Origin of the sequence: Burkholderia sp. SIMBA_051 (assembly GCF_046534915.1) — a bacterium.
GTDB lineage: Bacteria > Pseudomonadota > Gammaproteobacteria > Burkholderiales > Burkholderiaceae > Burkholderia > Burkholderia ambifaria.
In genome coordinates this window covers 630546-686885 of record NZ_JAWRXS010000001.1, presented here as the reverse complement: position 1 = coordinate 686885, position 56340 = coordinate 630546, and the positions used below count along the sequence as shown (strand labels likewise).

At 66.1% G+C, this 56340-nt stretch carries 52 protein-coding genes and 1 tRNA gene (1 of these 53 cut by a window edge); 32 read left to right on the top strand and 21 right to left on the bottom strand.

The features are described from left to right. Positions 1-689: 689 nt before the first annotated feature. Positions 690-1592 (bottom strand): LysR family transcriptional regulator, encoded by a 903-nt coding sequence (locus SB771_RS02990; RefSeq protein ID WP_175659706.1) that lies wholly within the window; start codon positions 1590-1592, stop codon positions 690-692. Between the two features lie 92 nt (positions 1593-1684). Here SB771_RS02990 and SB771_RS02985 point away from each other — a divergent pair, with 92 nt between their 5' ends. Genes SB771_RS02985 through SB771_RS02975 form a run of 3 tightly spaced genes read left to right on the top strand, consistent with a single transcriptional unit; the run spans position 1685 to position 3501 of the window. Continuing rightward, positions 1685-2125: a DoxX family protein gene (locus tag SB771_RS02985; protein WP_175659705.1), complete on the top strand. Its 441-nt coding sequence runs from the start codon at positions 1685-1687 to the stop codon at positions 2123-2125. Positions 2126-2146: 21 nt separating this feature from the next. Next, positions 2147-2575: a nuclear transport factor 2 family protein gene (locus SB771_RS02980; RefSeq protein WP_175659704.1), complete on the top strand. Its 429-nt coding sequence runs from the start codon at positions 2147-2149 to the stop codon at positions 2573-2575. Then, complete coding sequence (locus SB771_RS02975) at positions 2575-3501, top strand: NADP-dependent oxidoreductase (RefSeq protein WP_175659703.1); 927 nt, start codon at positions 2575-2577, stop codon at positions 3499-3501. Before SB771_RS02980 ends, SB771_RS02975 begins: the two co-directional genes overlap by 1 nt. Before the next feature lie 7 nt (positions 3502-3508). Here SB771_RS02975 and SB771_RS02970 read toward each other — a convergent pair whose 3' ends face one another. Next, positions 3509-4402, bottom strand: coding sequence for an AraC family transcriptional regulator (locus SB771_RS02970; protein ID WP_175659779.1), 894 nt, complete (start codon positions 4400-4402; stop codon positions 3509-3511). A gap of 284 nt (positions 4403-4686) precedes the next feature. Between SB771_RS02970 and SB771_RS02965 the strand changes: the two genes are divergently transcribed. Genes SB771_RS02965 through SB771_RS02955 form a run of 3 tightly spaced genes read left to right on the top strand, consistent with a single transcriptional unit; the run spans position 4687 to position 7140 of the window. Further along, the gene (locus tag SB771_RS02965) at positions 4687-5427 is read left to right on the top strand and encodes an SDR family oxidoreductase (protein ID WP_175659702.1); all 741 of its coding nucleotides are present in this window, start codon (positions 4687-4689) and stop codon (positions 5425-5427) included. Between the two features lie 51 nt (positions 5428-5478). Further along, entirely contained in the window at positions 5479-6240 is a 762-nt protein-coding gene (locus tag SB771_RS02960; protein WP_175659701.1) for an SDR family NAD(P)-dependent oxidoreductase, read from the top strand. Positions 6241-6291: 51 nt separating this feature from the next. Further along, positions 6292-7140, top strand: coding sequence for an SDR family oxidoreductase (locus SB771_RS02955; protein WP_175659700.1), 849 nt, complete (start codon positions 6292-6294; stop codon positions 7138-7140). A gap of 471 nt (positions 7141-7611) precedes the next feature. On the opposite strand, the gene SB771_RS02950 is transcribed toward SB771_RS02955, so the two are convergent. Then, positions 7612-8907: an O-acetylhomoserine aminocarboxypropyltransferase/cysteine synthase family protein gene (locus SB771_RS02950; protein ID WP_175659699.1), complete on the bottom strand. Its 1296-nt coding sequence runs from the start codon at positions 8905-8907 to the stop codon at positions 7612-7614. A 132-nt stretch (positions 8908-9039) separates the two neighbouring features. Here SB771_RS02950 and SB771_RS02945 point away from each other — a divergent pair, with 132 nt between their 5' ends. Continuing rightward, positions 9040-9708 (top strand): O-methyltransferase, encoded by a 669-nt coding sequence (locus tag SB771_RS02945; RefSeq protein ID WP_175659698.1) that lies wholly within the window; start codon positions 9040-9042, stop codon positions 9706-9708. 9 nt (positions 9709-9717) lie between these two features. On the opposite strand, the gene SB771_RS02940 is transcribed toward SB771_RS02945, so the two are convergent. The 5 genes from SB771_RS02940 to SB771_RS02920 form a co-directional block, all read right to left on the bottom strand. Further along, a complete protein-coding gene (locus SB771_RS02940; protein WP_175659697.1) occupies positions 9718-10869 on the bottom strand; it encodes a DUF1176 domain-containing protein in 1152 nt (383 codons plus the stop codon). Positions 10870-11127: 258 nt separating this feature from the next. Then, positions 11128-11940 (bottom strand): nucleotidyltransferase domain-containing protein, encoded by an 813-nt coding sequence (locus SB771_RS02935; RefSeq protein WP_165752604.1) that lies wholly within the window; start codon positions 11938-11940, stop codon positions 11128-11130. 55 nt (positions 11941-11995) lie between these two features. Beyond that, the gene (locus SB771_RS02930; RefSeq protein WP_175659696.1) at positions 11996-13219 is read right to left on the bottom strand and encodes an RtcB family protein; all 1224 of its coding nucleotides are present in this window, start codon (positions 13217-13219) and stop codon (positions 11996-11998) included. 72 nt (positions 13220-13291) lie between these two features. Continuing rightward, positions 13292-14431: a slipin family protein gene (locus SB771_RS02925; protein WP_175659695.1), complete on the bottom strand. Its 1140-nt coding sequence runs from the start codon at positions 14429-14431 to the stop codon at positions 13292-13294. 258 nt (positions 14432-14689) lie between these two features. Further along, positions 14690-14762 (bottom strand) — tRNA-Cys (locus tag SB771_RS02920). Between the two features lie 338 nt (positions 14763-15100). Here SB771_RS02920 and rtcR point away from each other — a divergent pair. Beyond that, the gene (rtcR, locus tag SB771_RS02915) at positions 15101-16717 is read left to right on the top strand and encodes an RNA repair transcriptional activator RtcR (RefSeq protein WP_175659694.1); all 1617 of its coding nucleotides are present in this window, start codon (positions 15101-15103) and stop codon (positions 16715-16717) included. Positions 16718-16741: 24 nt separating this feature from the next. Here rtcR and SB771_RS02910 read toward each other — a convergent pair whose 3' ends face one another. The 3 genes from SB771_RS02910 to SB771_RS02900 all read right to left on the bottom strand — a co-directional run bounded on the left by SB771_RS02910 (position 16742) and on the right by SB771_RS02900 (position 19416). Beyond that, positions 16742-17503 (bottom strand): class I SAM-dependent methyltransferase, encoded by a 762-nt coding sequence (locus SB771_RS02910; protein ID WP_175659693.1) that lies wholly within the window; start codon positions 17501-17503, stop codon positions 16742-16744. 14 nt (positions 17504-17517) lie between these two features. Beyond that, positions 17518-18147: a LysE family translocator gene (locus tag SB771_RS02905; protein WP_175659692.1), complete on the bottom strand. Its 630-nt coding sequence runs from the start codon at positions 18145-18147 to the stop codon at positions 17518-17520. 360 nt (positions 18148-18507) lie between these two features. After that, complete coding sequence (locus tag SB771_RS02900; protein WP_105830003.1) at positions 18508-19416, bottom strand: LysR substrate-binding domain-containing protein; 909 nt, start codon at positions 19414-19416, stop codon at positions 18508-18510. Positions 19417-19524: 108 nt separating this feature from the next. Here SB771_RS02900 and SB771_RS02895 point away from each other — a divergent pair, with 108 nt between their 5' ends. Both SB771_RS02895 and SB771_RS02890 read left to right on the top strand, forming a co-directional pair. Continuing rightward, complete coding sequence (locus SB771_RS02895; RefSeq protein ID WP_175659691.1) at positions 19525-20607, top strand: tartrate dehydrogenase; 1083 nt, start codon at positions 19525-19527, stop codon at positions 20605-20607. A gap of 193 nt (positions 20608-20800) precedes the next feature. Further along, complete coding sequence (locus tag SB771_RS02890; RefSeq protein ID WP_175659690.1) at positions 20801-22111, top strand: MFS transporter; 1311 nt, start codon at positions 20801-20803, stop codon at positions 22109-22111. 36 nt (positions 22112-22147) lie between these two features. Here SB771_RS02890 and SB771_RS02885 read toward each other — a convergent pair whose 3' ends face one another. Both SB771_RS02885 and SB771_RS02880 read right to left on the bottom strand, forming a co-directional pair. Continuing rightward, positions 22148-22444 carry a hypothetical protein gene (locus SB771_RS02885; protein ID WP_175659689.1) on the bottom strand — a complete coding sequence of 99 codons (297 nt, stop codon included), beginning with the start codon at positions 22442-22444 and terminating at the stop codon, positions 22148-22150. Between the two features lie 92 nt (positions 22445-22536). Further along, positions 22537-23049: a shikimate kinase gene (locus tag SB771_RS02880; RefSeq protein WP_244096734.1), complete on the bottom strand. Its 513-nt coding sequence runs from the start codon at positions 23047-23049 to the stop codon at positions 22537-22539. A 406-nt stretch (positions 23050-23455) separates the two neighbouring features. Here SB771_RS02880 and SB771_RS02875 point away from each other — a divergent pair, with 406 nt between their 5' ends. Beyond that, on the top strand, positions 23456-24256 hold the full coding sequence (locus SB771_RS02875; protein ID WP_175659687.1) for a hypothetical protein: 801 nt from the start codon (positions 23456-23458) through the stop codon (positions 24254-24256). Positions 24257-24399: 143 nt separating this feature from the next. Here SB771_RS02875 and argG read toward each other — a convergent pair whose 3' ends face one another. From argG to SB771_RS02860, 3 genes are all read right to left on the bottom strand, one after another. Beyond that, a complete protein-coding gene (argG, locus tag SB771_RS02870) occupies positions 24400-25737 on the bottom strand; it encodes an argininosuccinate synthase (protein ID WP_175659686.1) in 1338 nt (445 codons plus the stop codon). Between the two features lie 351 nt (positions 25738-26088). Next, positions 26089-27159, bottom strand: coding sequence for an FUSC family protein (locus SB771_RS02865; protein ID WP_175659685.1), 1071 nt, complete (start codon positions 27157-27159; stop codon positions 26089-26091). A gap of 162 nt (positions 27160-27321) precedes the next feature. Beyond that, positions 27322-28854: a sensor domain-containing diguanylate cyclase gene (locus tag SB771_RS02860; RefSeq protein WP_175659684.1), complete on the bottom strand. Its 1533-nt coding sequence runs from the start codon at positions 28852-28854 to the stop codon at positions 27322-27324. Between the two features lie 570 nt (positions 28855-29424). Between SB771_RS02860 and SB771_RS02855 the strand changes: the two genes are divergently transcribed. The 4 genes from SB771_RS02855 (at position 29425) to SB771_RS02840 (ending at position 33606) form a co-directional block, all read left to right on the top strand. After that, the gene (locus tag SB771_RS02855) at positions 29425-30960 is read left to right on the top strand and encodes an amino acid permease (RefSeq protein WP_012365477.1); all 1536 of its coding nucleotides are present in this window, start codon (positions 29425-29427) and stop codon (positions 30958-30960) included. A 259-nt stretch (positions 30961-31219) separates the two neighbouring features. Continuing rightward, complete coding sequence (locus SB771_RS02850) at positions 31220-31465, top strand: DUF3717 domain-containing protein (RefSeq protein WP_006761486.1); 246 nt, start codon at positions 31220-31222, stop codon at positions 31463-31465. Between the two features lie 266 nt (positions 31466-31731). Continuing rightward, entirely contained in the window at positions 31732-32649 is a 918-nt protein-coding gene (locus SB771_RS02845) for a LysR family transcriptional regulator (RefSeq protein WP_006750808.1), read from the top strand. A gap of 114 nt (positions 32650-32763) precedes the next feature. After that, positions 32764-33606, top strand: a complete 843-nt coding sequence (locus tag SB771_RS02840) for an alpha/beta fold hydrolase (RefSeq protein ID WP_175659683.1) — start codon at positions 32764-32766, stop codon at positions 33604-33606. A gap of 42 nt (positions 33607-33648) precedes the next feature. On the opposite strand, the gene SB771_RS02835 is transcribed toward SB771_RS02840, so the two are convergent. Both SB771_RS02835 and SB771_RS02830 read right to left on the bottom strand, forming a co-directional pair. Then, the gene (locus tag SB771_RS02835) at positions 33649-34002 is read right to left on the bottom strand and encodes a hypothetical protein (protein ID WP_012365480.1); all 354 of its coding nucleotides are present in this window, start codon (positions 34000-34002) and stop codon (positions 33649-33651) included. Between the two features lie 215 nt (positions 34003-34217). Continuing rightward, positions 34218-34838 carry a TetR/AcrR family transcriptional regulator gene (locus SB771_RS02830; RefSeq protein ID WP_175659682.1) on the bottom strand — a complete coding sequence of 207 codons (621 nt, stop codon included), beginning with the start codon at positions 34836-34838 and terminating at the stop codon, positions 34218-34220. Positions 34839-34931: 93 nt separating this feature from the next. Here SB771_RS02830 and SB771_RS02825 point away from each other — a divergent pair, with 93 nt between their 5' ends. After that, positions 34932-36173: a glycosyltransferase gene (locus SB771_RS02825; protein WP_175659681.1), complete on the top strand. Its 1242-nt coding sequence runs from the start codon at positions 34932-34934 to the stop codon at positions 36171-36173. A gap of 16 nt (positions 36174-36189) precedes the next feature. Here the strand turns inward: SB771_RS02825 and hutC are convergent, their stop codons facing one another. Next, positions 36190-36885: a histidine utilization repressor gene (gene hutC / locus SB771_RS02820; RefSeq protein WP_006750813.1), complete on the bottom strand. Its 696-nt coding sequence runs from the start codon at positions 36883-36885 to the stop codon at positions 36190-36192. A gap of 494 nt (positions 36886-37379) precedes the next feature. Here hutC and SB771_RS02815 point away from each other — a divergent pair, with 494 nt between their 5' ends. The 6 genes from SB771_RS02815 to SB771_RS02790 all read left to right on the top strand — a co-directional run bounded on the left by SB771_RS02815 (position 37380) and on the right by SB771_RS02790 (position 41389). After that, positions 37380-38153: an ABC transporter substrate-binding protein gene (locus SB771_RS02815; RefSeq protein WP_175659680.1), complete on the top strand. Its 774-nt coding sequence runs from the start codon at positions 37380-37382 to the stop codon at positions 38151-38153. Positions 38154-38219: 66 nt separating this feature from the next. After that, positions 38220-38909, top strand: coding sequence for an ABC transporter permease (locus tag SB771_RS02810; protein ID WP_175659679.1), 690 nt, complete (start codon positions 38220-38222; stop codon positions 38907-38909). Then, positions 38906-39619 carry an ABC transporter permease gene (locus tag SB771_RS02805; RefSeq protein WP_011660379.1) on the top strand — a complete coding sequence of 238 codons (714 nt, stop codon included), beginning with the start codon at positions 38906-38908 and terminating at the stop codon, positions 39617-39619. Before SB771_RS02810 ends, SB771_RS02805 begins: the two co-directional genes overlap by 4 nt. An 18-nt stretch (positions 39620-39637) precedes the next feature. Next, positions 39638-40405, top strand: coding sequence for an ABC transporter ATP-binding protein (locus tag SB771_RS02800; RefSeq protein WP_175659678.1), 768 nt, complete (start codon positions 39638-39640; stop codon positions 40403-40405). A 319-nt stretch (positions 40406-40724) separates the two neighbouring features. Next, complete coding sequence (locus tag SB771_RS02795) at positions 40725-40862, top strand: HHHH-motif protein (protein WP_164714777.1); 138 nt, start codon at positions 40725-40727, stop codon at positions 40860-40862. Positions 40863-40924: 62 nt separating this feature from the next. Continuing rightward, a complete protein-coding gene (locus SB771_RS02790) occupies positions 40925-41389 on the top strand; it encodes a hypothetical protein (RefSeq protein ID WP_175659677.1) in 465 nt (154 codons plus the stop codon). Positions 41390-41528: 139 nt separating this feature from the next. On the opposite strand, the gene SB771_RS02785 is transcribed toward SB771_RS02790, so the two are convergent. Next, the gene (locus SB771_RS02785) at positions 41529-42866 is read right to left on the bottom strand and encodes a polyhydroxyalkanoate depolymerase (RefSeq protein ID WP_175659676.1); all 1338 of its coding nucleotides are present in this window, start codon (positions 42864-42866) and stop codon (positions 41529-41531) included. Between the two features lie 289 nt (positions 42867-43155). Here SB771_RS02785 and SB771_RS02780 point away from each other — a divergent pair, with 289 nt between their 5' ends. The 6 genes from SB771_RS02780 to SB771_RS02755 all read left to right on the top strand — a co-directional run bounded on the left by SB771_RS02780 (position 43156) and on the right by SB771_RS02755 (position 49709). Continuing rightward, positions 43156-43818: a glutathione S-transferase family protein gene (locus SB771_RS02780; RefSeq protein WP_105830022.1), complete on the top strand. Its 663-nt coding sequence runs from the start codon at positions 43156-43158 to the stop codon at positions 43816-43818. Positions 43819-44074: 256 nt separating this feature from the next. After that, complete coding sequence (locus SB771_RS02775; protein WP_175659675.1) at positions 44075-45313, top strand: Crp/Fnr family transcriptional regulator; 1239 nt, start codon at positions 44075-44077, stop codon at positions 45311-45313. A 23-nt stretch (positions 45314-45336) separates the two neighbouring features. Next, entirely contained in the window at positions 45337-46101 is a 765-nt protein-coding gene (locus SB771_RS02770; RefSeq protein ID WP_175659674.1) for a flagellar motor protein, read from the top strand. Positions 46102-46119: 18 nt separating this feature from the next. Next, complete coding sequence (locus SB771_RS02765; protein ID WP_175659673.1) at positions 46120-46806, top strand: flagellar motor protein MotB; 687 nt, start codon at positions 46120-46122, stop codon at positions 46804-46806. Between the two features lie 149 nt (positions 46807-46955). Next, complete coding sequence (locus SB771_RS02760; RefSeq protein WP_175659672.1) at positions 46956-48818, top strand: methyl-accepting chemotaxis protein; 1863 nt, start codon at positions 46956-46958, stop codon at positions 48816-48818. Between the two features lie 102 nt (positions 48819-48920). Next, on the top strand, positions 48921-49709 hold the full coding sequence (locus SB771_RS02755) for a hypothetical protein (protein ID WP_175659671.1): 789 nt from the start codon (positions 48921-48923) through the stop codon (positions 49707-49709). Positions 49710-49790: 81 nt separating this feature from the next. Here the strand turns inward: SB771_RS02755 and wecB are convergent, their stop codons facing one another. Next, positions 49791-51008 carry a non-hydrolyzing UDP-N-acetylglucosamine 2-epimerase gene (wecB, locus tag SB771_RS02750; protein WP_011660387.1) on the bottom strand — a complete coding sequence of 406 codons (1218 nt, stop codon included), beginning with the start codon at positions 51006-51008 and terminating at the stop codon, positions 49791-49793. 1239 nt (positions 51009-52247) lie between these two features. On the opposite strand from wecB, the gene SB771_RS02745 reads away from it, so the two are divergent. The 4 genes in view from SB771_RS02745 to SB771_RS02730 are tightly spaced (at most 14 nt apart) and all read left to right on the top strand, a layout consistent with a single transcriptional unit that may run on beyond the window. Beyond that, positions 52248-53777 (top strand): glycosyltransferase family 2 protein, encoded by a 1530-nt coding sequence (locus SB771_RS02745; protein WP_175659670.1) that lies wholly within the window; start codon positions 52248-52250, stop codon positions 53775-53777. A gap of 3 nt (positions 53778-53780) precedes the next feature. Then, positions 53781-54776: a polymer-forming cytoskeletal protein gene (locus tag SB771_RS02740; protein WP_011660390.1), complete on the top strand. Its 996-nt coding sequence runs from the start codon at positions 53781-53783 to the stop codon at positions 54774-54776. Positions 54777-54789: 13 nt separating this feature from the next. Then, positions 54790-55830, top strand: a complete 1041-nt coding sequence (locus tag SB771_RS02735; RefSeq protein ID WP_175659669.1) for a YaiO family outer membrane beta-barrel protein — start codon at positions 54790-54792, stop codon at positions 55828-55830. Positions 55831-55844: 14 nt separating this feature from the next. After that, positions 55845-56340, top strand: the 5' portion of a protein-coding gene (locus tag SB771_RS02730) for a hypothetical protein (protein WP_175659668.1). It continues 260 nt past the right edge of the window; the window shows 496 of its 756 coding nt (coding positions 1-496); the start codon lies at positions 55845-55847; its stop codon lies off the right edge, out of view.

Below are 56340 nucleotides of genomic sequence, written 5' to 3'. Positions count from 1 at the left end.
CTTGATGAGGCCGCCGGGTGGCGATCCATGCATTCAGTATGCGAAAGCAGCCGGGCGTGACCGTGATCGGAAGATGAAAAGTGCGTCAGATTGCGCGATGGCCCGCGTGACGCAATCGTCATGTTCGGGTCATGCAAGCGACGGGATCAAAGCGGAACATGCAGTCAACCAGCGGCGGACATGTCGAGCGCATTGCCGCCGATATGCGATCCGGCCGCTGGCATGCGCATCGTTCGCCGCGAGAGTCTCGACAGCGGACGGGCCCGTCACGACTCTTCCATTCGTTCGCCTAATGAATCGCCTGTCTGTCCGCTCGTCGCGCCGCGTCATGCAGCTGGTCCCGCTTTTCGCAGGCTACGCGTCGGTGCGCCCAGGCACCGGACCGGCCGCATCGACCAGCGCGCCAAAAGCAAAGCCCGTCGCCGGCGAGTTGATGCCAGGCGAGCAGATCGACTACGCGGGGTATCGCTGCGGCAATCCGAACCTGTACGTGAAGACGCACCCGTGCCTGTTTCCGCGGCGCAACGTCGCGCGCTGAATACCGCAGCCGCGTGAAAGACCATGCAAAAAAGTTCTTCGTGGATTTCCGTAGACGTCGCTTGCCGACCCATCTCGGTCCGTCATGTCGCCACCGTATGTGGCCGAAATCGGATGAGTAGGAGACCTAATCCTTCTCCAGTTGCTTCGCGCTAGTGGGTATCGCGTGCGTTTCCCAGTCGCTTGAGTAACCACCTTCCGGCAGGGCCGGGCGGTGTGTCCTTCCTGAAGACTGCAAACATGGCGATGGGCGGTGTATGTGGCTGGAACGCTTCAAGCCGCAAGGGCACGAGCTTGCCGGAATCCAGATCGTCCTGAACCATGGCTACCGGCATATGGCCCCATCCAAAGCCAGCTCGCAGGAAGGCGTGCTTGGCCCCCAGGTCGGCAAGGCGCCATATCTGCGGTGAGAAAACGCCGAAAGTCGTGCCTTCCGTCAGGGTCGTGCGGTCTGTCAGCACAAGCTGCACGTGCGCCTCGAGATCGGCGGGCCGGAGGATCCGATGCTTTGACGCCAGAGGATGGGACGCGGCCGCGACCGTCATCATTGGCACATCCAGCAGTTTTTCGGCATCGAGAATGTCTGGCACCGATGGCATCGAGCCACTGATGCCGAGCCGGCATGTCTGGGCCAGTACCGGCTGCATGACGGCGCCAAGCGCTTCGACGTAAAGCCGCAAGGGTGTATGCGGAAACTCGCTTCGGAACGCACCGACTGCGTCGGTCAACGATGCCATCGGATACATGACGTCCACCACCACGGACAACTCCGGCTCGAGGCCCTCGAACATTGCCCGCGCCTTCGCCTTGAACCCGTCCATGCCACCTACCACCAGTCGCGCCTGTGCCAGCAGGGCCGATCCTTCGTCCGTCAGCCTGGGATACCGTCCCGTGCGATCGAAGAGCTGCACGCCAAGCTGGCCTTCCAGGTTGGCCAGCGTATGGCTGACCACGGACTGCGCTCGCCCGAGTTTGCGGCCGGCGGCGGAGAAACTGCCTTCGTCGGCGGCGGCGATGAAGGTGCGGATCTGGTCCAGCGAGACGGCGTCGAGCATGTATCTATGTAGTAGATGGATTGAATCTAAAAATATAGGCTACCTGGATAGGTGTCAAATCTTTACGCTTCGTTCATCCACTCTTTGAAAGGATGAACACCATGAACTCGAACCTGAACACCTCGCTGGACGAACCCTCCGCCATTCCCCTCGTGGGCCGCACCCTCATCGCGGCCATCTTCTTCATCAGCGGCTTCGGCAAGCTGATGGCCCCTGACGCGACGATGGCCTATATCGGATCGCTGGGTCTTCCCGCGCCAGCGCTCGGACTGATTGGCGCACTGGTGCTGGAACTGGCGGGCGCCACGCTCCTGGTCATTGGCTACAAGACGCGCGTGGTGGCTCTCTTGCTCGCAGCCTACGCTGTCGTGACGGCGCTGATCTTTCACCACGCGCTCGCTGACCAGAACCAGATGTTCCATTTCCTGAAGAACCTGGCGATGGCCGGTGGTCTCCTGCAGGTGGTCGCGTTCGGCGCCGGCGCATTCAGCCTGGACAACCGTCGCGCGCCGGCCAAGCGCGTTGTCGCCTGATACATCGCAGGAGAAGACATCATGAGCATTGCCACAACGCTTCTGGAGCAACATCTCCAGTTCCTGGTCGACAAGCCGGAGCAATGGCGGGAACTGATCTCCGACAGCATCGTCTGGGATCTGCCGTACGCACCAAGCCTGGGTCATCCGCTGAAACTCGAAGGACGCGAATCTGTGCTGCGGCATGCGAGCTGGTTCGTGGGAGCAGTCAGGAACTTTCGCTTCTCCGATGCCATCGTGACTGCGACGGACGACCCGCAGCATGCGATTGCACGGGTGCGTGGAGAGGGCGTGATCGCGGCGACCGGCCGCACCTACCGCCAGGAGTATGTCGTGTTTCTGACTGCCCGCGACGGTCGTATCGTGCATCTGCGCGAGTATTTCGACCCGGTTCAGGCAGCCCTTGCCCTCGACGCCCCTGTAGTGGGCGTCGCTTCCAGGAGCATCTGATGAAAGCCATCCACGTATCTGCGTACGGCAGCCCCGACGGCATGACGCTGGTCGAGGCGGACGATCCCGTACCGGGCGACAACGAAGTCTTGATCGACGTTGCCGCCGCGTCGGTCAATCCCATTGACTGGAAAATCGTAAGCGGCGCCATGCAGGCTTCCATCCCGCTGCCGTTGCCGTTCACGCCGGGCGTGGACGCAGCAGGGACCGTCATCGCCGTCGGGCGCAACGTGACCACGCTGAAGCCGGGGGATGAGGTGATGGGATTCATCGGCATCGTCGGCGCCTTCGCCACGCGCGCCGTGGTGGAGGCAACCCGGCTGGCACGCAAGCCCGCGTCCCTGGCTTTCACAGACGCCGCCGCGATTCCCGCGGCGACGTTGACGGCATGGCAGGCGCTGCACGAGCATGGTGTCTTGCAACCTGGCCAATCCATCCTTATTCACGGTGCGGCAGGCGGCGTCGGCAGTGCAGCCGTGCAGCTTGCCAGGCTGGCCGGTGCCCGCGTGATCGGCACGGGCTCCGGCGCGAGCCGCCAATACGTGGAAAGTTTAGGCGCTGATGCCTTCGTTGATTACCGCACGGAGGATTTCGCCGAGCGTGTCTCGATGGTGGATCTTGTGCTGGATCTGATCGGCGGCGAAACCCAGGAGAAATCATGGTCCGTACTGAAACCGGGCGGCACGTTGGTGTCGACGGTCGCCAGACCCGATGCAGCGCGCGCCAAAGCCGCCCAGGCAACCGGCAGACACTTCGCCACGCGTAGCGACGCGACGCAGCTCGGGCACCTCGCGACGCTCCATGCGTCGGGCGATCTGCGTGCCCATATCGATTCGGTCTTTGGGCTTTCGGACGTCGGCCAGGCGCTTCACCACAGCAAGGGCGGCCACGTAAGAGGCAAGATCGTTGTGGACGTGGCCCGGTAGCGCTCGCCTAAGCGGCAAATCGCACCGCTGGCGAGAGCGTGAAGGACTCACGCATGTCGCGTGCTTCTTCCATCGGCGTTCGCCCGAAAAGCCGCTTGAATTCCCTGCTGAACTGCGAAGTGCTCTCGTAACCGACGCGTCCCGCTGCAGCCGCAGCGGTGACGCCGTCGCGAATCATCATCAGGCGCGCGTGATGAAGGCGGGTGGACTTGATGTACTGGATTGGCGAAGTGTGGGTCACCGTTCGGAAGTTGGCGTGAAAGGCTGGCACGCTCATGCCGGCTTCTTCAGCCAGGCGTGTCACATTCAGGGGCGACGCGTAGTCCGTATGGATGCGCTTCAGCGCTCTCGCGACACGGCCGAAGCGCCCGTGATGGGCAAGGGCGGCACGCATTGCACTGCCCTGTGCCCCCGTCAACACGCGGTAGCAGATTTCCCGCACCAGGCTTGGACCCAGAATCTGGGCATCCATCGGCACCGTTAGTGCCTCCAGCAGCCTGACGGTTGCGCCGGCCAGATTCTCCTCCAGTTGCGTGGACACCATGCCGTTCGGCTGCGCTTCAGGCTGATGTGCTGCGGCACCGATCTGCGTGATCAGCTCGCTGAGTTCGATGAGGTCCAGACGGATGGACACCGCCAACATGGGTTCTTCTGGCGTAGCCTGGGTTTCCGTGGAAAACGGCAACGGTACGGACAGCACCAGATAGTGCTGTGCGTCGTAGACATAGACCTCATTGCCCAGGAAGCCCAGCTTGCGGCCCTGGCACACGATCACGATGCTCGGTTCGTACAGCACCGGCGTGCGCCCAAGGGGACGGTCCGAGCGCATCAGTCGAACGCTGTCGAGCGTCGACTGTGTGTAGCCCTCGTTGGGCGCCAGTTTCTCGATCAGACGAACCATCTTGACGGAAGCGGGGGAGCGGACCTTCGACACCGCAGTCTCCTGTTGTTTGCCGACAGTCGCCATTCTAGCCGCGCCTCTCCCGCTGTACCAGCCAGGTCGATAGGAATAGGCAATAACGGCATCGGTCCGTGTATTCGCCAACAGGTAGGCCATCCCTATCATTCCCTCACCGGCCAACGAACCATACCACTTCATTGAAGGCCAAAACGCGGCTGCGAGGCGTGCCACGCACAGCACGACCCCGCCCGGCCGGACCCGAACCAACAATAGGAGTATGCAAGATGACAAGCTTCACCAACGAATCGAAAGTCATTCTGATCACCGGCGCCAGCAGCGGCATTGGCGAGGGCGCCGCCCGATTGCTTGCCAGGCAAGGACACCGGCTCGTCATCGGTGCACGCCGCACCGACAGGCTGGCCGAGCTGGCGCAATCGATCGAATCGTCCGGCGGTATCGTTCGTTACCGCGAACTCGACGTGACCTCGGCCGATGATGTGGCCGCATTCGCGCGGTTCGCGCTCGATGCCTTCGGCAGTATCGATGTGCTGGTCAACAACGCCGGCGTGATGCCGCTTTCGCCGCTCAACGCCCTGAAGGTCGGCGAGTGGAACCGGATGATCGATGTGAACATCCGTGGCGTACTGCACGGCATCGCCGCCGTGCTGCCCACGATGGAAGCGCAAGGGCGAGGGCAGATCATCAATATTTCGTCGATTGGCGGGCTCTCCGTGTCGCCGACTGCCGCAGTGTACTGCGCTACCAAGTTCGCCGTACGCGCTATCTCCGATGGGCTGCGTCAGGAAACCGACAAGATCCGCGTGACGGTGATTTGCCCCGGCGTTGTGGAATCCGAACTGGCCGACTCTATTTCCGACGACACCGCGCGCAGTGCCATGCAGGAGTTCCGTCGCATTGCCATCACGCCCGACGCCATCGCACGCGCCATTGCGTACGCAGTGGAGCAGCCCGCCGAAGTCGACGTCAGCGAGATCGTGGTACGGCCAACCGCCAGCCCGTTCTGATCCATCCCACCGAGCAAGCATTCAGTAAGCAATCCTGTCAGGAGAATATTCATGACGACACGCAACACAGCAAGCGGCGCCTTTGCAGGCAAGGTCGCCATCGTGACCGGTGCAGCCAGCGGCATTGGACTGGCTACCACGGAACTGTTCCACGCCGAAGGCGCAAACGTGATTGCCGTTGGGCGCAGCGCCAACGTGGAAGCGCTGGCGCGGCCGGGCATCGTTCCCATCGTTGCCGATGTAGCGCGAGAGGAAAGCGCCGTGCGGGCCGTTGCCACGGCAATCGAGCGGTTCGGCAAGCTCGACATCCTGGTCAACAACGCGGCGGTCATCATCAACAAGCCGCTGGTCGATATGTCGCTGGAAGACTGGAATGGCATCCAGTCCGTCAATGCCACCGGCGCGTTTCTGTTCTCCCGTGAGGCCATGCGCGTCATGGTGCCGGCAAAGACGGGTGCCATCGTCAACGTGGGCTCCTACGCCTGCTATCAGGCTTTTCCGCTCATTGCAGCGTATGCGGCGTCGAAGGGGGCGCTGGCGCAGTTGACGCGCGCCCTCTCGCTGGAAGCCATCGAGCATGGTATTCGCGTCAATGCGGTGGGCTCTGGCGATGTCATCACCAACATTACCAACCACATCCATGCCGACGGCCAGGCGTTCCTGGCCGAGCATGGCAAGAAGGCGCCAATCCGCCGTGCGGCGCAGCCCAAGGAAATTGCGGAGGTTATCGCTTTTCTCGCATCGGAGAAGGCCAGCTTTATTGTCGGCGCCGTGGTTATGGCCGACGGTGGCATGAGCGTGGCCTTGCCCTGAAGACCATTCACTCCGCAACCCATTTTTGTACTGACTCAAGGAATTTCCATCATGAAACGGGCATCCCCCATTTGGTTCATCACCGGCGCATCGAAGGGCGTCGGCCAGAAACTCGTTACGCATTTGCTGGAACAAGGCCATCGGGTGGCGGCAACCTCGCGCTCGGCAGCTTCGCTGACAGAGACGTTCGGTGAGGCATCCGACCGCTTTCTACCTTTGGAGGTCGATTTGACCAATGATCGCAGTGTGCAGCAGGCGATCGAGAAGACTGTGCAATGGTTCGGCGCCATCGACGTAGTCGTGAACAATGCCGGCTACGCCCAGCAAGGTACCGTCGAAGCCTTGTCGGACGAAGAGCTGCGCCGCAATTTCGAGGTCAACTTCTTCGCGCCCATGGCTGTTCTGCGCCATGCGCTGCCGCAGCTTCGCCGCCAGCGCAGTGGACACATTATCAACATCTCTTCCATTGTCGGCTACCAGGGCGGGTATGCGGGGTGGGGCAGCTACGTTGCCAGCAAGTTCGCGCTATCGGGCCTGACGGAATCCCTCGCGGCAGAAGTTGCCGAACTGGGTATCCGCGCGACGGTGGTGTATCCGGGCCCCGTGCGCACGGACTTTCTGTCGAACGGTGCTCTGGCGGTAGCCAAGCGCCAGATCGACGACTACGCGGAGGCGAAGGCTTCGCTGGACCTGCATCTCGATACGTTGCATGGCCATCAGGCAGGCGACCCGGACAAGCTTGCCCTCCTGATCATCCAGGCCGCCACTGTGGAAACGGCGCCGCTGCATCTTTTCGCCGGCAAGATCGCCAATGAACTTGCGGCGGCGAAGGCGAGCGCCGTCGCAAGGGATCTCGACACGTGGAGGGGGGCGTCCGAAGCCACCGATTTCGCAGATTGATCAATGGCGCCCATGTCCCGGCTTTGCCCGGGACTTTTTTCCCGAATCCGGAAAAAGGAACGGTGCGCTTTGAGCATGTACCCGCTCGGGTCTCCCAATGACGGTGTCGGCCAAAATGCGACATTCGAAGAGCGCAGCGATATGTCTCAAATTGGCCGAACGCCGACGTTCCTCCCCTGCGTTCCCCCCGTAATCCGCGATGAACAAAAAAAGGCCCGGCACTTCACGTGTCCGGGCCTAACGCGTGTTCGTGCCGTGCGGCAGCGAATCGCTTGCGTGGGTGTAACGGGCATTGCCCGTCACCTTGTCGATCGTATAGAAACGACCCATCGCGAAGCTGATCGGAACATGAAATTTTTGTCATGCACGGGCGAATGCGTCGCGGTGCGACTCGCGTGCTTCGTCTTCGATCGGTGACGAAACTGTCGTCGCATTAATCGAAAGCGGGCGCCTCAGCACGCCCGCCTCGCGTCATACCTGCGCGAGCGCCTGATCGAGGTCGGCGAGCAGGTCGTCGATATGCTCGATGCCGATCGACAGCCGCACGGTTTCCTCCTTCACGCCGGCCTTCGCGAGTTCGGCGGGCGATAGCTGGCGGTGCGTCGTCGAGGCTGGATGCGTGGCGAGCGACTTCGTGTCGCCGATGTTGACGAGCCGCGTGAACAGCTTCAGCGCGTCCTGGAACTTCGCGCCGCCGTCACGGCCGCCCTTCACGCCGAAGGTCAGGATGCCGGGCGCGCGGCCCGACAGGTAGCGCGCGACGAGCGGATGGTCTGGGTGATCGGGCAGTCCCGCGTAGTTCACCCATTCGACGTTTTCGTGGCGCGCGAGATGCTGCGCGATCTTCAGCGCGTTGTCGCTGATGCGCTCGACGCGCAGCGCGAGCGTCTCGATGCCCTGCAGGATCTGGAACGCGTTGAACGGCGAGATCGCCGCGCCCATGTTGCGCAGCGGCACGACGCGCGCGCGGCCGATATAGGCGGCCTGCCCGAACGCTTCCGTGTAGACGACGCCGTGATAGCTGACGTCGGGCTCGTTGAGCCGCTTGAAGCGGTCCGCGTGCTGCGTCCACGGGAACTTGCCCGAATCGACGATCGCGCCGCCCAGGCTCGTGCCGTGGCCGCCGAGATACTTCGTCAGCGAGTGCACGACGATGTCCGCGCCATGTTCGAACGGGCGCAGCAGGTACGGCGACGGCACCGTGTTGTCGACGATCAGCGGGATTCCGTGGCGATGCGCGATGTCGGCGAGCGCGGCGATGTCGGTCACGTTGCCAAGCGGGTTGCCGACCGATTCCGCGAAGATCGCCTTCGTGCGCGCGTCGATCAGCGGCTCGAACGATGCGGGGTCGCGCGGATCGGCGAAGCGCGTCGTGATCCCGTATTGCGGCAGCGTATGCGCGAACAGGTTGTAGGTGCCGCCGTACAGCGAACTGGCGGACACGATGTTGTCGCCGGCTTCCGCGATCGTCTGGATCGCATACGTGACGGCCGCCTGGCCCGACGCCAGCGCGAGTGCGCCGATGCCGCCCTCGAGCGCGGCGATCCGCTGCTCGAGCACGTCCGTCGTCGGGTTCATGATGCGCGTGTAGATGTTGCCCTGGACCTTCAGGTCGAACAGGTCGGCGCCGTGCTGCGTGTCGTCGAATGCGTACGCAACGGTCTGGTAGATCGGCACCGCGACCGCGCGCGTGGTCGGGTCGGGGCGATAACCGCCGTGCACGGCGATGGTTTCGAGGCGCCAGTTCGATGCGGCCTGATCGGTCATGGGTGCTCCGTCTGTTGTTGTGGTGGTCGAGCGATTATAGGAGGACGTGCGCGGCTACCCTTAGAACGATTGGTTTGTTGCTTATGGTGGCGCGGCGCATAAAATGCCTTTTCTGCAAACAAGGGGTGCGCGATGAGTCAGGATCGTTGGAACCAGGTGGATGCGTATTTCTCCGCGACGCTCGTGCCGTCCGACGACGTGCTCGACGCGGCGCTGGCGGCGAGCGACGCGGCCGGGCTGCCCGCGATCAACGTCGCGCCGAACCAGGGCAAGCTGCTGCAACTGCTCGCGACGATCCGCGGTGCGCGCCGGATTCTCGAGATCGGCACGCTCGGCGGCTACAGCACGATCTGGCTCGCGCGCGCGTTGCCGCCGGGCGGCACGCTCGTGACGCTCGAACTGAACCCACAGCATGCGAAGGTCGCGACGGCGAACATCGCGCGTGCCGGGTTCGCGGAGGTCGTGACGGTGGTGGTCGGCAGCGCGAAGGACAGCCTCGCGCGGCTCGTCGATGCGGGTGAAGCGCCGTTCGATTTCATCTTCATCGATGCCGACAAGGACAGCAACCCGGTCTATCTCGACGCGGCGCTGAAGCTGTCGCGGCCCGGCACGGTGATCGTCGTCGACAACGTCGTGCGTTGCGGCCGCGTGGCGGATCCGGACAATCGCGAGCCCGACGTGGTCGGCGTGCGCGACGGGTTCGCGCGTCTCGTGGCCGAGCCGAACCTCACGACGACGGCCGTGCAGACGGTCGGGCAGAAGGGTTGGGACGGGTTCTCGATCTCGATCGTCGGCGCGTGACGTGACGCGTCAGCGCGGGCTTGCTGCCGCATCGGCACGTCGATACAGGCGTGGCCATTGATCGTCGAGCAGGCCGTTGCACGTGCCATGCGTGGCGATGTCGTTGAGCAGGAAGCGTCGGCCGTCGAAGATCCACGATGCGGTCGAGCCGCAATCGCCGGCATTGCGCAGCCTGACCTTGCTCGACAGCGTCGCGCTGGTGCGGTCATAGCCGGCCTCGGTCAGCTCGTTCGCGAACGACGCCGGATCAAGTCCCGCGTTCGCGTTCTCGCCGAAATTCATCGCTGTCGGCGTGAATGGTGCCGTCCGTCGCACGCGATACCACAGGTCGGTGTGGTTATACATGCTGCTGGTCTGGCACGGTATCGCGACCAGCGCTTCGTCGGTCGAGATCGCCACCGCGCGCGACGCTTTCCTGCGGTCGCTTGCCGACATTTCGTCTTCGACATCGGCCGCGCATTGCTTCACGTCGCCGCCGAACTTCGCGAGCACCGCGTCGACGAGCGGGCGCTGCTCGACGGCCGACAGGTTGGCGACGGCCGGCGCCGGTGTGACCGCGGGCGGCAGTGCCGGCGCGGCCGGCACCGAAGACGCGGGCCGGTTGCCCGGGCGCAGCAGCGCCGTGACGGTGCCGACGCGGCCCTGCGTGTCGTCGATCAGCAGCAACGCAGCATTCAAGCCCGCCAACGGCATGCGTGTGGTTTGTGCCGACGCCGAATCGCCGAAGCTCAGCAACTGCGCATTGCGCGACGCGCTGAGCCATGCGGCAACCGTTGCAGGATCATTGGTCCGAACCCGGAACGGGTATGGGTCGTCACCATCGGGTTTGCCGCCCGATGCATGCCATTGGGCCGCCATTGCATCGAACGGGCGGCCGTCCGCGCGTGCGGTGTGCAGGTCCAGCGGCGCCGACGCGTAAATGTCGAGCGATGCTTGCGCGTCCGGGCCGGCGTCGCGCGTCACGCGCAGGATGAGACGGGAGCGTGCGTCATTGATTTCGTCGCTATCGCTTTCGGCAATGCAACGGTTGCCGTTGTCGCAGACGACCGACCAGTTCTTGAAGTCGCGCTCGACCGGCGGCCGCGTGAGCGGACGAGCCTGGGCCACGATCGGCGAAACGGCGAGGAGGGCGGCGACGGCGAGCGAAAGGCGGTGCGACATGACGGTTCGTATCGACTATGGATGGACGGGCGGAAGATGTCGGAGTGCAAGCGCATCGTCAGCAAGCGGGGCACGTCGAAGGCTGCGGCGCATGCGGCGGCGCGCTTGACCGAACGGCATCGAGTATACCGCCGCAATGGGCTGCGATCGCGGCGACGACGCGTAGTGTGCAGGCACGTATGTTGCGGGGCTGCATTGGTCGGACGAGTCCAAATGCGAAAACGGCGCGACGCCCGCCGGCATCGCGCCATTCCCTTTTCATCGACCGTCAACCACGTCACGCAGGAACGCATCGAGCATTGCCACGTCGCCCCACGGCCGCTTGTACTCGCGATCGTGTTCGGCATCGGCGAGCATCGTCTCGACGAGCGCGTGGATCGCCGGCCGGCGCGGCCCGTATTCGCTTTCGTTCGCGCTCATCTTCAGCGCGAGCAACGCGTCGAGCTCCGCGCGCACCGCCGGCTCATGCACGGTGCCGGCGACGAGATCGGCGAAGCGCATCGGCGGCATCCCGAGCCCCATGTCGATCCAGCGCACCGCGAGCAGCGGCCGCAGCACGTACAGGTACTTCTTGTAGCGCACCGTGTCGCCTTGCAGGTAGCCGCGAAAGTTCTTCTTCGCCATCGCGAGGTAGTGGTGACGCCCACGCACCGGCGAGAAGAACGCCGACGCCAGCGACCTGAGCCGTGGCGCCCAGCGCGCATCTTCGCGATATACGACAGGCGAGTCGAGCCATTCGAGCAGCGTCGGGTTCGAGCGGCGCAGCAGCTGCAGCGCCTTGCGCAGCTCCCAGCCGCTGACGTCGAGCTCGTCGTCGAGCGGCCGCTCGATCACGTCGCGTTGCGGTTCGACGCTCAGGTACCAATCGCGTCGATGCGCATACACGAAGCGCACGTCGTAATCGCTGTCCGGCGACGCGAAGCCCCAGCCGCGGCTGCCCGATTCGCACGCGAACAGCACGCTCACGTCGTGGCGGCGTTCGACTTCCGCAAGTTCCGCCATCACGCGCGCCCGTACGGCCGGATCGACCGGGTGCGCGCTTCGCACGGGTGTCAATTTTTCCGTTTTCATTGTTGTCGTTTCCTTTTCGTTGTGCGCGGCCGCCGGCCCACGGCCGCGCACCGCACTATCCTTTCACGCACACCACCTGCCGCAGCGTATGCACCACTTCGACGAGGCTGCGCTGGGCCGCCATCACCGCGTCGATGTCCTTGTAGGCCATCGGGATTTCGTCGATGACGCCCGCGTCCTTCCGGCATTCGACGCCGCGCGTCGCGTTCGCCTGATCATCGACCGTGAAGCGGCGCTTTGCTTCCGTACGGCTCATCGTCCGGCCCGCGCCGTGGCTGCACGAGCAGAAGCTTTCCGGGTTGCCGAGCCCGCGCACGATGAAGCTCTTCGCACCCATCGAGCCCGGAATGATCCCGAGCTGCCCCTTCTGCGCCGACACCGCGCCCTTGCGCGTCACGAGCACGTCCTCGCCGAAGTGGCGTTCGCGCTGCACGTAGTTGTGGTGGCAGTTCACCGCGTGCTCGTCGACCGAGAACGGCTTCGCGATCACGCTGCGCGCCGCGCAGATCACCGCCTCCATCATGGCCTGCCGGTTGCGCCGCGCGTAGTCCTGCGCCCAGCCGACCGCTTCGACGTAATCGTCGAAGTGCCGGCTGCCCTCGGTGAAATACGCGAGGTTGCGATCCGGCAGGTTCGCGATGTGCTGCCGCATGTCGGCCTGCGCGAGTTCGATGAACAGGCTGCCGATCGCATTGCCGACGCCACGCGAGCCGCTGTGCAGCATGAACCACACGTGGTCCGCTTCGTCGATGCACACCTCGATGAAGTGGTTGCCGGTGCCGAGCGTGCCGAGATGCGCGTAGTGGTTCGTCTTTTCCAGCTTCGGATACTTGTCGACGATGCGCTTGAAGCCCGGCACCAGCGACTTCCACGATTCGGTCACGGCGGCCGGCGTGCGGTCGCCCCAGGCGCCCGGATCGCGACGGCCCGGCGCGCGGCCGTGCGGCACCGCGCGTTCGATCGCGCTGCGCAGCGCGCCGAGCGAGTCCGGCAGGTCAGCGGCGGTGAGCGTCGTGCGTGCGGCCATCATCCCGCAGCCGATGTCGACGCCGACCGCGGCCGGAATGATCGCGCCCTTCGTCGGGATCACGCTGCCGATCGTCGAGCCCTTGCCGAGGTGGACGTCCGGCATCACCGCGACGTGCCTGAAGATGAACGGCATCTGCGCGGTGTTGCGCAGCTGCGTGCGCGCTTCGTCCTCGACAGCGACACCTTGCGTCCACATCTTCACCGGCTTGCCGTTCGCTAGTTCCATTACCTGAAAATCGTCGTTACTCATTTGCATCACCATTCATTCGTTCATTCGTTCATTCGTCCGGCGCGGCACGCATGCGCCGCGCCGGTTCATCCATCACGCGCCCTTGATGCTGACGAGTCCGTTCAGCACCTGATCGAGGCCGCCGAACACCGAGATGCGGTCGATCCGTTCCGCGACGCGCTCGAGCGTTTCCAGCTCCTTGAGCCGCAGCGCGGTCGGGTTTTCTTCCATCACCTTCGCGGTGTTCAGCAGCGAACGCGTGGCCGCCGTTTCCTCGCGGCGGCGAATCACGTTCGCCTGCGCGGCCTTTTCGGCTTCGACCACCTGCGCGAGGATCGTCTTCATGTCGCCCGGCAGCACGATATCCTTCACGCCGACGCTGCGCACGTCCACGCCGGATTGCGCGAGCCGTGTGCGCACCTGCGCGATCACGACGTCGTCGATCGCCTGCTTGTCCTCCAGCAGTTCGTCGAGCGAGCGCGTGCCGACGGCCGCACGCAGCGCGAACTGCAACTCGCGATACAGGTGCTCGACCGGTTTCTGCAGCTGGCCGAACGCATGCAGCACGTCCGCATAGCACCACGTCGCCGACAGGTTCAGCCGCAGCGCGACCTTGTCGCGTGTCAGGATTTCCTGTCCGCCGACTTCGAGTGCCTGCAAACGCAGGTCGACGAGTTCGACCGCGACGTCGCGGTTGAAGCGCCAGTACGCTGCAACGCCCGGTTCGAGCAGCCGCTCGATCTTGCCGTCGATCTTCAGCACACCGACGTGATACGCCGGCACCTGCGCCAGCAGCACGCCCGTCAGGCCCGCCACGCCGCGCGCACGCAGCGCCGGTTGCGCGATGCGCTTCGCGAGCGCGGCCGGCAGCGTGCTGTCCTGCGCAAGATCGACGCGCTCCAGCCGGTGCGCGATCGGGCCGCGCCAGTACAGCCGGCGCGTGCCGGGCGGCAAGATTTCGACGAGCACGTCGTCTTCGTAACGCAGGCCAGCTTCGTCGTCGCCCAGATCCATTGCGACGAAGTAGTGCGCGAGCACGTCCGGTGCGTCGTGACGCAGGTAGTCGGCCAGCGCGGCATCGGCGAGCGGCGCGTCGAGACGCGCGGTCTGCACCGACAGACGCTTGAACGGATCGAAGGCCTTGAACACACCCGGTTCGAGCACCTTCACGAAATCGCCCTCATTCATCAGCAGCGCGCGTTCGTTCTTTTTCACCACATGACGCTTCCACATATTCTTGTCCTTTTCTTCAATGGCCGCCGGGCGACACGCATCGCACGGATCGGGGTGCGACGCGATCGGGCGGGCGGCGCGGAGGTCCGGCGCGGCCGCACGCGGCGACGCATCCTGCATCGCGTCGTCGTGCGCATTCGCGCGGGCCGTCCGGCCGCCCGGCCGATCGCGCGGAACCGCAACCGGTCCGACGCGCGGCGGGCCTGTCGGCCCGCACCGGCGGGTACTGCTTCTATCAATAGACTGTCCTTCCGGACAGTGTTCGAGCGGGATTCGAACCCGCTACACACCGGCTTGCGCCGGCTGCTCTACCCGAATGAGCTACCGAACGGAGGGCGCCCCGGGATTCGAACCCGGGCGAAGTTCCAATACGCGCCCGTTTGCCTTCGTCTGTCCATGGCGGCATGCGCGACCGCGACGAACGAGGTTCGGCGGCGGCGCACCAGCAGGGCTTTGTGAACCCTGGCTCGGGGGCCAGCGGGACATCCGGCACCTTCTATTTAGCGAGGAGCGTGCCAGTAGGCTGGATGGGTGACGGAAAATTCCATCAAACCTTTGAAATAAAAGAATAATTTTTTGATTTTTCGTCGGCGCCTGCGGAATGCGCCGGCGTCCACTCCTCATCCAATTCCGATACAATCGGATCGCTTCTTATCCCATGAGATAAACATGCGCAAGACCGTCGCCATCGGCTTTCTCGGCACCGTGCTCGACCAGGGCGGCCGCGCGCCGCGCCGTTACCGCAAGTGGCGGCCGACCGTGTCGCTCTGCATGCAGCCGGACTTCGCGATCGACCGGCTCGAGCTGCTGCATTCGCCGGGCCACACGCGCCTCGCCAATCAGGTGCGCGACGATCTCGCGCATCTGTCGCCGGATACCGAGGTGCGGCTCACGCCGGTCACGATTCGCGATCCGTGGGATTTCGAGGAGGTCTACGCGACGCTGCACGACTTCGCGCGCGCCTATCCGTTCGATCTGGACCGCGAGGACTACGTGGTCCACATCACGACGGGCACGCACGTCGCGCAGATCTGCTGGTTCCTGCTCGCGGAAGCGCGTTACCTGCCCGCGCGTCTCGTGCAGACGGGGCCGCCGAAGCAGACCGACGAAGGGCCGAGCGGCCCCGGCACGGTGTCGGTGATCGATCTCGACCTGTCGCGCTACAACCGGATCGCGCAGCGCTTCACGCGCGAGCGCGACGAAACGGTGTCGTTCCTGAAGGCCGGCATCGCGACGCGCAACGCGTGTTTCAACGCGCTGATCGAGCAACTGGAGCGCGTGGCCGTGCGCTCGCGCGCGCCGATGCTGCTCGTCGGGCCGACGGGCGCCGGCAAGTCGTTTCTCGCGAAGCGCGTGTACGAGCTGAAGCGCGGCCGCCATCGGCTCGCGGGGCCGTTCATCGAGATCAACTGCGCGACGCTGCGCGGCGACGCTGCCATGTCGACGCTGTTCGGTCACGTGAAGGGAGCGTTCACGGGCGCGCAGTCCGCGCGTGCGGGCCTGCTGCGCGCGGCGGACGGCGGCCTGCTGTTTCTCGACGAGATCGGCGAACTCGGGCTCGACGAGCAGGCGATGCTGCTGAAGGCGATCGAGGAGAAGCGCTTCCTGCCGGTTGGCGCGGACGTCGAGGCGACCAGCGATTTCGAGCTGATCGCGGGCACGCATCGCGACCTGCGGCAGATGGTGGCGGCCGGCACGTTCCGCGAGGATTTATATGCGCGGATCAATCTGTGGACGTATGAATTGCCGGGGTTGGCTGAGCGCCGCGAGGACATCGAGCCGAACCTCGAATTCGAGCTCGATCGATTCGGCCGCGAGCAGGGCGAGCAGGTGCGGTTCAACGTGGAAGCGAAGCGGCGCTATCTCGCGTTCGCGGCGTCGCCGCGCGCGGCATGGGCCGGCAACTTCCGGGAATTGTCCGCATCGATCACGCGGATGGCGACGCTCGCCGATGCAGGGCGGATTACCGAGGCGATTGCCGAGCAGGAGGTCGAGCGGCTGACGAGCACGTGGTCGTCACCGGGCGGCGCGGGCGCGTCGGATGGCTACGTCGACGCCGTGTTCGGAAGGCGCGCGGCGGAACTCGACTTGTTCGACCGCGCGCAGCTTGAACGCGTGCTCGACGTGTGCCGCGTGTCGGCAAGCCTGTCGGAGGCCGGGCGCACGCTGTTCGCGGTGTCGCGGCAGAACAAGAAGCAGCCGAACGATGCGGACCGGCTGCGCAAGTATCTCGCGCGGTTCGGGCTGGATTGGGACGGTGTGCGGGAGGCGCTGGACGCGAGGTAGTCGAACCGCCGCGATATTCACCGCTCACACGCGGCAGATCGCGATGATCTCCGCACTGACTGCATCATCGAACGGCGCGCCGTCCCAGTCGCCGCACCAGTCGGCGCCCGAGAAACCGGCGGCCGCGCCCCGCGCTTGCAGTTCGCTTTGCGCGATGAAACGCAGCCGGCTCGAGCTTTTCACCTGCGTATCGTCACGGTGAAAGCGGTGGACCGTGTCGAACGACACGATCGGCCCGTCGACCGCGGTCACCGCGTGGTGCAGCTCGACGATGCCGAATTCCGGCGAATCGATCCGGGATACGGATGCCTGCGGCGTCCACGCACGCCACGGCTCGACACGCGGGTTGCGGGTTTCGAACAGGAAGCGGCCACCGTCGACTAGCACGCGCCGCACGCCGCGCAGCGTCGCGTCGATCTCCGCGTCGGTCAGCAGGCACTGGAACGCGTGCCCGGTCATCACGACGGCGTCGAATGGCGCGCCGGGCGGCAGGCCGTCGAGGCCGCATGCGAACCAGTGCACGGCGTCGGCGCCAGGCTGGCGTCGCGCATGGTCGATCATCGCGGGTGCGGGATCGATCGCGACGACGTTGTGTCCGGCCGATGCGAGCCGCCGCGCGAACGTGCCGGTGCCGCAGCCGAGATCGAGAATCCGTTGCCGCGCGGCGCCGATGCGCGATGCGTAGAACGTGAAGTCGCGATCACCGGCGTTGAACCGATCGTAGACCGCGACGAGACGCGGCTCGGTATAGAGGCGTTCGCCGGCAGGCGCGGCGTCGGACGTCATGCGAAACGCGCGGGTCAGCGCTGCTGCACCGCGACGCGCAGCCCGAGTGCGATGAAGATCGTGCCGATGATCTTCCCCTGCCAGCGCGTGAGCCATGCGAGCCGCTTCACGACGCGCCCGAGCGGGCGGATCGAGCACGCGATCAGCGTCGTATAGAGCGAGCTCAGCACGACGAAGATGAGCCCGAGCACCGCGAACTGCACGAACGTCGAGCCGCGTTCCGGATGCACGAACTGCGGCATGAACGCGAGGAAGAACAGCGCGGTCTTCGGGTTCAGCACTTCGGCGGGAATCGCCTGCAGGTACGCCTTCAGCGGCGTGACGGCCGACACCTTCGGCAGCGACGGATCGGACGACGGCCGGTCGAGCAGCGCACGCACGCCGAGGTAGATCAGGTACGCGGCGCCGACCAGCTTCACGACGTTGAACGCGAGCGCCGACGTCATCAGCAGCGCCGACAGCCCGACGGCCGCGAACAGCGTATGCACGAAATCGCCGCTCGCGACGCCGAGGCCGGTCAGGATGCCGGTCTTGCGGCCGCCCTGTACGGTGCGGCTCAGCACGAGCAGCACGGCGGGGCCGGGGATCAGGAACAGGCCCAGGACGACGGCCGTGAAGGTGGTCAGCGTGGTCAGGTCGAACATGGCGGCTCCAGCAAGGTGGGCGCAGCGGCGGGGGAGGATCGACGCATTGTATTCGGTTCGGCGTGCGGTTGTCGGCGTAGCTGAACCCAGTCAGTTGCCCGCGAGGCGAAACGCGTCGGCCATGCGCTCCTGTTCCCGCGCGGAAAGCGCCAGTCGTGTCGCGAGTGTGGGCCATTGGGCGGTGGTTCGATCCGGTCGTGCAAGAGAGAATGTAAATATTCTGGCTTTTTATGGGAAAAAACACCGAAATATTGACATTTTCTCGATGGGGCAAGTCAGCGCCGAACGCGGTTTATACCGGGACGCCCGGGGCCACTTCGCCCTGCAGGGCGCACTGAGGCTCGTCCGCCCGCACCCCCGTCACCCACCCAACTCCCCCGCCAGATAGTCCACGAACGCGCGTATCCGCGCGGACATCTGATGCCGTTGTGCATACACCGCATAAATATCTGCGGCCGGCGTCTCATAGTCCGGCAGCACGACGACGAGGCGCCCGTCGGCCAGGTAGTCGCGGATATCCCATTCCGCGCGCATCAAAATCCCGTGTCCGTCGAGCGCCCACTTCACCGCGATCTCGCCGTCGTTCGTCGTCAGGTTGCCGTTGATCCGCACGGCCTCCGTGTTGCGCGCCGCGCCGCGTCCGCCCGTCAGCCGCCAGATCCCGTAGCCTTCGTCGCCTTGCCGGATGCCGATGCAGTTGTGCCGCGTCAGCTCGTGCGGTGTGCCCGGCGTCCCGTGCCGAGCGAGATACGCGGGCGCCGCGCACAGCAGCCGGCGGTTCGGCGCGAGCCGCCGCGCGACGACGCGCGTGTCGGGCGGCTCGCCGAAGCGGATGCACACGTCGAATGCGTCGTCCGTCAGCGGCGGCGGCATCACCGACAGCTGCAGCTGCACCGACACTTCCGGATAGCGCGCGACGAAGCGCGAGATAGCCGGGCCGACGTGGCTGCGCCCGAAGCCGAGCGTCGCGTTCACGCGCAGCAGCCCCTTCGGCCGCTGTTTCGCACTGCCGAGCAATTCGCCCAGTTCGTCCATCTGATCGAGGATCCGGCGTGCGTAGTCGAGATACACGTCGCCCTCGGGCGTCAGCATCATGCGCCGCGTCGTGCGGTTGACGAGTGTCACACCCGCGCGACGCTCCATCTGCGTGAGCCGCTTGCTGACGGCCGCCGCGGTCAGCCCGAGTTCGCGCGCGGCCGCGCTCAGGCTGCCCGACGCGGCCAGCGTCGAGAAGAAGCCGAGATCGGCCGGCTGGACGGTATCCGCCATGACAGGATTCGTGAATCAAAGTTAAAGATGCTTTGAGTCTAGCACCGGTTCCCGTACTGCCGGTTCGGTAAAGTGCATTCACGCTTACGATCAATCGAGGATGTCAGCATGAAGACCTACCGTATCGCGACCATTCCCGGCGACGGCATCGGCAAGGAAGTGGTGCCGGCCGGCAAGCAGCTGCTGGAAGCGCTGGCCCGCGGCAGCGACCGCGTTGCGTTCGAGTTCGAGGATTTCGACTGGGGCGCCGATTACTACCGCCAGCACGGCGCGATGATGCCGGCCGACGGCCTCGACGCGCTGCGCGGCAAGGACGCGATCCTGTTCGGCTCGGCGGGCGACCCCGACGTGCCCGACCACGTGACGCTGTGGGGCCTGCGCCTGAAGATTTGCCAGGGCTTCGATCAGTACGCGAACGTGCGCCCGACGCGCATCCTGCCCGGCATCGACGCGCCGCTGAAGCGCTGCGGGCCGGACGACCTGAACTGGGTGATCGTGCGCGAGAACTCGGAGGGCGAATACGCGGGCGTCGGCGGCCGCGTGCACCAGGGGCATCCGATCGAGGCCGCGACCGACGTGTCGATCCTCACGCGCGCCGGCGTCGAACGCATCATGCGCTTCGCGTTCCGGCTCGCGCAGTCGCGTCCGCGCAAGCTGCTGACCGTCATCACGAAGAGCAACGCGCAGCGTCACGCGATGGTGATGTGGGACGAGATCGCGAAGCAAATCGCGCAGGAATTTCCCGACGTCACCTGGGACAAGGAACTCGTCGACGCCGCGACCGCGCGCATGGTGAACCGCCCGGCGTCGCTCGACACGATCGTCGCGACGAACCTGCACGCGGACATCCTCAGCGATCTCGCCGCCGCGCTCGCCGGCAGCCTCGGCATCGCGCCGACCGGCAACATCGATCCCGAGCGCCGCTATCCGTCGATGTTCGAGCCGATCCACGGCTCCGCATTCGACATCATGGGCAAGGGCCTCGCGAATCCGGTCGGCACGTTCTGGTCGGTCGTGATGCTGCTCGAGCATCTCGGCGAAACGGATGCCGCCGCGCGCGTGATGCAGGCGATCGAGGCGGTCACGGCCGACCCGTCGCTGCATACGCGGGATCTCGGCGGCAGCGCGAGCACCGCGCAGGTGACGGCCGCCGTCTGCGAGCGCGTCGCGAACGCGACGGTCGCCGCCTGACGGCAACGAGGACGGTAACGGCCGCGCGCGTGCGCAGCCGTTCGTCGTCGATTCACCGCCCCTGAATTTTCTGCCTGCGACTCGCGCGTTCGACGCGAGCCGGGCGCCGGTGCGCACGCGTCGTCGTGACACCGGCCGGCACCCACCGGGCACGCGCGCACCGCGCACGGCTCGACCTCCAAGGAGGAGACACATGCAAGCGGATCTTGAAACGCGTGTCGCGCGCAAACTGATGTGGCGCATCATTCCGTTCGTGATGCTGCTTTATTTCGTCAGCTTTCTCGATCGCGTCAACGTCGGCTTCGCGGCGATGACGATGAACAAGGCGATCGGCCTGTCGCCGACCGCGTTCGGATTCGGCGGCGGCCTGTTCTTCATCGGCTACTTTCTGTTCGAAGTGCCAAGCAATCTGATCCTCCACCGCGTCGGCGCACGCATCTGGATCGCGCGCGTGATGATCACGTGGGGCATCGTGTCCGCGGTGTCCGCGTTCGCGGCAGGACCGACGAGCTTCTACGTGCTGCGCTTCCTGCTCGGCATGGCGGAAGCCGGTTTCTTCCCCGGCATCATCCTGTACCTGAGCCTGTGGTTTCCCGCGAAGCAGCGCGCGGTGGCCGCCGCGTGGTTCATGGCGGCCGCGCCGATCTCCACCGCGATCGGCTCGCCGCTGTCGGGCGCGATCATGCAGATGCCGCCGATGTTCGGGCTCGCCGACTGGCAGATGCTGTACATCATCGAAGCGCTGCCGGCGGTCTTGCTCGGCTTCGTCGTGCTGAAGTGCCTGACCGATTCGCCGTCGAAGGCCGCGTGGCTGCGGCCGGACGAGCGCGACTGGCTGATCGCGAAGCTGAAGACGGAAGCCGACACGCGCCACACGCATGCCGGGCATACGGCCGGCGCATGGCAGGCGCTGCGCGACCCGCGCGTGCTGGCGCTCGCGCTGATCTACTTCGGCACGTCGGCGGGGCTGTACACGCTCGGCCTGTGGGCGCCGCTGATGGTCAAGCAATTCGGCTTCACCGCGTTGCAGACGGGCTTGCTCACCGGCATCCCGAGCGTCGCGGCAGTCGTCGCGATGATCGTCTGGGCGCGGCATTCGGATCGCACCGGCGAGCGCACGTGGCACGTCGTGATTCCGTGCGTGCTGGCCTGCATCGGCTTCGTGTTCGCGGGGCAGGCGAGCACCGCGCTCCTGACCGTGCTCGCGCTGGTCGTCGTCAACATCGGGATCAGCGCCGCGAAGGCGCCGCTGTGGGCGATGCCGAGCGCGTTCCTGTCAGGCGCGGGCGCGGCCGCGGGGATCGCGATGATCAACTCGCTCGGCAACCTCGGCGGTTTCGTCGGGCCGTTCGCGATCGGCTGGCTCAAGCATGTGACGGGCGGGTATGCGGCCGGGCTGTACGTGGTGGCGGGCACGCTCGCGGTGTCGGCGGTCGTTACGTTGATGCTGAGCCGGAAGGAGGCGAGGGCGCAGGTCGTGACGGGGGCGCAGCATCATCATTGAAGGCTGCGCGCCTGCATTCGCCGGTTCGGGCATGTGTTACGCGTTGAACCAGAACCACAGGCCCGGGATGCAGAGCAGAAGGTGCAGCGGGAGCGCGATGCGCAATGAAGTCTCCGGACGCTGGTCCGGTTTCGACGTGTGGGCCACGAGACAACCGACGCCGACGGCAAGCGCCAGGACGGAGACAGTGGCCATGCTCCGCAGGCCGAAGCCGAGAACGCCGACACCTGCGTAAGGATCGGTCATCGAGCTGGCATAGCCGTAGCACATCACCAGCGCGACGATTTCAATGACCGCGAGCCACGCGAGAAGAGAGCCGAGTCGTGTTGTCATGTTGTATCGGGTGTCGTTCCAGGTTGGCGAAAAGCCTCGAGGATACACGGCGTGACGACGACGTTCCCCGCGGCGCGATCGATGCGGGTGCGTCAATGTGCGGGAAGCGCCGCACGGCGAGCGATCTCCGTCGCACACGCATCGGCCGACACGTTCGACGTATCGATCACGCAATCGCTGAACGCGCGCGCCGCATACCCTTCCCGATACATCTCGGCGATCCGTTGCCGCTCCCAGTCCGTCAGTGCGCGCGTGCCGCGATTCGACGACGCGATCGCTTCGGGCGGCGCGAGCGTGACGACGAACAGCCGCGCATCACGCGCATTGCAGGCGGCACGCAGCCGTTCGAATTCCGCTTCGCCGATCGGATAGGCGATCACCAGATGACGTTCGCTCGCGTGCGTGATCTGCGTGACCAGACGCTCCAGCGCGATCGCCCACTGCACGTCGAACGGGGCGTCGTCGGGCGCGTCGTGATCGTCACCGTCGATGAAGCGCGCATCGGGCAGCGCGCGTGCGAGTACGCGACCGATTGTCGTCTTGCCGCTGTTGATCGGGCCGTTCAGGTGAATGACGGTGAGAGGCGCGTTCGATGGAACAGTCATGAAGGGCGTGCTTGATCGGAACGCCTGCATTGTGCCTCGAGATGAAATCCGTTTGTAATGTCGGCCGCGAAGCGATCAGAAGAATTATTCGATCAAGCACCCTAAAGAAACCTGGAGCGCGCGCCGTTACCTTTTCTCGGTAGCTCATCGAAGTATTGCTGAAGCTGCACGACCACACGACCACACGACCACACGACCACACGACCAGACAACCGGGGGCGCACGGCCGGCGAAGCCATGCGCATGAACAGAAGATGAGACGCACCGATTCGATTCGGCGCGCAGGCGAAGGGGCCCGCGCGTCGTCTGCCTTTGCGTTGCCGCAGCCGGCCTGCTGCGGCATTGCGCCGTCATCTCCGCGGATGTCGTCTCAACATTCCGTCAACCACAAAAGCCAATTCACTCAATGAAGAACTCCTCCAAAGCCACCCTGTTCGGTTGCGGCTTGCTCGTGACGCTGCTGTCCGGTTGCACCACGTTGCCGAACACGGACATGAAACCCGAAGCACGTCAGAAGCTGCATTCGATCGCGATCCTCGACGTCACCGAGCCGAAGCGTGTCGCGGTCGTCAACCTCGGCGGCGCGGCGGCCGGGTTCGGGCTGATCGGCGCGCTCACGCAAGCCGCCGTCAACTCAAGCCATACGAGCACCTACACGGATCACGTGACGGCCGGCAAGATCGCGTTCGCACCGGACATCGTCGACGGCGTAACGGGCCGCCTTACCGATACCGGATATCAGGTCGTGAGGCTGAATGGCCAGAAGGTGAAGCTCGCCGATGACGGCAAGTCGGATGACTATTCCGCGATCCAGACCGACGCGGATGCGATCATGAACGTATGGTTCACGTCGTTCGGCTATATCTCGCCGCCCAACCAGCCCGATTACATCCCGTGGGTGGTCGTCCGCGCGCGCATTCTCGACGCGAAGACGAAGCAGGACATCTATTTCAAGACGTTCGCGTGCGGCTACGACATCAAGGCGAACAGCGTCCACGTCGACAGCGATTTCGCTTACACGTACGGCAGCTTCAGCGATCTCGAGAAGAATTTCGACAAGTCGGTGGAAGGGATCAAGTCGTGCGAGAAGTCGGTCGCGGACATGATCGGTCGGGATCTGGCACGCACGCCTGCGCCGGTGACTGCTGCCACCACGATGACGACGACTGCGGCCACTGCGACCGCGACGGCCACGGCAGCGAAATGATCGTGATGCGCGTGCAGGATCGTCGCGATACGCGTTCGCGTTCCGAATCCGGCAGGGCTTGAAGAAAAGGCGGGGAGGGAAGTGCTGCGGGCGGGCAGGCGGTTTTCATACCACCCATCCGCCCGCCCGCGAAAGCGACCGGCTTACTTGTCGCTATCGCCCTTGATCTGCGGCAACGCCGACGATTCACCCGGCGTCAGCAGGCCGACTTGCGAGTACACGCGCAGCTTGTCGCGCGTATCGGTGATGTCGAGGTTGCGCATCGTCAGCTGACCGATCCGGTCGCGCGGCGAGAACGTCGATGCCACCTTCTCCATCGACAGGCGTTCCGGCTGGTACGTGAGGTTCGGCGACTTCGTGCTCAGGATCGAGTAGTCGTTGCCGCGGCGCAGTTCGATCTTCACTTCGCCGGTGATCGCGCGTGCAACCCAGCGCTGCGCCGTTTCGCGCAGCATGATCGCCTGCGGGTCGAACCAGCGGCCCTGGTACAGCAGGCGGCCGAGACGGCGACCGTTCTCGCGGTACTGCTCGATCGTGTCTTCGTTGTGGATGCCGGTGACGAGACGCTCGTACGCGATGTACAGCAGCGCGAGGCCCGGGGCTTCGTAGATGCCGCGGCTCTTCGCCTCGATGATGCGGTTCTCGATCTGGTCGCTCATGCCGAGGCCGTGGCGGCCGCCGATGCGGTTCGCTTCGAGCAGCAGTTCGACCGGGTCATTGAATTCGACGCCGTTCAGCGCGACCGGCTGGCCGGCTTCGAAGCGCACCGTCACTTCCTCGGCGGCGATCTTCACGTCGTCGCGCCAGAACGCGACACCCATGATCGGGTTCACGATCTTGATGCCGCTCTCGAGGCTTTCGAGATCCTTCGCCTCGTGCGTCGCGCCGAGCAGGTTCGAGTCGGTCGAATACGCCTTCTCGGCCGACATCTTGTACGCGAAGCCGGCCTGGTTCATGAATTCGGACATTTCGGCGCGGCCGCCGAGTTCGTCGATGAACGTCTGGTCGAGCCACGGCTTGTAGATCTTCAGATCCGGGTTCACGAGCAGGCCGTAGCGGTAGAAACGCTCGATGTCGTTGCCCTTGTACGTGCTGCCGTCACCCCAGATGTTGACGCCGTCTTCCTTCATCGCGGCGACGAGCATCGTGCCCGTCACGGCGCGGCCGATCGGCGTCGTGTTGAAGTATGTGACGCCGGCCGTCGTGATGTGGAACGCGCCGCTTTGCAGCGCCGCGATGCCTTCGGCGACGAGCTGCGCGCGGCAGTCGATCAGGCGGGCGCCGGCTGCGCCGTATTCGATCGCGCGTTTCGGGATCGCGTCGTAATCGTCTTCGTCGGGCTGGCCGAGGTTCGCCGTGTATGCGTACGGGACGGCGCCCTTCAGTTTCATCCAGTGCAGCGCGGCGCTGGTGTCCAGGCCGCCGGAGAAGGCGATACCGACCTTCTGGCCGGTCGGGAGGCTTTCGAGAATCGTGCTCATAGGAATTACCGTGGATTGAAGCCGGTGGGATCGTATTTCGCGGAATATGCGAGTATCGGCTGTCCGGGAAGTTGGGGCAAGACCTGATTTTCGCGCCAATGCATCGTCGGGCCTGTCGCGGCGGGCCTGGCGGGCGGTTAACCGGCCGGAGAATCCGCCGCGAAGCGGCGCCGAAAGGCGGTCGAAACCGGTGGGCACGCGCCGGTACGCAAGCGCTGTTTCCAGGGCCGGATCGTCCGGAAAGTACGGCCGATGTCGTCAAGACGCGGTCTCGCCCGGATGAAAGAAAGATGAAAGATTTCCGGCGTCTATCGAAATCCGTCGACGTCAGACCTTCAGGCCTTCAGCCCTTCAAATATTCCACGCCTGCGCGGTATCGAGCAGTTTCTCGCGCAACTGATCGACTTCGGCGGCCAGCTTGGCCGTGATCGACACGTAGCCCGACAATTCCGGCGGCGGCGCGTCGTGCGGCGCGTCGGTCGGCCGGCGGCGCGGCGCGAGCCGGCTCGGCGTGCCGAACTTCAGCGCGCGGCTCGCGCCGACGAGCGTGTCGCGGATGCGCCGGTTCACGGCCTTCATCGCGGTTCGCATGTATTCGCGGGCGGCGAGGTCGTCGCGGGCCGGCTCGGCGCTCGACAGGATCTCCAGGTAGCCGATGCACAGGCGCAGGCTGCGCTGGATCGCCTCGAGGTGCGTAACCGAGATCTCGCACTCCTTCGACACCGACGGCATCAGCGAACGCAGCTGCACCAGCAGCGCGCTCAGCGCGGCCATTTCCTTCAGGTGCGCGTCGTCGCTCACGGGGCGGTCGCCCGCGAGCCGTGCGTGCACGGCCGCGCACGCGCGCAGCGCGTCGGCGAGCTTGTAGCGCCACGAGTAGGTCGCATAGAGCGGCAGCGCGAACGAGAACGCCAGCGCGATCGCGATGCCGACCAGCACGTTCACCGCGCGCCAGAGGCCGTCGACGATCTCGTTGTCGCCGTGTCCGGCGACGATCACCATCGTGATCGCCGACAGCAGCGCGATGTAGCCGGCCTTGCCGATCGCGTGATACGCGCAGAGCCCGCACGCGATCGACATCAGCAGGTAGATCGCGAACGGCATGTGCAGGACCGAATACAACACGATCAGCGCGAGCCCCGCGAGCGCGCCGATCGACGTGCCGAGCGCGCGCTCGGCCGCCTTCTTGCGGATGTTGCCGTGGTGCTGCAGCCCGCCGACGACGATCAGCACGGTGATCGTCGACCATTCGCCGTGCGGCACGCGCAGGCCGGTCGACAGGCCGATCGACACGAGGATCGCGAGCGCGACGCGCGCCGCATGGATCAGCTTCGCGTGCCGGTAGCGGCGGTACGGGTCCAGCAGAGGACGGAGCGCGTGGCGCAGGAGGGGCGGCAGTCGGGCAGGGAGCTGGGCAGTCATGACGGAGCGGGGGTGGCCGGCGGGGTGGCCGCCGGGGTGGCCACAATACGCGCGGGCGGCCCGCGCGGGCCGGCGCCGCGCCGCACGCGCAGCTGACGTAACGCTAGCCGAACGCGCGCGGGCTGTCCATGGCGAGGCGGCACGGCGTAGGCGACAGCCGCGTCACGCGTCGGCCGTGCTCGCCTCGGCGTCCGACACGCGGTTGCGCCCGCCGGACTTCGCGCGGTACAGCGCTTCGTCGGCCTGCCGCAGCAGCGCCGCGGCGTTCACGCGCCCGCCGGTGGCGGTCGCGGTGCCGATGCTCGTCGTCACGTGCCCGTACGGACTGCGGCCGTGCGCGATGTCGAGCCCGGCGATCGCGCGGCGGATCGCCTCGGCGACGGTCGCCGCGCCCCGCGCATCGGTGTCGGGCAGCGTGACGACGAATTCCTCGCCGCCGTAGCGCGCGACGTGGTCGCTGTCGCGACGCAGGCAGCGCGACGCGGATTGCGCGACGCGGCGCAGCACGTCGTCGCCGGCGAGGTGGCCGTAGTAGTCGTTGAACGCCTTGAAATGATCGACGTCGACGAACAGCACCGACAGCGGGCGGCCGCTGCGCGACGCGCGCTGCGCTTCCTTCGCGAGCACCGCGTCGAAGGTGCCGCGGTTGTCGAGGCCGGTCAGCGAATCGGTGTGCGCGAGCCGGTACAGCTTCGACTCGGCGATCTGCCGGCGCCTGAGTTCGCGCGACAGCGCGAGCGAACCCCACGCGATGAACGCGGTGAACAGGCCCATCAGCACGGCGGTCCAGATCGCGCGATGGCGCCACGATGCGTAGATGTCGATCTCGGCGGGCGCGACGTCGACGAGCAGCGGCAGATTCGCGAGATGCTTGTAAACGTAGATGCGGCGCACGCCGTCGATCGCGCCGACGCCCGTAAGCGCGCCTTCGCTGCGGCGCTGCGACTCGATGAAGAGCGGGGAGTCGTGCAGATCGAGGCCGACCACGCGCGCGTCGTACGGCAGGCGGGACACGAGCGCGCCGTTGTCCTCGATGACCGCGGCGCTGCCGTGCTTGCCGACGGCGACCCCGTCGAGCAGCGCGCGGAAGTAATCGATGTTCAGCGTGCCGACGACGATCCCGCCGAACGTGCCGTCGGCCCGGACGATCCGGCGGCTGAGCGCGATCGTCAGTGCGCCGCCGCGCAGCCGGGACGCATAGGGCCGGCTGATGTAGAGGCCCGGCGCAAGCCGGTCGCGATGCACGGTGAAATAGTCGCGATCGGCGAAATTGCCTGGCCGCGGCGGCGACCTGGCCGAGTCGATCACGATATTGCCGTGCGGGTCCATCACGAAAATGGCGCCGAGATACGCGCCGGTCGCGGCGCGGTCGAACAGCAGCCGGTGACGCTGGCGCGGCGGCAATGCCATTAGTTCCGGATCGGAGAGACCGTCGACCACGTTTTGTAGTGACAGATCATAAAGTTCGATATTGCGTGAAATATCGCGCTCGATCAGCAGCATCAGATTGCGCGCATTTTCGACCGCATGGCCGTACGCGTCGTGGCGTGCCTCGATTAAAAGCGACGTCGAGAATCCCCAGCTGAGCAGCAATAGCACGATGCCCGCGACGAGTACGCCGCGGGGCGACAGAACGCGGGCCACGGCCGACACGGTATGGCGGCGCAGCGTAGCGGGCAGCGGGTATGAATTCATCCTCGGGGGCGGCAGGCGGCGGATATTTGTGTATCGGGGGGGCCGCGCGCTGAATATTTCGAATTAACCCGTATTATGTCGCGAAATCTTGAAGCTGGCCGCGCGATGCAAAACATGCTGCGCGAATTACCGGGTTTCCGGCGGTTACGCATCATTACTGCATGCCTTGCGGACGATTTTGATATGAATCAATCGTCAGTCCGTAACATTTCGTCTGATTATTACCATGTATGTCGATTGATTTGTCGCTTTAATGCGGAATCGGCATACGAGGCGAAGCCGATTAGCATGGCTTGGATTGGAATGACGGATAACCGGTCGGCGAATCGGCGTTTCGCCGCCTGCGCGGCCGTGAGTGGCGCGTTGCCGCCCGTGCCGCACCCAACCCGTTGATTCCGCGGGCGTTCGGACGCGCGCGATCCCGATGACGAATCAGGTAGAATCCGCGCTTCGCCGCAGGCGCCCGGCGCGCAACGCGTATCGGGGCCGCATCGAATGCATCGCAGGCGGCGCCCCCGATCCCGCTTGCGCCGGCTCCGGATGCCGGCCCGCTCAACGTTCGTCTCGTTTATGTCCGCACTTCCGAATTCCGACCCATCCGGTTCGCCCGCGAACCCACCCAAGCTTCATCGCGCGCTGAAGGCGCGCCATCTGACGATGATCGCCATCGGCGGCTCGATCGGCACGGGCCTGTTCGTCGCGTCCGGCGCGTCGATTTCCCAGGCCGGCCCCGGCGGTGCGATGGTCGCGTACATGCTGATCGGCCTAATGGTCTACTTCCTGATGACGAGCCTCGGCGAAATGGCCGCGTTCATGCCGGTATCGGGCTCGTTCGCGACCTACGGCGCGAAATACGTCGACGAAGGCTTCGGCTTCGCGCTCGGCTGGAACTACTGGTACAACTGGGCCGTGACGATCGCGGTCGAACTCGTCGCCGCGCAGCTCGTGATGCACTACTGGTTCCCGGACGTGCCGGGCGTCTGGTGGAGCGCCGCGTTCCTCGCCGTGATGTTCCTGCTCAACGCGCTGACCGTTCGCGGCTTTGGCGAAGCCGAATACTGGTTCGCGCTGATCAAGGTCGTCACGGTGGTCGCGTTCATCGGCGTCGGCCTGCTGATGATCTTCGGCATTCTGAAGGGCGCGCCGGGCAACGGCTGGGGCAACCTGACGATCGGCGACGCGCCGTTCGCCGGCGGCCTGCCGGCGCTGATGGGCGTCGCGATGATCGCGGGCTTCTCGTTCCAGGGCACCGAGCTGATCGGCGTCGCGGCCGGCGAATCGGAGAACCCGCGCACGACGATCCCGCGTGCGGTGCGCCAGGTGTTCTGGCGGATCCTGCTGTTCTACGTGCTGGCGATCTTCGTGATCGGCGTGCTGATTCCCTATACCGACCCGAGCCTGCTGAAGAGCGACGTGACCGACATCGGCGTGAGCCCGTTCACGCTGGTGTTCCGCCACGCGGGCCTCGCGTTCGCGGCCGGCGTGATGAACGCGGTGATCCTGACGGCCGTGCTGTCGGCCGGCAACTCGGGCATGTACGCGTCGACCCGGATGCTCTACAACCTCGCGACGGAAGGCCGCGCACCGAAGCTGTTCGCGAAGCTGTCGCCGGGCGGCGTGCCGCGCAATGCGCTGTACGCGACCACCGCCGTCGGCGCGCTGTGTTTCTTCACGTCGCTGTACGGCGACAAGACGGTGTACCTGTGGCTGTTGAACACGTCGGGCATGACCGGTTTCATCGCGTGGCTCGGCATCGCGATCAGCCACTACCGGTTCCGCAAGGGCTACGTGAAGCAGGGCTACGCGGTCGATCAACTGCCGTACCAGTCGAAATGGTTTCCGTTCGGCCCGCTGTTCGCGTTCGTGCTGTGTCTCGTGATCGCGCTGGGGCAGGACTATCAGGCGTTCCTCGCGAACCGGATCGACTGGGCGGGCGTGGCCGCGACCTACGTCGGCATCCCGCTGTTCCTCGTCGTCTGGCTCGGCTACCGGTTCCTGAACAAGAGCCGCTTCGTGCGCTACGAAGACATGGAAATCGCGCCATGGGTGGCCGCGAACCGCGGCGCGCAGACGCAGCGCGTGGCGAACCGCGAAACCGCGGGCTGATAGCGGTGCGGCAGGGCCGCGCGAGATGCGATGAAACGGGAAGCCGAACGCTTCCCGTTTTTTTTGTCGGCTTTCGCCTGCACGGGGTCAAAGCCGGTTATATTTCCCGACCCTACCGGGCCATGGCCCGGCCGGCGCGACGAGCGCGGCGCGGATCGGGCATCCGGCGCGCGCCTGTTGCGGCGGCCGGCGGCGCCCGGCGTTTCAATCGTTCCGCCGCGGCCGGCACGGCCCGCGGAGCGGCAACCCAGAGGAATTCATGAGCGCATCACCCGCCGAGCGGAAGGCCGGACCCGTTTCCATCGTGCGAATCGAAGCAGCGATCAATGCGTGGCGCGAAGTGTATCCGCCGGCGCCGGACGGCGAGGACGGCTACGCGCTCGACGCCGGCAGCAACTGCCTGGCCGAGCTGTACGGCGCGATGATTTGCTATCGACTGCCGGACGTGCCGCTCGATTCGCTGAGCGACGCGCAGCGCGATGCGCTGTACGCAACCGAGGCGTGACGCGCGGCCGGGACGATGCCGCGACGCGGCGTCGATGAACGAACGGGAAGCCTCGCGGCTTCCCGTTTTGCTTTGCGCGGTGCGCGACGCGCGTGCGGGCGCGATGCTGCTCGCGTCAGTAGCGGCGCGCTGTAAGGTATCGTCATGGCATCGGGATCAGGCGAGCACGGGGCGACCGGCGTGGGCGACCGGCGTGGGCGACCGGCGCGGGACGCATCCGCGCGGGGCCGAATGAACGTCCGTGGCCTGTCCGGGAGGGTTCGAACATGGAGTTGAGACACCTCCGCTACTTCGTCGCGGTTGCCGAGGAGCGGAATTTCACGCGTGCGGCCGAGCGGCTGCACATCGCGCAGCCGCCGCTCAGCCGGCAGATCCAGCAGCTCGAGGAGGCGCTCGGCGTGCCGCTGTTCGAGCGCAACGCGCGGCCGCTGAAGCTGACGGACGCGGGACGCTTCTTCTATTCGCATGCGGTGCAGCTGCTCGCGCAGACGACCGAGCTCGAATCGATGACGAAGCGGGTCGGCAAGATCGAGCGCAGCATGTCGGTCGGTTTCGTCGGCTCGACGCTGTACGGGATGCTGCCGAAGATCATCCGGCGCTTTCGCAGCGAGTATCCGGCCGTCGAGCTGAGCCTGCACGAGATGTCGACGATGGATCAGATCAAGGCGCTGAAGGAAGGGCGCATCGACGTCGGGTTCGGGCGCATCCGTCACGAGGATCCGAGCGTGCGGCGCGTCGTGCTGCGCGAGGAACGGATGATCGTCGCGCTGCCGGTCGGTCACGTGCTCGACGGCGCGAAGCCCGTGCTGTCGCTGCACGATCTCGTGAACGACACGCTGATCATCTTTCCGAAGGCGCCGCGGCCGAGCTATGCGGACCAGGTGCTCGCGGCATTCCACGATCGCGCGCTGCAGCCGCGGCGCATCTACGAGACGCGCGAGCTGCAGATCGCGCTCGGGCTCGTCGCGATGGGCGAGGGCGTGTCGGTCGTGCCGCACAGCGTGTACGGGCTGAAGCGCGACGACATCAGCTACAAGCCGCTCGACGATCCGAACCTCGTGTCGCCGATCATCATGAGCATGCGGATGCTCGACGAATCGGAGGACATCCGCGCGATGCAGGCGCTGATCTACCGGCTCTACGACGAGGCGCAGATGGAGTATCTGCCGCCGCAACCCGAATGAGCGTGCGGGCGGTGGGGGCTTGCTTGACGCCGCGCGCGTCGCCGCGCCACCATCGTCGGCATTCGATGCGGAACGCCCGCGTGCGGCCGCCTTCATGCAGACGACGACATACATATGACCGACATCGTGACCGAGGAGACCTGGGTCGAGACGCCGCAAGGCCGTCTCTTCGCGAAGCGCTGGCGCGGTGCGCCTGCTGTGGAAACGGCCGCGCTAGAGGCGGTCGCACCTAAGCCGCCCGCACCTACGCCGGCCGCACCGATAGTGCTGCTGCACGATTCGCTCGGCTGCGTCGAACTATGGCGCGACTTCCCCGCCCGGCTCGCGCGCGCCACCGGCCGCGACGTGATCGCGTACGACCGGCTCGGCTTCGGCCGATCCGATCGTCATCCGGGGCAGCTCGCGGCGACGTTCGTGCGCGACGAGGCCGGTCACGGTTTCCATGCGCTGCTCGAACGGTTCGGCATCGATGCGTTCGTCGCGTTCGGGCACAGCGTCGGCGGCGGGATGGCGGTCGGGTGCGCGGCCGCGTATCCGGCGCGTTGCCGCGCGCTGGTGACGGTCGCCGCGCAGGCGTTCGTCGAGGATCGCACGCGCGACGGCATTCGCGACGCGGCGCAGCAGTTCGACGCGCCCGGCCAGCTCGACCGGCTCGCGCGCTATCACGGCGAGAAAGCCGAATGGGTGCTGCGTGCGTGGGTCGACACGTGGCTGTCGCCGGCGTTTCGCGGCTGGAGCCTCGACGACGAACTGCCGCGCGTGCGCTGCGCGACGCTCGCGATTCACGGGGAGCAGGACGAATACGGATCCGACGTGCATCCGAAGCGGATCGCCGCGCGCGTCGCGGGGCCGTCGACGTTCCTGCTGCTCGACCGATGCGGGCACATGCCGCATCGCGAGCGGCCCGACGACGTACTCGCGGCGGTGGCGACGTTGCTGCGCGACGCGCCCGCCTGAACGTGCCAACCTATGCGACCGGCGGGCCGAACCCGCCGGCGCTCAGAACGCCAGCTGGATCGCGAGATCGATCGCGAGCAGCGCGATCGAGCAGCCGATGCCGAGGACCACGTTCGGCAGGCGGTGCTCGAAATCGCGATGGTCGCGGCGCATCGCGGCGCCAAGCAGGAAGATCGCCTCGACGACGATCTGCAGCCCGACGAACAGCAGCATCAGCAGATACTCGTAACCCATCTGCTTGAACGCGGCGAATTGCATCCCGTGATCGCGGATCCACTGGCCGACGCGCAGCAGTTCGTACACGAACAGCAAGGCGGGAAACAGGTAGCTGATGAAATACGTCGGCGCGGTGGCGTGCCGTAGCTCGAGGTGGAAGTGCTGATGTGTCGTAGCCATCACGAAGCCCTCCTTGCAATGCATGATTGCGGATGCGACGGCGGCGCGGCGACGTGCGGACTAGGGGATTGCCCGATGTATCGGGCGCGGCCGTACGACACCAGCATACTGCCGCGCGGGAAATTTGGCATCCCGTCTGATTATTCGTTGTAAAAACCCCTGCGCGGCGCGCTGCGCCCGGCGCAATCGGCACGGTATCGGACCGCCGAGGCCGCTCACTGCTTCGCTTGCGCGCCTTCGACGAACAGTTTCGCGATCGACTGGAATTCCCGTTTCAGCGACAACCCCGGCACGGTCAGCCAGCGCAGCATCGCCGCGAGATACAGATGATGGAACCACGTGGCGAGCTGGTCGGCCGCCAGCGCCGGATTCAGCTCGCCGGCTTGCTGGCCGGCCGCGATCAGCTGCTGCCACACGAGCGCGATGTCGCTGCCGTGCTCCGTCGCACCTTCCGCTTGCACTGCCCCGATGCTCAGGAATCGATGCCGCAGGTATGCGAGCAGATACACCGGGTGCTGTTCGCACCACGCGGCCGACGCGTCGAGCACGCAGGCGATCCGCGACGCGAAGCTTTTCCGTCTTGCGACGTCGCGCTCGAGATGGGCGAGGTCGCGCGCGAGTTCGCCTTCGAGCCAGTGCGCGAGCACGGCTTCCTTCGTCGGGAAGTGGTTGTACAGCGTTCGTTTCGCGACGTCGGCCTGCGCGGCGATCTGCTCCATCGTGACGGCGTCGTAGCCGTGCGCATCGAACAGGCGCGCGCCGGTGGCGGCAAGGTGCGCGAGCATCTGGATGCGCTTGCGCGCGCGGCGGCCCGGATCGTCGGTCGTCATCGGCATGGCTCGGGGTTGACGGAAAGTGTACGAATTGCATTAGTATACGGCGTGCACTTTTTTGAATCCACTCGTTCTCGCCGTGCCGAGGAGTCACGCATGAAACTCGTCATTGCCACCTACGGCACCGAAGGTGACACGCGTCCGCTCGCGGCGCTGGGTCGCGCGTTGATGGCGGCCGGCCATGAGGTCCGGTTACTGGCCGACGCCGCGACGCTCGGTTCGGCCGCCGCGCTCGGCGTGCCGTGCGCGCCGTTGTCCGGCGATATCCGCGCGGCGATCGCGCCGGAGGGCGCATTGTCCGATGCGGTGCGCGGGCGCGGCGGTTTCAACGACACGTCGAAGGCGCTCGCGGCGATCGCGAATGCGAACACGGAAGCGTGGATGCGCGAAGTCGCACACGCGTCGGCCGGTTGCGATGCGATCCTCGTGTCGGGGCTGGCGTCGTTCGTCGGGCTGTCGGTCGCCGAGTATCGCGGCGTGCCGGCAATCGGCGCGGGGATGATCCCGATCACGCCGACCGCGGCGTTCGCGTCGCCGTTCCTGCCGCCGGCCAAGGCGCCGCGCTGGCTGAATCGCGCCAGCCACCGGTTCGTGAACGCGCTGCTGTGGCAGGCGTTCAGGAAGGCGACCAATGCGGCGCGCGCCAGCGTGTGCGGACTGCCGCCGCGCCGGCGCGTGTGGACCGATCATCCGATGCTGTATGGCGTGTCGCCCGTGCTGCTCGCCGAGCCGGCCGACTGGCCGCCGAATGTGCTGGCATGCGGTCAGTGGCGTATCGACGCGCCGGCCTGGACGCCGCCGCCCGCGCTCGCGGCCTTTCTGGAAGCGGGCGATCGGCCCGTGTATATCGGCTTCGGCAGCATGGCCGGGTTCGACCGGGCCGCGATGGTCGACGCGCTGGTGCGGGCGCTCGACGGCCGGCGTGCGCTGTTCCAGCCGGGCTGGAGCGGCATCGATGCGTCGATGCTGCCCGCGCACGTGTGCGTGATCGGCGACACGCCGCACGACTGGTTGTTTCCGCAAGTATCGATGGCGATCCACCACGGCGGGTCGGGCACCACGCATTCGGCCGCGCGGGCGGGCATTGCGTCGGTCGTCGTGCCGTTCGCGGGCGATCAGTTCTTCTGGGCGAACCGGCTGCAGCGGCTCGGTGTGGCCGATGCGCCGGTGGCCGGGCGCCGCGTGCGCGCCGCCGCGTTCGCACGTGCGATCGCGTTCGCGGCGCGGGCCGACACGCAGGCGCGGGCCGCTGAACTCGGTGCGCGGCTCGGGCAGGAGGACGGGTTGCGTGTCGCGGTCGACGCGATCGAACGCTGCGCGCGCCGCGGCGCGCAATGAACGCGCGAGCCGCGCGTCAGAAATGCCCGGTGAACCGGTAGCGGCTGCCCGGGTGCCATAGATTCGCGACCGACGCGACCATTCCCTGCGACCACGTGCGCCGATGCAGCAGCAGGCAGGGCTCGCGTTCGTCCATCGTCAGGTGGCGGCGCGTCGGCGCATCGGGCATCGCGGCCTCGATCCGGTATTCGACCCGCTGTAGCGGCGCGACGCGCGTCAGGTACTGGTTCGGCGTCGTCGTCGTGAAGTCCTGCAACGCATATTCGGGCGCGCAGGCCGGATTGACCCAGCGTTCCTCGAGCTGCACGGGTGTGTCGTTCTCGAAGTGCAGCACGCGCGAATGGAAGATCGGGTTGCCCGTGTCGAGCCGCAGCTCGTCGGCAAGCTGCGCGTCGGCGATGGCAGCGCCCACCTCCAGCACCTGTGCCCGATACGCATGGCCGCGCGCGGCGACTTCATCCGAGATGCTGCGGATCGCGACCAGCGTCGATTCGTATTTCGGCGATGCGACGTAGGTGCCGGAGCCGCGTGTACGCGTGAGCACCTGCTCGGCCGTCAGCTCGCGCAGCGCGCGGTTGACCGTCATCCGCGCGACGTTGAATTCGCGCGCGAGCTCGTTCTCCGACGGCACTTGGTCGCCTTCCGCCCACTCGCCCGCGTGGATGCGCGCGAGGATGAAGTCCTTGATTTCCTGATAGATCGGTGTGGTCATGGGGTTGCTGTTCAAGTGACGGCGGCCGCGTGCCGTCGCAGTCCGGCCTTCATGCGGGGCCGGGCGGAGTGTACCGGGTTCGATGCGGGATCCGCCCGGCCATCGACGCATGATCCCCATTATTTCGGCACATATCCACACGGGAAATCGCGCACAGGCGTGGGTCCGGCGAACGTCGCGCACGAGGCGCGCGCGCACGGCAAACGGAAAAGTATAGACAAATGCGCGTGCGGCCGAGAAGGGCGGACTCGTCGCATGAAAGCTCCGTTACAGCCGGACGTAACCATAATCGATTGAAATATAAGGGAATCTCGTGCCGATACGGCGCTTTTCACGCAACTAGAGATAAACACGGATTGCCCGGGGGTCACTCCAAAAGGCAAAGTTGTATGTACAACTTGGGGCGCCGTCTAGATGACGGCTTTCCGGTTGGAAGGGTTCGCGGCGGCGACGCCCGACGGGCCCGTGCCCAGTTCGCCTATGACAGGAACGCCATGAAGAAACTCGCCCTCAGTATTGCCCTCGCGTGTATCGCGGTGGGTGCCCACGCCAAGGATTGGTCGACGATCCGGTTCGGCGTCGACGCCAGCTATCCGCCGTTCGAATCGAAGGACGCAAGCGGCAAGGTTGTCGGCTTCGACGTCGATCTCGGCAACGAGATCTGCGCGCGCCTGAAGGCGAAATGCGTATGGATCGAGAACGACTTCGACGGGATGATCCCGGCGCTGAAGGCGAAGAAGTTCGACGGCGTGCTGTCGTCGATGTCGATGACGCCGGCGCGTGCCGAGCAGATCGCGTTCTCCGACAAGCTGTTCAACACGCCGACGCGGCTCGTCTCGAAGAAGGGCGCGCACCTGCAGCCGACGGCCGAATCGCTGAAGGGCAAGTCGGTGGGCGTCGAGCAGGGCACGATCCAGGAAACCTACGCGAAGGCCTACTGGGCGCCGAAGGGCGTGCAGGTCGTGTCTTACCAGAACCAGGATGGCGTGTACCAGGACCTGATGTCCGGCCGCCTCGATGCCGCGCTGCAGGACGCGGTGCAGGCCGACCTCGGCTTCCTGAAGACGCCGCGCGGCGCGAACTTCGAATTCGCCGGCAAGGACATCGACGATCCGAAGACGCTCGGCAACGGTGCGGGCATCGGCCTGCGCAAGGACGACGCCGACCTGAAGGCGAAGATCGACCACGCGATCGCCGACATCATCAAGGACGGCACGTACAAGAAGCTCGAGAAGAAGTACTTCGCATTCGACGTCTACGGTGGCTGACGCCTTCGCGGCGCACGCGGCTCCGGCCGCGCTGCGCCGCCCGTCTTTCTGGATGGATACGCTGACATGATTTTCCAGGGATTTGGCCCGCTGCTGTGGGCCGGCACGGTGGAAACCGTGAAGCTGGCGGTGCTGTCGCTCGCCGCGTCGCTCGTGCTGGGGCTGGTCGGTGCGAGCGCGAAACTGTCGACGAACCGCGCGCTCAAGGCGCTCGGCACGTTCTATACGACGTTGATCCGCGCGGTGCCCGATCTCGTGCTGATGCTGCTGCTGTTCTATGGGATCCAGATCCTGCTGAACATGGCGACCGACGCGCTCGGCTGGGATCAGATCGACATCGATCCGTTCGTCGCCGGCGTCATCACGCTCGGCTTCATCTACGGTGCGTACTTCACCGAGACGTTCCGCGGTGCGTTTCTCGCGGTGCCGCGCGGCCAGCTCGAAGCGGGCTTCGCGTACGGGATGAGCGGCTGGCGCGTGTTCCACCGGATACTGTTCCCGCAGATGATGCGCTTCGCGCTGCCGGGCATCGGCAACAACTGGCAGGTGCTCGTGAAGGCCACCGCGCTGGTGTCGATCATCGGCCTCGCCGATGTCGTGAAGGCGTCGCAGGATGCCGGCAAGAGCACGCTCGATTTCTTCTTCTTCACGCTCGCGGCGGGCGCGATCTACCTCGCGATCACGACGGTGTCGAACGTCGTGCTGCACCGTCTCGAGAAGCGTTATTCCGTCGGCGTCCGGAGGCTCGCACTGTGATCGAACTCATCGGCCAGTACTGGCAAAACTATCTCTACACCGACGGCTACCGCTTCAGCGGCCTCGCGATCACGCTGTGGCTGCTGGTCGTGTCGATCGCGTTCGGCTTCGCACTGGCCGTGCCGCTCGCGATCGCGCGCGCGTCGTCGAACCGCTGGATTTCCGGCCCGGTGTGGCTCTATACGTACGTGTTCCGCGGCACGCCGCTCTACGTGCAGCTGCTGATGTGCTACACCGGCATCTACAGCCTGCAGGTCGTGCACGACCACGTGCTGCTCGACACGTTCTTCCGCAACGCGATGAACTGCACGCTGCTCGCGTTCGTGCTGAACGAATGCGCGTATGCGACCGAGATCTTCGCGGGCGCGATCAAGGCCACGTCGGCCGGCGAGATCGAGGCCGGGATGGCGTACGGGATGTCGCGCTTCAAGCTCTATACGCGCATCATCCTGCCGTCCGCGCTGCGCCGCTCGCTGCCCAGCTACAGCAACGAAGTGATCCTGATGCTGCACGCGACGACGCTCGCGTTCACCGCGACCGTGCCCGACATCCTGAAGGTCACGCGCGACGTCAACTCCGCGACGTACATGTCGTTCCAGGCCTACGGCATCGCGGCCGTGCTGTACGCCATCGTCGTGTTCACGCTCATCTGGGCGTTCCGCAAGCTCGAGACGCGCTGGCTCGCGTACCTCTCGCCGCGCGGCCATTAATGCAAGGAAGGACCAAGCATGTACAAGCTCACCGTTGATAACCTCCACAAGAAGTTCGGCGACAACGAGGTGTTGAAGGGCGTGTCGATGAAGGCGAAGGCCGGCGACGTGATCAGCATCATCGGCTCGAGCGGCTCCGGCAAGAGCACGTTCCTGCGCTGCATCAACTTCCTCGAGCAGCCGTGCTCGGGGCAGATCACGATCGGCAGCGAGCCGATCGAGACCACGCGCGACCGCAACGGCTCGCTGCGCGTGGCCGACCAGAAGCAGCTGCAGCGGATGCGCACGAAGCTCGCGATGGTGTTCCAGCACTTCAACCTGTGGTCGCACATGACGGTGCTCGAGAACGTGATCGAGGCGCCGATGGCCGTGCTCGGAATCGGCAAGGGCGAAGCGGTCGAGCGCGCGCGCCAGTATCTGGAGAAGGTCGGTCTCGCGCCGCGCGTCGAGGGCATGTATCCGTCGCACCTGTCAGGCGGCCAGCAGCAGCGTGTCGCGATCGCGCGTGCGCTCGCGATGGAGCCCGAGGTGATGCTGTTCGACGAGCCGACTTCGGCGCTCGATCCGGAGCTCGTGGGTGAAGTGCTCAAGGTGATGCAGAAGCTGGCCGAGGAAGGTCGCACGATGGTCGTCGTCACGCACGAGATGGGTTTCGCGCGCAACGTGTCGAATCATGTGATCTTCCTGCATCAAGGGAAGATCGAGGAAGAGGGCGATCCGCAGGAGATTCTCGTCAATCCGAAGAGCGAGCGGCTCGGGCAGTTCCTGTCGGGGCGGTTGAAGTAAGTCGCGAGATCGCGTGCCGCGGCACGCGATGGTTTTTCGTATCGTTTCTCATTGCTTGTCGGCGCGATTGGTCATCGCGCCGTTTCTTTTCCTGACCCCTTCTCTTGCACGCGCTCGCCCGTTCCGGCGGCGTCGCTTCATTCGAAGTCCAGAGCGTTGTGCTGATGAAAGCTTCGAAAGCATGCGGGTGCGCAGCCGCCTTCGAGCGGCCGATGTCAAAGATCGTCAATTGCGGGCAGGTGCGGTGCACGGAGATCGGGTGATCGGCGTTAAGCAGATACCAGCCGGATCACCGGCTGACCTATCCCGGAGAATGTCCATGAACCGCATCGCGAAGATCCTGACGGCCACCGCACTGGCTTGTGCCGTTCTCGTGCCGGCCCTTGCCGAAGCGCACTCGCACCGCGTGTGCCATTTCAATCACCACCACCATCGCGTGTGCCACTGGGTGCACTAAGCAGGGTTTTCCCGGCGCGGCTCCGGGACGCTTTCACCGGTCAGGCAAATCAGGAGAGGACCATGAAAAAAATGATGTTGATCGCCGCGCTTGCGGCCGGCGTGGGGCTGTCGATCGCTGCGTTCGCGCAGGTTCCGGCCAGCGCGCCGGCGGGCACGACCGGTCTGTGCAAGGACGGGTCGTTCTATTCGGGCGCGTCGAAGAAGGGTGCATGCGCGGGTCACAAGGGCGTGAAGACCTGGTACGGCGCATCGGCTGCTGCGGCGGCCAGCGCACCGGCCGCGGCGCCCGCAATGGCGGCATCCGCTACTCCGGCATCGGCCCCCGCGCCCGCCAAGAGCGCGCCGGCGACGACCGCGGCAGCGCCTGGCGGCGGCGCGGGCCAGGTGTGGGCCAACGACAGCACGAAGGTCTATCACTGCTCGACCGACAAGTACTACGGCAAGACGAAGCACGGCAGCTACATGTCGGAAGCGGAGGCGAAGACGAAGGGCTTCCATGCATCGCACGGCAAGGCCTGTTCGTAACACAGGCCGGGCGCGCGGGTTCGCTCGCTCGCGCGTCGGCTGAACGCTGCTGGAAATCGCGCCCCGCCCCTACGGCGGGGCGATTCATTTGCAACGCCGGCGAATACCGTGCCGCTCGGCTTCAGCGGGCGTGATGCGATCATGTTTCGGCCACCGCATCGTGCCTCGTTGCGCGCGCATCGAGCAGTGCGCGCAGCGTGACGTAGTGCGCGCCGTTCGCGTTGCCTTCCGAATCCGCGGTGCGATCGTACGGCTCGTTGTCGTGGATCGTCGCGCGCACGATCGGATAGATCTGCGTTTCCCAGCGGGTGCCGTTGAACACCCCGTAGTGGCCCGCGCCCGTCTGCACGTGGTGCGTCTTGAGATATGGCGGCAACCCCGAACACAGCTCCTGCGCGGCCATCGTCTGGCCGACTGCGCAGATATCGTCCTTCTCGCCTTCGATCGTCAGCAGCGCGGTGCGATGAATCGCCGCCGGTTCGACGAGCCTGTCGCCGACCGTCAACTCGCCGCGCGCGAGCGCATATTGCTGGAACACCTTCTCGACCGTTTCCAGATAGAACTCCGCGGTGAGATCGGCCGTTGCGAAGTATTCGTCGTAGAAGTGCCGCAGCGTGTCGGCTTTCGCGGGGTCGCCTTTCGCGCGCTCGTAATACAGATCGGCAAACGACGCCGCATGCCGGTCGGGATTCATCGACATGAAGGCGCCGACCTGCACGAAGCCCGGATACACGCACCGCTGCGCGCCGACGAAGCCGGCCGGCACGACGCTGATCAGGTTCCGCGCGAACCATTCGATCGACTGGCTCGTGGCGAGCGCGTTGACCTTCGTCGGATTCACGCGGCAGTCGATCGGGCCCGCCATCAATGTCAGGCTCGCGGGCTGCGCCGGATCGCCGCCGGCCGCCATCAGCGCGACCGCCGCGAGCGCGGCGACGGTCGGCTGGCAGATCGCGAGCACATGTGCGTCGGGGCCGATCTGGCGAATGAAGTCGATCACGTGCACGACGTATTCGTCGAAGCCGAACCGTCCGGCCGTCAGCGGGATGTCGCGCGGGTTGTGCCAGTCGGTGATGTACACGTCGTGGTCGGCCAGCATCGTGTGCACCGTGCCGCGCAACAGCGTCGCGAAATGCCCGGACATCGGCGCGACGATCAGCACGCGCGGCTGGGGTGCGACCGGCCGCGCCTTGCGGAAATGCAGCAGCGTGCCGAACGGGGTGGCCGCGGCAGCCTCCTCGACGATCGGTACCGTTTCCCCGTCGACGACGATCGACCGGATGCCGAACGGTGGACGCCGATGCGAGAACGCGCAGCATTCGAGTAGTTCGCACAGTGCGTCGAGCGTGCGGCCCGTCGGCGTGGTGGTGGACGGCGGCCACAGCGCCATCGTCGCGCGTGCAGTGGCCGCCCATGCGCGCGCCGGGCGCAGGCATTCGGCAGACCATTGATAGAACGGATAGGCAAGCAGGTTCATGACCGTCGCTCGTTGCGCTGCATTGCATCAAACAAGGCAAGCCGTGTGCCAGCGCGCGGCTGGCACGCGCGTTGCACGCAGTTCGTGAGTGCGGCGGCGCAGGTGGCACGCGATGACGGACGGCCGAAGGCGATGCGTTGCCGCGCCGGTCTGGCGTGTGGCCCGTACCACGATACGGTGCGACGCTGCGCCGGTTCGGCGAATGCGCCGCACGGGTATGGTGCGGATGACGCCGTGCAGCGTCCGTTTTCGGTGCAGGGGCACGAACGGCATTGGGTAGGGGAGCGACATGGAATCCACCGGAAAGACGACGCTGACCATCAGCAGCCGCAATTACTCGTCGTGGTCGATGCGCGGCTGGCTGCTCGCGAAGCTGAGCGGGCTCGCGTTCGACACGGTCAGCGTGCCGATCGACGCCGCGTCGCGGGCGGAATTGCTGCTGCTGTCGCCGTCGATTCTCGTGCCGTGCCTGACGCACGACGGCAATGCGGTGTGGGATACGCTCGCGATCGCCGAATACCTGAACGAAATCCGGCCGCAAGCGCGGCTGCTGTCTGAAGACCGGCATGCGCGCGCGCATTGCCGGTCGATCTGCGGCGAGATGCATTCCGGTTTCAGCGCGCTGCGATCCGCGTTGCCGATGAACCTGCGTGCGCATTTCCCCGGCTTCCGGATCTGGTCGCGTGCGCAGCACGACATCCAGCGGATCGTGACGATCTGGCGCGAGTGTCTGGCCGCGTACGGCGGCCCCTGGCTGTTCGGCGCGGAGATCGGCATCGCCGACGCGATGTATGCACCGGTCGTCACGCGCTTCCTGACCTATGACGTGAAGCTGGAGCCGGATATCGCCGAGTACTGCATGCAGGTGCTCGCGCATCCGTTCGTGGCGGAGTGGATCGACGCGGCGAAGGCGGAGCAGGAAGACATCGACGAACTCGACATGGAGTTTTGACGCGCGGGATCGCATTGCGCTTTCAATTGCACTACGCGCGCACGCACACGCATCGAAGTGAACAATCGAAGTGAACATTGCGAAACAGCCGCGCAACCCGCAAACGTTTCACGTTGATTTCGCGCAAAAGCGAGTGCGAACTCGCTAAAGGATGTTGCGCCCGATGACGTAAACGAGTCACGGGGATGACTCGCGATCGCATGCTTCCGACAGGCGACGCGCAGTCCGCAACATTCAGCGCAGCAGGGGGATCGACGTGAATCGTCAGCAATCGTGGACGCGTACAGCGGCGCCCGGAGAAATCATTTACTCGGAGGGCTTCGCCGGCGAGCCCGTCATCTTTCTGATCGCCGACGGCAAGGTCGAGCTGTCGACGCGCTGCGAAGACAAGCGCGTCGTCGTCGCGACGCTCGGGCGCGGCGAGTTCTTCGGCGAATCGGCGCTGCTCGCGGCCGAACCTCGCGCGCATACCGCGAAAGCGCTGTCGTTCTGTCAGCTCACGGTCGTGCCGGCCGCGGTGCTCGACGAAGAGATCGAGCACGTGTCCGCGCTGCTTCGTCATGTCGTGCGCACGATGATCCGGCGCGTGAAGCGCAAGGACGACCAACTCGCGACCTATACGCACGCCGACTTCATGCCGGGCGTGCTGTCGTATGCGCATGTACTGTCGCTGATGGCGGGCGCCGACACGCGCGGCTCCGACGACGCATGGTCGCGCCGGCCGATGCAGGCGCATGCGGCGGAAACGTCGGTGCCGCTCGCGGACGTGATCCGCCGCTGTCGCGCGATCGCCGGCCATTCGCGCCCGCACGTGCTCGCGATGCTGCACCGCATGGAGAAGCTCAATCTCGTCACGATCGAAGCCGCGCAGGCCGATCATGCCGGCGGCGCGACCGATTACGCGGGTTCGTCGGATGCGCGCCAGGTTGTCACGTTCGATGCGGCGCGCGTGATCGATCGCGCGCAGCAGGTCGCTGATCACGATCTCGACCTGTCGATCAACAGTGAGCTGGAGCTGATCGAGCTGGCCGACCTGGAGGCGCTGATCGGCGTCGACCGGAAGCTGCTGCTCAACAAGCTGTCGCACGGCGAAATCGCCGACGAGGTGTTCGCGTTCCGCAAGTCGAAGGTGCTCGGCTACGTCGAGCAGAAAGGCGTCGCGTATTTCTCGCGCCGCAGCCCGCGCGCCGGCGGCGACGTGCGCGCGCTCGAGGACATCGTGTGGATCGATCAGCGCACGCTGTTCGACGTGATCAGCGCATTCGACACGTACGATCTCGCGAAGCTGATCGCGAGCCTCGATGATCGCGCGGTGGCCGACAAGTTGTTCTCGGTGATGACGGAAGCGCGGCGCAACGAAGTGTCGTGGGTGATGCGTCGCGAGTTGAAGCTCGATCCGATCGAGATCGAGGAGATCGGACAGCGCGTGCTCGATGCCGTGCGTGTCGCCAAGGCGCCGGCGCCGTCCGCGCCCCTCGCTGCATCCGACGCGTAACACTCGACCCGACGGAGACGCATATGGACCTGTTGACCCTGGCCGGCGTGGTGCTCGGCGGCGCGGCCATCGTATTCGGCTTCGCGCTGGAAGGCGGCCACTTCTCGATGCTGTTCCAGTTCGAGGCGCTCGTCATCGTACTCGGCGGCACGCTCGGCGCGGTGATGATCCAGAACACGTGGGCACGCTTCTTCGATGCGGCGAAGCAGTTGCGGCTCGCGTTCGTGCGCGCGCAGGAAGTCGATCGCAAGCACCTGACCGACCTGCTGGAGTGGGGCGATCGCGCGAAGCTCGACGGCTTGCTCGCGTTCGAATCGATGGACGTGAGCGGTATTCATCCGTTCGCTCGGCGCGGGCTGGAACTGCTCGCGAACGGCGTATCGACCGCCGTGCTCGAGGACGCGCTGCACCGCGAGCTCGACGCGTACGAGCGCAGCCGGCTCGCGGCCGCGCGCGTGTGGCATCAGGCCGGCGGCTATGCGCCGACGTTCGGCATCCTCGGCTCGGTGCTCGGGCTGGTGCAGGTGACGAGCCACATTCTCGAACCGGCGCAGCTCGGGCTCGGCATCGCGGTTGCGTTCATCGCGACGCTCTACGGCCTCGCGTTCGCGAACCTCGTGTTCCTGCCGCTCTACGGCAAGCTGCGCGCGCAGATCGATAGCGAGCTGCGGTTTCGCAAGCTGTATCTCGACGGCTTGCTCGCGATCTCGCGCAAGGAGTCGCCGCATACGATCGAAACGCGGCTGACCGGCGACGTGCGCGGCCGCGCGGCGGAATCGCTCGCATGACGCACCGGGAGCTTCGACATGACGGCTCGAACTGACGGCATGCGTGCGGCTTCGGCTGCGGCCGACCGCGACGACGATGAAGCGGAAGGCACGCAGTCCGGACGCTGGCTGATTTCCTACGCGGATCTCATCACGACGCTGATGGTGCTGTTTCTCGCGCTGTACGTGCTGCAGCTCGCGAAATACAACGCGCTCGATGCGCGCTATCAGACGCTCGCGCGGCACGACGGAGGTGCGTCAAGCGTGACGGCGGCCGCACCTGCGACACCCGAGCGCGCGCCCGCATGGCTGACGTCGCTCGATGCGCTGAAGACGAACGGCCGCATCTCGCTCGTGCGCGCGCCGCACGGCATCGAGATCGGCATCGATGCGAAGATCCTGTTCAACGTCGGCGATGCGCGCCTGCTGCCCGACGCGACGCCGGTGCTGAGTGAGATCGCGCGCGCGTTGAGCGAGCATGCGACCGGCGACATACTCGTCGAGGGGCATACCGACAGCGCGCCGATCGCGAACGCGAAATACGAATCGAACTGGGAGCTGTCATCCGCGCGGGCGGGCAGCGTCGTGCGCTATCTGGCCGAGCGCGGCGTCGCGCCGCACCGGCTCGCGGCGATCGGGCGAGCCGACACGCAGCCGCTCGTCGCCGGCGACGATGCGCCCGCGCGGGCGCGCAACCGCCGCGTGACGATCTTCGTCGCGTATTGATCGCGCGACGCTCGACGGGCACGCCACGCCCGCCCGTCGACCACATATCGGATCCCGCATGACGGCCATGTGAAATCGGCGATGCGATTTCGCGCGTGCCTGCCGATAACCCAAGCTGGCTCAGACCGAGCGGTTATCGAGGGTTCCCCATGCATTTCTGGCGCAAGCTGTCCATTCAGAACAAGCTGATTCTCAGCATGACGAGTTGCCTGCTCGTGTTCGTCGCGATCTCGAGCGGGTTGAGCGTCCGCCTGATCGGTCACGCGGTGCGCGATCGCGTCGTCCGCGAAGAGTTGCCGACGGCCGTCAGCGGCATTCGCGCCGACGTGCAGCGGCAGATGGCCGGGCCGATCGCCGCGTCGCGCCTGCTCGCGCGCGATGCGTTCCTGCTGCAATGGGAAGCCGACGGCGAGCCGGACGCCGGCACGCGCAACTGGATCCAGCTAGCGAAGAACGTGAAGGATGAGCAGAAGGCGGCGTCCGTGCAGTGGGTGTCGGTGAAGAGCGGCAACTACTACAACGAAGGCGGCCTGCAGCGCAAGGTCACCGGCGAGGATCGGTGGCTGACGAACTTCCTCGCATCCGGCAAGGCCTTCGACGTGAACATGGATCGCGAAGTCACGCTCGGCGGCTACATGATGTTCATCAACAGCCGCGTGGAGCTCGACGGCGCGCCGATCGGCGCGGCCAGCATGAGCCTGTCCGTCGATGCGCTCGCGAAGGGCATCGCCGCGTACCGGATCGGCGACACCGGGTTCGCGTACCTCGTGCGGCCGGACGGCGCGTTCATGATGCATCGCGATACGTCGCTGATCGACGGCAAGCACTTCCTGAAGGACGAAGCGGGCCTACCCGGCGACGCGGCATCGACGCTGCTGGCCGGCAAACCGTATGCATACCTGAGCTACGACGGCGACGGCGGTGCGCGTTTCATCGCGACGTCGTTCATTCCGGAGCTGAATGCGTACGTGGTCGTCGAAGTGCCGCAGGCCGAACTGCTCGGGCCGGTCACGCGCGCGATTCGCAGCGCGGCGCTGGTCGCCGCGGTGGTGGGCCTCGGCGTCGCGCTGGTCGTGATCTGGCTGGTCGGGCGCGCGATCGCCGCGCCGATCCGCCGCGCGGCGACGCTGCTGTCGGAGATCGCGAGCGGCCAGGGCGACCTGACGCGCCGGATGACGGTCGAGAGCGACGACGAGATCGGCCAGTTGTCGGACGCGTTCAACCGCTTCGTGTCATCGTTGTCGACGCTCGTGCACCGGATTCGCGCGGCGTCCGCATCGATCGCGACCGGCTCCGCGCAGATCGCGTCGGGCAACGCGGATCTCAGTGAGCGCACCGAAGGGCAGTCGAGCAACCTCGAGCGCACGGCTTCGTCGATGGAGGAAATCACGGCGGTCGTGCGCAACAACACCGAAACCGCGACCACGGCCGCGAAGCTGATCACCGGCGCATCCGATACGGCGTCGCGCGGCGGGCAGGTCGTCGGCGAAGTCGTGTCGACGATGGAGCAGATCAGCGATGCGTCGCAACGGATCTCCGAGATCATCGTGATGATCGACAGCATCTCGTTCCAGACGAACATCCTCGCGCTGAACGCCGCGGTCGAGGCGGCCCGGGCCGGCGAGCAGGGGCGCGGGTTCGCGGTCGTCGCCGCGGAAGTGCGCAACCTCGCGCAGCGCAGCGCGCAGGCGGCGAAGGAGATCAAGGCGCTGATCGAGCACAGCGCGGGCACGGTGAACACCGGGTCGCGGCTCGTCAGCGAGGCCGGCAAGGTGATGCGCGATGTCGTGTCGCAGGTGCAGGGCGTCAGCGCGATGATGAGCGAGATCGCCGAGGCGAGCCTGGAGCAGAGCGCGGGCATCGACCAGATCGGCGACGCGGTGCAGTCGCTCGATCAGATGACGCAGCAGAATGCGGCGCTGGTCGAGGAAAGCGCGGCGGCCGCGGAAAGCCTGAAGCAACAGGCGGCGGAACTGACGCGACTGGTATCGGCGTTCAAGGTCGACGAGTGAAGCCTGCGCGACGTTAGAATGAAGCGTTTCTGAGGGACGGCTGCCGCGGGATGACGGCAGCCGTTTTCGCTGTCGGCGCGGGGTTCGGTAACGTCATAAAAAATGAAGCGCATATCAAGACTGAAGGTCGGGGCGGGGGTGGTGGTGGTCGCGGCGGTGCTCGCCGCGGTCGGGGCGAAGGTGATCGCATCGCCGGCGCAGTCGTATCTTGCCTATCGGAGCAAGGCCGCGGCGAGCCTGGCGGCGGCCCGGATCGAGGATCGGGCGGCCCTCGACAAGCAGTACACGGCCGACGTGAATGCACGGCTCGCGAAGCTGATCGGCACGGTCCGCGCGAGAGGGTTTGCCGCGAAGGCGGAGGGCACCGTGCAGAGTGTCGGCCCGGTCGACGGAATGCCGTCGGGGCCGGACGGGTTGTCCTTCAAGTCGGAGGACGGCAAGACGAATCTCGTCGTGACGACGGTTGCGCTGCTGAAGGCGTGGGCGAGTACCGCGGATGCGGGCATCAAGCCGACCGACGACGTCGCCGTGATGTTCGACAATGAAACGCTTTACACGAACGTGTTCGGCGACGACGCCGCGGCGTTTCGCTTCGCCGAAGTGCCCGTCAAGCGGCAGCCGGCCGACGGCGTCGTGAAGGCGTTGCTGCTGGGCGAAAGCCAGGACGGCGTGCCGGACGGGCCGAACACGCTGGCCGTGTCGGTGCGGCAGGGCCAACGGGTGTACATCCTGTGGAAGAGCGTGACGCTGCGCCCGATCGCGGCATGCAGTGCGGCGCGCGTGCCCGAGGATGCGCGGCAGGCGTGTTTCGCCAAACAGATGGCGTCCCAGCGGATTTACCCGCGGCTGATCGCGCAGGCGCAATCGATGGCGGATGCGGTGGCTCGATAGTGGACGGCAGCGACGGGCAGCGGGAAACGGCAACGACACGCCCGCGTCGCCGCCCGTCGGGATGCCGTCGGACGATGGCGCTCAAGGCGAGCGCAACGCCTGCAACCCCAGCGCGAGCGCGTTGAACGGCATCTCCGCGGCGCCCATCGAAAAGCTCGTCGCGTTCGCGCTCGCTCCCGGCATATGCATCAGCGCGTGAACGATCCGCTCGCTCGCGTGGCCGTCGCCATACGGATTGCTCGCGCGCGCCATTTCCTCATACGCGCTCTCGCTGTCGAACAGCCGCGACGCCTCCCAGATGATCCGTTCCTGATCCGTGCCGACGAGCCGCGCGGTGCCGGCCTGGATCGCTTCGGGGCGCTCGGTCGTCTCGCGCGTGACGAGCACCGGCTTGCCGAGCGCCGGCCCTTCCTCCTGGATGCCGCCAGAATCCGTGATGATGAAATGCGCGCGTGACATCAGGAATACGAACGAAAGATATTCCTGCGGATCGATCAGGTAAATGTTCGGCACGTCGCCGAGCAGCGCGCGCGCCGGCTCGCGCACGTTCGGATTCATGTGCAGAGGATAGACGAACTGCGCATCGCGATAGCGGTTCGCGAGCGCGCCGAGCGCGTTGCAGAAATGCCGGAACGGCTCGCCGAAGCTCTCGCGGCGATGGCCGGTGATCAGCACGACGCGACGCGACGGCTCGAGAAACGGAAAGTGCGCGGCGACGGTATCGTTGAGCTCGGCATTGTGATCGAGCATCCGTTTGACGTCGTGCAGCGCATCGATCACGGTGTTGCCGGTCATCACGACCGCACCCACCGGGATGCCTTCGCTGAACAGGTTGTCGCGCGCCTGGCCGGTCGGCGCGAAATGCCATGACGACACAGCGTCGGTCACGCGGCGATTCAGTTCCTCGGGCCACGGCGACCAGATGTCGCCGCTGCGCAAACCGGCTTCCACGTGTCCGACCGGCAGATAGCGATAGAACGCGGCGAGACTCACGGCCAGCGTCGTCGTCGTATCGCCGTGCACCAGGACGACGTCGGGATGGAAATCCTCGAAAACGACGCCGATCGCCTGCAGGATGCCGGTCGTCACGTCGGTCAGCGTCTGGCTCTGACGCATCAGATTGAGATCGTAGTCGGGCTTGATGCCGAACAACGTGAGGACCTGATCCAGCATTTCCCGATGCTGGGCGGTGACGCATACCCGGGCGTCGACATCCCTGCGCGCCTTGAGTGCGCGCACGAGCGGCGCCATCTTGATGGCTTCCGGCCGAGTCCCGAACACAAGCAAGATCTTTTTCATCGTTATCCTCGTTGAGCTTCTTCGCACCGTACGACACGGTACCTGGCGCCAAGCAGGGTGGCTGGCGAACCGTCCCGTGCCCGCACGCGGTCGCGCCGACCGGCGCCGGCCGCGCGACATGCGGCGGCGGTGCGGGCGAGCGCGCCGCTTCTATCCGCGCGGTCTGCGCCACGCAATCGTCGGACTACGCCCGTTACCTTGGATCTCGTCGATCACGTCATGAGCGTTCCTCGCTGTATCGATCGCCACGTCTTCCGTCACACCTTTCGCACTGCCACGCGATGGCGCACCCGGTGGGTGTCCCTGCGTTCGATACAGCAATATTCAAACCAGCCGCCCTCCGGAATGGTCCGGATCGCGGAGCCCGCGCGGTTCGTCAAGGAACGTTTCACAACTGCTACGGACGCCCCATCGGCGGGCGGTCGCGACGCAGATAAACGGGCGGCCGCGCGCGCGATCGGCCCGCTCGCATCATTCGGCGAACAGCGATGGGGGTCGTGCATCGGTGGGTGGTCGAACGTCATGCATCCTTCGAAGCGCATTGAATCGCTTCGATCTGCGAATTTTGTCTGGGCAATGAACGCGGCGTCATCGCGCATCCGATTCCGGTCGCGCACGCGTGATTTCGTCGCCGTGGTGCGGCGCCGGCGTCGTCCGGGCTGACAAGCTCGAAATGTTGCGCATCTGTAACGCGCGGCCGGAATGACGCGGCCGCATCCGTGTCGCGCCCATCAGTGGCGCACCGCGGCGGGCGCCGCGCACGCTTGCCGCCCACGGCGCATGTCACGGCGATTCGCGATCGGTTACGTTCGTGAGCCGCGTCGCGCAAGGCGACACGCACGTGAAGAGCAGACGATTCGCCGCCGGATGCGTACGCGGCGCGAGTCCGGGCCGCGCGTATCGCGGAAAAGCTGATTCGCAGATGAATCAAAAACTCCGCCCGCGGCCCCGACCGCGCGTGCCGCTTGCTGGCTAGCCCTTGCCGCACGCGGCACGGCGGCCGATGGCTCGCCGCTTGCTTGTTCTGGCCGGACAGGCGCGTTCCGACGTGTTGCTACGACAGCGGACGGACGGAGCGCCACAGCAGCGAATCCGGAAAGCGGCACACCACGCTCGTCCTGCGCGGAAGAAGGCCGCGCATGCGCGACGAACGTGCAGCCGCTTCCCATTGACATCCGCGCGACTCACGGCCCGGGCTCCAACGCTCGGCGGCCGCCGTCGCCGGCACGGGGGCAGGACATGAAGAACCGTCGGTCGGTGTCGCTCTGCATCGAAGGCATTCTGCTGTTGATCGTGCTGGCCTGCTCGCTGGCCGTGCGCGACACCGCCACGCGGCCGGCGGCCGCAGCGGTGCGCGTCGGCATGTCGGTGGCCGATGCGGCCGGGCACAGCGTGCGCGATGCCGCGCCGCTCGCGGTGCGCGAGTCGACCGATGCGAACGCGCTGCTCCAAACGGCGCGGGCCGACGACGCGCGAATCACGTTCGATCCCGACACGCTGCTGATGCCGGGCGTCGCGTACCTGTGGCTGTTCACGCTGCTGACCTGCGTCTACGCCGCGCGGCATTACGTATTCAGTCTCGACCGCCTGTTCAAGCCGCAGCACGCGCCTTATCAGACGATTACCCACGGCGAATGGCCGCGCCTCACGGTGTTCGTCGCCGCGCACAACGAGGAGGCCGTCGTCGTCGATTGCCTGATGGCGTTGCTCGCGACGACCTATCCGCGCGACCGGCTCACGATCATTCCGGTCAACGACCGTTCGACCGACAACACGCGTGCGCTGATCGACGAGGTGCAGGCGCTGGCGCCCGATCTCGTCAAGCCGTTTCACCGCGAGAGCGGCAAGCCGGGCAAGGCCGCCGCGCTGAAGGATGCGCTGCGTTTCATCCGCGGCGACATCATGGTGGTGTTCGATGCCGACTACCTGCCGCGCCCCGGGCTGTTGAAGGAACTCGTCGCGCCGTTCTTCGATCCGGAAGTCGGCGCGGTGATGGGCCGCGTCGTGCCGCAGAACGCCGACAGCAACCTGCTCGCAAGGTTGCTCGATCTCGAGCGCGCGGGCGGCTACCAGGTCAACCAGCAAGCGCGCAACAACCTGAACCTGGTGCCGCAATACGGCGGCACCGTCGGCGGAATCCGCAAGAGCGCGCTCGATGCGGTCGGCGGCTGGTGCGACGACACGCTCGCCGAGGATACCGACATGACCTATCGCCTGCTGTTGAGCGACTGGCGCACGGTCTATCTGAATCACGCCGAATGCTATGAGGAAGTGCCCGAGCGCTGGGCGGTGCGTGCGCGCCAACTGACGCGCTGGGCGAAGGGCCATAACCAGACGCTGCTGCGCTATCTCGGCCCGGTGTTGCGCAATCCGCTGCTCTCGCGGCGCTGCCGGCTCGACGGCGCGCTGCTGCTCGGCGTGTTCCTGATGCCCGCGCTGCTCGCGATCGCATGGGCGACCGCGATCACGCTCTATCTGCTCAACGGCGTCAACTCGACGGCGCTCGGCCTGCTCGTGTCGCTGTTCGCGCTGTTCGGCTTCAGCACCTTCGGCAATTTCGGCGTGTTCTTCGAGATCGTCGTCGCTGCCCGGCTCGACGGTCGCGCGACCCGCCTGCGGCTCGTGCCCGTCAACGTGGTCGGCTTTTGCGTGACGATTGCGGCGGTGGTGTCCGCGCTGTGGGGGCTCGCGCTCGACATCGCGTTGCGCCGCGAACTGAAATGGGACAAGACCGAGCGCTTTCGCCGGCAACTGAAACCGGGGCGATGAACGATGACGACTTTCAATGTGATGGTGCCGGTGGCCGGGGTGCTCAGCCTGCCGTTCCTGCCGTTGCTGCATGAACTGATCCGGCGCAGCGACGTCGCGGCGCTGCCGATCGGCGACGGACCGTTCGTCGACCAGGCGCTGCTCGCCGCGCGCTGGCACGATGCGCTGCGCATGCACGCCGACGATGCGCCGCCGGCCGATCCGTCCGCCGCGCCGCCGTGGCACGCGCTGGGGCTGCTGGTGCGGCATGACGAAGAGATTCGCGTGTTGCGTCACGAGCATTGCGACGACGTGCTGTACGCGGATCGCGCGATCACGCTCGACGGCGGCGCGCGGGCCGCGTATGCGTTCGCCGAGCAGCGCATCGACATTCACGCGGGCGCGACGATCGGCATGCTCGCGCACGCATCGCACATCGACGTCGAAAGCGCGGTGCTGCGCGGCGTCGTGGTCGGCGGGACGATGTACCTGCACGGCGCGGGCGGCTTCGTGTGCCTGTACGGCGAGCCGATCGTGTTCGGCAAGGCCCCGGAGCTGCCGGCCGCCGATACGGCCGGCGCGCCGCGCCGCGCGGTCTCGCTGACGCGCCACTTCGCGAAGCTGCCGTATCGCTACGTGCATGGCCGCTACCTGCTGCCCTGCGATGTGCGTCTGCCCGCGCACACGGTCGTGCAGGGCAACCTCGTGGTGGACGGCACGCTGGTGCTCGGCGACGGCTGCGTGCTGCGTGGCAGTGTCAAGGCGCATCGCGTCGAGCTCGAACGCCACGCATTCCTGCACGGCGCGGTGTTCGCGCGGGACGACGTGCTGCTCGCGAGCGGCAGCTGCATCGATGGCGTCGTGTCCGCCGGCGGCCTGCTGCGCCTGACCGGCGGGCGCATCGGCGCCCCCGGACATCCTGTCAGCGCATGCGCACGCGACGTCTCGGTCATCGGTCATGCCTGCGTGCACGGCGACCTCGTCGCCTGCCGCAGCGGCTGGTTCCACGCATCCCGTTAAGGAGCGCCTTCTCATGTCCGATCGTTTTCGTCGTCGCGGCGCGCGCGCGCCGGTCGCCGCCCTGGCGGTGCTGTACGGCGTCGCCGTCGGCCCGCTGCCGGCGCTCGCGGCGCAGCCGGATGATGCCGGCGCGCCGCCGCCCGCGCAGTCGCCCGACGTTGCGGCACCCGTCGCTGCACCAGTCGCCTCGCCAGTTATCGTGCCGCGCACGCTCGACGCTCCCGTGTTCGTGCGCGTGACGCCAGAAGGCTTGCCGGATGGCATGTCGCTCGCCGAATTCACGCCCGAGGATACGAATCGGCCGCCGTTGCCCGACGCCGTGATCGCGCATGTGCAGGCGCCGAGCGAATCGCATGCCGAGATGTCGCTCGGCGTGTCCAGCGCGCACCTGACGCACGGCTATGGCAACTGGTACGGCGTGCATGTGCGCGGCATCTATCAGGACGGCGGCCGCACGATACTCGGCGAGCTGGCGCAACTGCACCGTTTCGGCGAGAACACGCAGCTCGGCTCGCTGACGTACGTGCAGGACATGGGACCGAACTGGTTCGGCGGCATCGGCTTTGCCGGCACCACGTCCGGGACGATCCTGCCGAGCATGCGCGTCGACCTGTCGATCAACCGCAAGCTGCTGCCGGACCGTTCGCTGATCGTGTCGCTGGGCGCCGGCTATGCACGCAACCGCAGCGGCCACAAGGATCAGCTGTATCACGCCGGCGTGATCTGGTACGCGCTGCCGAAGTGGATCTTCGAGGCGGGCGCGAACTATACGGTCGATTCGCCCGGGTCGGTGAAGGCGCCCCAGTACTACGGCGCCGTCACCTACGGCGAAGTCGGCAAGAGCGTGATCGTGCTGCGCGGCGGGTTCGGCCGCGAGGCGTATCAGATCACCGGTTCCGGCTCGCAGATCGCGGATTTCCGCAGTCACGAGCTTTCCGCGAAGTGGCGCTACTGGTTCACGCGCAAGTGGGGTACCCAACTCGAATTCGACTACTACCATAACCCCTACTATTCACGGATCGGCGGCGAGCTGAGCGTGTTCTATCGTTGGTAGCGGGGGCGGGCGCCATGCAGACGCATCCCGTCCGTCCTCCCGTCGACCGGTCGCTGCGGATCCACCCGCACCCGCAGCGCTGGCTGACGTCGATCGTGCTGCTGACACCGACGCTCTATGCGTTGCTGTGGCTGGGCCTGCCGCTGGCGTGGCGCTACTGGCGCGCGGTCCTCGCATGGGGCGCGCACGAGCTCGATCCGGCGCTCCACGTGATCGCGCTCGGCTATCCGCCCGACGCGCCGCGCGTGGCGCTGCTGTCGATCGACCTTGCCGCGCGGATGCCGAGCGCAACGCAGCTGGCCGTCACCGCCGCGATTTGCGCGATCGGCTTCGGCGCGTCGTTTTTCCGGCGGGCCAAGTGGCTGCCCGTTGCATATCTGTTACGTATCGCGAGCTTCACGCAGCTGCTGATCTGCGCGTATTTCTGGCTGGCGCCGGGTGCGTTTCCGTACGTGCCGATGCTGCATCTGCGCGACATGTTCGTGCTGCACGGCGCGGCGATCGCGGTGA

Bases quoted from the DNA above. Each gene is read 5' to 3' on its own strand.
- SB771_RS02990 (WP_175659706.1), bottom strand. From the start codon at position 1,592: ATGCTCGACGCCGTCTCGCTGGACCAGATCCGCACCTTCATCGCCGCC.
- SB771_RS02985 (WP_175659705.1), top strand. From the start codon at position 1,685: ATGAACACCATGAACTCGAACCTGAACACCTCGCTGGACGAACCCTCC.
- SB771_RS02980 (WP_175659704.1), top strand. From the start codon at position 2,147: ATGAGCATTGCCACAACGCTTCTGGAGCAACATCTCCAGTTCCTGGTC.
- SB771_RS02975 (WP_175659703.1), top strand. From the start codon at position 2,575: ATGAAAGCCATCCACGTATCTGCGTACGGCAGCCCCGACGGCATGACG.
- SB771_RS02970 (WP_175659779.1), bottom strand. From the start codon at position 4,402: ATGGTTCGTCTGATCGAGAAACTGGCGCCCAACGAGGGCTACACACAG.
- SB771_RS02965 (WP_175659702.1), top strand. From the start codon at position 4,687: ATGACAAGCTTCACCAACGAATCGAAAGTCATTCTGATCACCGGCGCC.
- SB771_RS02960 (WP_175659701.1), top strand. From the start codon at position 5,479: ATGACGACACGCAACACAGCAAGCGGCGCCTTTGCAGGCAAGGTCGCC.
- SB771_RS02955 (WP_175659700.1), top strand. From the start codon at position 6,292: ATGAAACGGGCATCCCCCATTTGGTTCATCACCGGCGCATCGAAGGGC.
- SB771_RS02950 (WP_175659699.1), bottom strand. From the start codon at position 8,907: ATGACCGATCAGGCCGCATCGAACTGGCGCCTCGAAACCATCGCCGTG.
- SB771_RS02945 (WP_175659698.1), top strand. From the start codon at position 9,040: ATGAGTCAGGATCGTTGGAACCAGGTGGATGCGTATTTCTCCGCGACG.
- SB771_RS02940 (WP_175659697.1), bottom strand. From the start codon at position 10,869: ATGTCGCACCGCCTTTCGCTCGCCGTCGCCGCCCTCCTCGCCGTTTCG.
- SB771_RS02935 (WP_165752604.1), bottom strand. From the start codon at position 11,940: ATGAAAACGGAAAAATTGACACCCGTGCGAAGCGCGCACCCGGTCGAT.
- SB771_RS02930 (WP_175659696.1), bottom strand. From the start codon at position 13,219: ATGAGTAACGACGATTTTCAGGTAATGGAACTAGCGAACGGCAAGCCG.
- SB771_RS02925 (WP_175659695.1), bottom strand. From the start codon at position 14,431: ATGTGGAAGCGTCATGTGGTGAAAAAGAACGAACGCGCGCTGCTGATG.
- rtcR (WP_175659694.1), top strand. From the start codon at position 15,101: ATGCGCAAGACCGTCGCCATCGGCTTTCTCGGCACCGTGCTCGACCAG.
- SB771_RS02910 (WP_175659693.1), bottom strand. From the start codon at position 17,503: ATGACGTCCGACGCCGCGCCTGCCGGCGAACGCCTCTATACCGAGCCG.
- SB771_RS02905 (WP_175659692.1), bottom strand. From the start codon at position 18,147: ATGTTCGACCTGACCACGCTGACCACCTTCACGGCCGTCGTCCTGGGC.
- SB771_RS02900 (WP_105830003.1), bottom strand. From the start codon at position 19,416: ATGGCGGATACCGTCCAGCCGGCCGATCTCGGCTTCTTCTCGACGCTG.
- SB771_RS02895 (WP_175659691.1), top strand. From the start codon at position 19,525: ATGAAGACCTACCGTATCGCGACCATTCCCGGCGACGGCATCGGCAAG.
- SB771_RS02890 (WP_175659690.1), top strand. From the start codon at position 20,801: ATGCAAGCGGATCTTGAAACGCGTGTCGCGCGCAAACTGATGTGGCGC.
- SB771_RS02885 (WP_175659689.1), bottom strand. From the start codon at position 22,444: ATGACAACACGACTCGGCTCTCTTCTCGCGTGGCTCGCGGTCATTGAA.
- SB771_RS02880 (WP_244096734.1), bottom strand. From the start codon at position 23,049: ATGACTGTTCCATCGAACGCGCCTCTCACCGTCATTCACCTGAACGGC.
- SB771_RS02875 (WP_175659687.1), top strand. From the start codon at position 23,456: ATGAAGAACTCCTCCAAAGCCACCCTGTTCGGTTGCGGCTTGCTCGTG.
- argG (WP_175659686.1), bottom strand. From the start codon at position 25,737: ATGAGCACGATTCTCGAAAGCCTCCCGACCGGCCAGAAGGTCGGTATC.
- SB771_RS02865 (WP_175659685.1), bottom strand. From the start codon at position 27,159: ATGACTGCCCAGCTCCCTGCCCGACTGCCGCCCCTCCTGCGCCACGCG.
- SB771_RS02860 (WP_175659684.1), bottom strand. From the start codon at position 28,854: ATGAATTCATACCCGCTGCCCGCTACGCTGCGCCGCCATACCGTGTCG.
- SB771_RS02855 (WP_012365477.1), top strand. From the start codon at position 29,425: ATGTCCGCACTTCCGAATTCCGACCCATCCGGTTCGCCCGCGAACCCA.
- SB771_RS02850 (WP_006761486.1), top strand. From the start codon at position 31,220: ATGAGCGCATCACCCGCCGAGCGGAAGGCCGGACCCGTTTCCATCGTG.
- SB771_RS02845 (WP_006750808.1), top strand. From the start codon at position 31,732: ATGGAGTTGAGACACCTCCGCTACTTCGTCGCGGTTGCCGAGGAGCGG.
- SB771_RS02840 (WP_175659683.1), top strand. From the start codon at position 32,764: ATGACCGACATCGTGACCGAGGAGACCTGGGTCGAGACGCCGCAAGGC.
- SB771_RS02835 (WP_012365480.1), bottom strand. From the start codon at position 34,002: ATGGCTACGACACATCAGCACTTCCACCTCGAGCTACGGCACGCCACC.
- SB771_RS02830 (WP_175659682.1), bottom strand. From the start codon at position 34,838: ATGCCGATGACGACCGACGATCCGGGCCGCCGCGCGCGCAAGCGCATC.
- SB771_RS02825 (WP_175659681.1), top strand. From the start codon at position 34,932: ATGAAACTCGTCATTGCCACCTACGGCACCGAAGGTGACACGCGTCCG.
- hutC (WP_006750813.1), bottom strand. From the start codon at position 36,885: ATGACCACACCGATCTATCAGGAAATCAAGGACTTCATCCTCGCGCGC.
- SB771_RS02815 (WP_175659680.1), top strand. From the start codon at position 37,380: ATGAAGAAACTCGCCCTCAGTATTGCCCTCGCGTGTATCGCGGTGGGT.
- SB771_RS02810 (WP_175659679.1), top strand. From the start codon at position 38,220: ATGATTTTCCAGGGATTTGGCCCGCTGCTGTGGGCCGGCACGGTGGAA.
- SB771_RS02800 (WP_175659678.1), top strand. From the start codon at position 39,638: ATGTACAAGCTCACCGTTGATAACCTCCACAAGAAGTTCGGCGACAAC.
- SB771_RS02795 (WP_164714777.1), top strand. From the start codon at position 40,725: ATGAACCGCATCGCGAAGATCCTGACGGCCACCGCACTGGCTTGTGCC.
- SB771_RS02790 (WP_175659677.1), top strand. From the start codon at position 40,925: ATGAAAAAAATGATGTTGATCGCCGCGCTTGCGGCCGGCGTGGGGCTG.
- SB771_RS02785 (WP_175659676.1), bottom strand. From the start codon at position 42,866: ATGAACCTGCTTGCCTATCCGTTCTATCAATGGTCTGCCGAATGCCTG.
- SB771_RS02780 (WP_105830022.1), top strand. From the start codon at position 43,156: ATGGAATCCACCGGAAAGACGACGCTGACCATCAGCAGCCGCAATTAC.
- SB771_RS02770 (WP_175659674.1), top strand. From the start codon at position 45,337: ATGGACCTGTTGACCCTGGCCGGCGTGGTGCTCGGCGGCGCGGCCATC.
- SB771_RS02765 (WP_175659673.1), top strand. From the start codon at position 46,120: ATGACGGCTCGAACTGACGGCATGCGTGCGGCTTCGGCTGCGGCCGAC.
- SB771_RS02760 (WP_175659672.1), top strand. From the start codon at position 46,956: ATGCATTTCTGGCGCAAGCTGTCCATTCAGAACAAGCTGATTCTCAGC.
- SB771_RS02755 (WP_175659671.1), top strand. From the start codon at position 48,921: ATGAAGCGCATATCAAGACTGAAGGTCGGGGCGGGGGTGGTGGTGGTC.
- wecB (WP_011660387.1), bottom strand. From the start codon at position 51,008: ATGAAAAAGATCTTGCTTGTGTTCGGGACTCGGCCGGAAGCCATCAAG.
- SB771_RS02745 (WP_175659670.1), top strand. From the start codon at position 52,248: ATGAAGAACCGTCGGTCGGTGTCGCTCTGCATCGAAGGCATTCTGCTG.
- SB771_RS02740 (WP_011660390.1), top strand. From the start codon at position 53,781: ATGACGACTTTCAATGTGATGGTGCCGGTGGCCGGGGTGCTCAGCCTG.
- SB771_RS02735 (WP_175659669.1), top strand. From the start codon at position 54,790: ATGTCCGATCGTTTTCGTCGTCGCGGCGCGCGCGCGCCGGTCGCCGCC.